63 protein-coding genes and 2 pseudogenes (2 of these 65 running past the window's edge) are annotated in these 56,076 nt (G+C 67.2%); 58 read left to right on the forward strand and 7 right to left on the reverse strand.

All coding sequences use genetic code 11. The features are described from left to right. The 7 genes from AB0P21_RS17050 to AB0P21_RS17080 all read left to right on the forward strand — a co-directional run. A protein-coding gene (locus tag AB0P21_RS17050; protein WP_363697596.1) for an MlaD family protein crosses the window boundary here: on the forward strand, positions 1-1,217 show its 3' portion. 73 nt of this gene lie to the left of the window's left edge; only the last 1,217 of its 1,290 coding nucleotides appear in the window; its start codon lies beyond the left edge, outside the window; its stop codon occupies positions 1,215-1,217. After that, the gene (locus AB0P21_RS17055; protein ID WP_363697598.1) at positions 1,214-1,789 is read left to right on the forward strand and encodes a hypothetical protein; all 576 of its coding nucleotides are present in this window, start codon (positions 1,214-1,216) and stop codon (positions 1,787-1,789) included. Before AB0P21_RS17050 ends, AB0P21_RS17055 begins: the two co-directional genes overlap by 4 nt. Then, positions 1,789-2,520 (forward strand): hypothetical protein, encoded by a 732-nt coding sequence (locus AB0P21_RS17060; RefSeq protein ID WP_363697600.1) that lies wholly within the window; start codon positions 1,789-1,791, stop codon positions 2,518-2,520. The genes AB0P21_RS17055 and AB0P21_RS17060 overlap by 1 nt, the downstream gene beginning before the upstream one ends. 274 nt (positions 2,521-2,794) lie before the next feature. Continuing rightward, on the forward strand, positions 2,795-6,280 hold the full coding sequence (gene rpoB, locus AB0P21_RS17065; protein ID WP_363698439.1) for a DNA-directed RNA polymerase subunit beta: 3,486 nt from the start codon (positions 2,795-2,797) through the stop codon (positions 6,278-6,280). 71 nt (positions 6,281-6,351) lie between these two features. Further along, the gene (locus AB0P21_RS17070) at positions 6,352-10,212 is read left to right on the forward strand and encodes a DNA-directed RNA polymerase subunit beta' (RefSeq protein WP_363697602.1); all 3,861 of its coding nucleotides are present in this window, start codon (positions 6,352-6,354) and stop codon (positions 10,210-10,212) included. Between the two features lie 77 nt (positions 10,213-10,289). Next, positions 10,290-10,697 carry a DUF1801 domain-containing protein gene (locus AB0P21_RS17075; RefSeq protein ID WP_363697604.1) on the forward strand — a complete coding sequence of 136 codons (408 nt, stop codon included), beginning with the start codon at positions 10,290-10,292 and terminating at the stop codon, positions 10,695-10,697. 181 nt (positions 10,698-10,878) lie between these two features. Then, a complete protein-coding gene (locus AB0P21_RS17080; RefSeq protein WP_363697606.1) occupies positions 10,879-12,297 on the forward strand; it encodes a nuclear transport factor 2 family protein in 1,419 nt (472 codons plus the stop codon). Positions 12,298-12,359: 62 nt separating this feature from the next. Here the strand turns inward: AB0P21_RS17080 and AB0P21_RS17085 are convergent, their stop codons facing one another. Further along, positions 12,360-13,721 (reverse strand): DUF1501 domain-containing protein, encoded by a 1,362-nt coding sequence (locus tag AB0P21_RS17085; RefSeq protein ID WP_363697608.1) that lies wholly within the window; start codon positions 13,719-13,721, stop codon positions 12,360-12,362. A 14-nt stretch (positions 13,722-13,735) separates the two neighbouring features. Continuing rightward, positions 13,736-15,466: a DUF1800 domain-containing protein gene (locus AB0P21_RS17090; RefSeq protein ID WP_363697610.1), complete on the reverse strand. Its 1,731-nt coding sequence runs from the start codon at positions 15,464-15,466 to the stop codon at positions 13,736-13,738. 547 nt (positions 15,467-16,013) lie between these two features. On the opposite strand from AB0P21_RS17090, the gene rpsL reads away from it, so the two are divergent. The 42 genes and pseudogenes from rpsL (at position 16,014) to AB0P21_RS17300 (ending at position 41,591) form a co-directional block, all read left to right on the forward strand. Beyond that, positions 16,014-16,388 carry a 30S ribosomal protein S12 gene (rpsL, locus tag AB0P21_RS17095; protein ID WP_012923692.1) on the forward strand — a complete coding sequence of 125 codons (375 nt, stop codon included), beginning with the start codon at positions 16,014-16,016 and terminating at the stop codon, positions 16,386-16,388. After that, on the forward strand, positions 16,388-16,858 hold the full coding sequence (gene rpsG, locus AB0P21_RS17100) for a 30S ribosomal protein S7 (RefSeq protein WP_363697612.1): 471 nt from the start codon (positions 16,388-16,390) through the stop codon (positions 16,856-16,858). Before rpsL ends, rpsG begins: the two co-directional genes overlap by 1 nt. Positions 16,859-16,929: 71 nt before the next feature. Continuing rightward, positions 16,930-19,041 (forward strand): elongation factor G, encoded by a 2,112-nt coding sequence (gene fusA / locus AB0P21_RS17105; RefSeq protein ID WP_363697614.1) that lies wholly within the window; start codon positions 16,930-16,932, stop codon positions 19,039-19,041. Positions 19,042-19,113: 72 nt separating this feature from the next. Next, complete coding sequence (tuf, locus tag AB0P21_RS17110) at positions 19,114-20,307, forward strand: elongation factor Tu (protein ID WP_363697616.1); 1,194 nt, start codon at positions 19,114-19,116, stop codon at positions 20,305-20,307. A 333-nt stretch (positions 20,308-20,640) separates the two neighbouring features. After that, positions 20,641-20,949, forward strand: coding sequence for a 30S ribosomal protein S10 (gene rpsJ / locus AB0P21_RS17115; protein ID WP_012923688.1), 309 nt, complete (start codon positions 20,641-20,643; stop codon positions 20,947-20,949). Positions 20,950-20,966: 17 nt separating this feature from the next. Beyond that, on the forward strand, positions 20,967-21,623 hold the full coding sequence (gene rplC / locus AB0P21_RS17120) for a 50S ribosomal protein L3 (protein WP_363697618.1): 657 nt from the start codon (positions 20,967-20,969) through the stop codon (positions 21,621-21,623). Further along, positions 21,620-22,315 (forward strand): 50S ribosomal protein L4, encoded by a 696-nt coding sequence (gene rplD, locus AB0P21_RS17125; protein ID WP_363697620.1) that lies wholly within the window; start codon positions 21,620-21,622, stop codon positions 22,313-22,315. The genes rplC and rplD overlap by 4 nt, the downstream gene beginning before the upstream one ends. Further along, a complete protein-coding gene (rplW, locus tag AB0P21_RS17130; protein WP_363697622.1) occupies positions 22,312-22,617 on the forward strand; it encodes a 50S ribosomal protein L23 in 306 nt (101 codons plus the stop codon). The genes rplD and rplW overlap by 4 nt, the downstream gene beginning before the upstream one ends. Further along, positions 22,617-23,450 carry a 50S ribosomal protein L2 gene (rplB, locus tag AB0P21_RS17135; RefSeq protein WP_328329412.1) on the forward strand — a complete coding sequence of 278 codons (834 nt, stop codon included), beginning with the start codon at positions 22,617-22,619 and terminating at the stop codon, positions 23,448-23,450. The genes rplW and rplB overlap by 1 nt, the downstream gene beginning before the upstream one ends. A gap of 15 nt (positions 23,451-23,465) precedes the next feature. Further along, the gene (gene rpsS / locus AB0P21_RS17140) at positions 23,466-23,747 is read left to right on the forward strand and encodes a 30S ribosomal protein S19 (RefSeq protein ID WP_020388105.1); all 282 of its coding nucleotides are present in this window, start codon (positions 23,466-23,468) and stop codon (positions 23,745-23,747) included. 50 nt (positions 23,748-23,797) lie between these two features. Continuing rightward, positions 23,798-24,343, forward strand: coding sequence for a 50S ribosomal protein L22 (gene rplV, locus AB0P21_RS17145; RefSeq protein WP_363697623.1), 546 nt, complete (start codon positions 23,798-23,800; stop codon positions 24,341-24,343). After that, the gene (gene rpsC / locus AB0P21_RS17150; protein WP_363697625.1) at positions 24,343-25,206 is read left to right on the forward strand and encodes a 30S ribosomal protein S3; all 864 of its coding nucleotides are present in this window, start codon (positions 24,343-24,345) and stop codon (positions 25,204-25,206) included. The genes rplV and rpsC overlap by 1 nt, the downstream gene beginning before the upstream one ends. Positions 25,207-25,209: 3 nt before the next feature. Further along, positions 25,210-25,629 carry a 50S ribosomal protein L16 gene (gene rplP / locus AB0P21_RS17155; protein ID WP_363697626.1) on the forward strand — a complete coding sequence of 140 codons (420 nt, stop codon included), beginning with the start codon at positions 25,210-25,212 and terminating at the stop codon, positions 25,627-25,629. Continuing rightward, positions 25,629-25,931, forward strand: a complete 303-nt coding sequence (rpmC, locus tag AB0P21_RS17160; RefSeq protein WP_363697627.1) for a 50S ribosomal protein L29 — start codon at positions 25,629-25,631, stop codon at positions 25,929-25,931. The genes rplP and rpmC overlap by 1 nt, the downstream gene beginning before the upstream one ends. Further along, positions 25,928-26,224, forward strand: coding sequence for a 30S ribosomal protein S17 (gene rpsQ, locus AB0P21_RS17165; protein ID WP_363697629.1), 297 nt, complete (start codon positions 25,928-25,930; stop codon positions 26,222-26,224). Before rpmC ends, rpsQ begins: the two co-directional genes overlap by 4 nt. 91 nt (positions 26,225-26,315) lie before the next feature. After that, positions 26,316-26,684 (forward strand): 50S ribosomal protein L14, encoded by a 369-nt coding sequence (gene rplN / locus AB0P21_RS17170; protein ID WP_020388099.1) that lies wholly within the window; start codon positions 26,316-26,318, stop codon positions 26,682-26,684. A gap of 1 nt (position 26,685) precedes the next feature. After that, on the forward strand, positions 26,686-27,093 hold the full coding sequence (rplX, locus tag AB0P21_RS17175; protein ID WP_363697631.1) for a 50S ribosomal protein L24: 408 nt from the start codon (positions 26,686-26,688) through the stop codon (positions 27,091-27,093). Continuing rightward, on the forward strand, positions 27,093-27,665 hold the full coding sequence (rplE, locus tag AB0P21_RS17180; protein WP_363697633.1) for a 50S ribosomal protein L5: 573 nt from the start codon (positions 27,093-27,095) through the stop codon (positions 27,663-27,665). Before rplX ends, rplE begins: the two co-directional genes overlap by 1 nt. A gap of 1 nt (position 27,666) precedes the next feature. Beyond that, positions 27,667-27,852 (forward strand): type Z 30S ribosomal protein S14, encoded by a 186-nt coding sequence (locus AB0P21_RS17185; protein WP_132167346.1) that lies wholly within the window; start codon positions 27,667-27,669, stop codon positions 27,850-27,852. 97 nt (positions 27,853-27,949) lie between these two features. Beyond that, positions 27,950-28,357: a 30S ribosomal protein S8 gene (gene rpsH, locus AB0P21_RS17190; protein WP_164598719.1), complete on the forward strand. Its 408-nt coding sequence runs from the start codon at positions 27,950-27,952 to the stop codon at positions 28,355-28,357. Between the two features lie 27 nt (positions 28,358-28,384). Next, complete coding sequence (gene rplF, locus AB0P21_RS17195; RefSeq protein WP_363697636.1) at positions 28,385-28,927, forward strand: 50S ribosomal protein L6; 543 nt, start codon at positions 28,385-28,387, stop codon at positions 28,925-28,927. After that, on the forward strand, positions 28,927-29,310 hold the full coding sequence (gene rplR, locus AB0P21_RS17200) for a 50S ribosomal protein L18 (protein WP_363697638.1): 384 nt from the start codon (positions 28,927-28,929) through the stop codon (positions 29,308-29,310). The genes rplF and rplR overlap by 1 nt, the downstream gene beginning before the upstream one ends. Positions 29,311-29,343: 33 nt before the next feature. Continuing rightward, a complete protein-coding gene (rpsE, locus tag AB0P21_RS17205; RefSeq protein WP_020388093.1) occupies positions 29,344-29,943 on the forward strand; it encodes a 30S ribosomal protein S5 in 600 nt (199 codons plus the stop codon). After that, complete coding sequence (gene rpmD / locus AB0P21_RS17210; protein ID WP_020388092.1) at positions 29,943-30,125, forward strand: 50S ribosomal protein L30; 183 nt, start codon at positions 29,943-29,945, stop codon at positions 30,123-30,125. Before rpsE ends, rpmD begins: the two co-directional genes overlap by 1 nt. 1 nt (position 30,126) lies before the next feature. Then, positions 30,127-30,567, forward strand: coding sequence for a 50S ribosomal protein L15 (gene rplO / locus AB0P21_RS17215; RefSeq protein WP_164598728.1), 441 nt, complete (start codon positions 30,127-30,129; stop codon positions 30,565-30,567). Between the two features lie 135 nt (positions 30,568-30,702). Beyond that, positions 30,703-32,004, forward strand: coding sequence for a preprotein translocase subunit SecY (gene secY / locus AB0P21_RS17220; RefSeq protein WP_363697640.1), 1,302 nt, complete (start codon positions 30,703-30,705; stop codon positions 32,002-32,004). Then, entirely contained in the window at positions 32,004-32,576 is a 573-nt protein-coding gene (locus tag AB0P21_RS17225) for an adenylate kinase (RefSeq protein ID WP_363697642.1), read from the forward strand. The genes secY and AB0P21_RS17225 overlap by 1 nt, the downstream gene beginning before the upstream one ends. 20 nt (positions 32,577-32,596) lie before the next feature. Continuing rightward, the gene (gene map, locus AB0P21_RS17230) at positions 32,597-33,421 is read left to right on the forward strand and encodes a type I methionyl aminopeptidase (RefSeq protein WP_363697643.1); all 825 of its coding nucleotides are present in this window, start codon (positions 32,597-32,599) and stop codon (positions 33,419-33,421) included. A 66-nt stretch (positions 33,422-33,487) separates the two neighbouring features. Next, the gene (locus tag AB0P21_RS17235) at positions 33,488-33,943 is read left to right on the forward strand and encodes a DUF1707 domain-containing protein (RefSeq protein ID WP_363697644.1); all 456 of its coding nucleotides are present in this window, start codon (positions 33,488-33,490) and stop codon (positions 33,941-33,943) included. Then, positions 33,940-34,746 (forward strand): hypothetical protein, encoded by an 807-nt coding sequence (locus tag AB0P21_RS17240; RefSeq protein WP_363697646.1) that lies wholly within the window; start codon positions 33,940-33,942, stop codon positions 34,744-34,746. Before AB0P21_RS17235 ends, AB0P21_RS17240 begins: the two co-directional genes overlap by 4 nt. A 157-nt stretch (positions 34,747-34,903) precedes the next feature. Further along, entirely contained in the window at positions 34,904-35,125 is a 222-nt protein-coding gene (gene infA / locus AB0P21_RS17245) for a translation initiation factor IF-1 (RefSeq protein ID WP_012923661.1), read from the forward strand. A gap of 29 nt (positions 35,126-35,154) precedes the next feature. Further along, a complete protein-coding gene (gene rpmJ, locus AB0P21_RS17250; protein ID WP_008361054.1) occupies positions 35,155-35,268 on the forward strand; it encodes a 50S ribosomal protein L36 in 114 nt (37 codons plus the stop codon). A gap of 186 nt (positions 35,269-35,454) precedes the next feature. Further along, on the forward strand, positions 35,455-35,826 hold the full coding sequence (gene rpsM, locus AB0P21_RS17255) for a 30S ribosomal protein S13 (protein WP_164598738.1): 372 nt from the start codon (positions 35,455-35,457) through the stop codon (positions 35,824-35,826). 44 nt (positions 35,827-35,870) lie between these two features. After that, complete coding sequence (gene rpsK / locus AB0P21_RS17260; RefSeq protein WP_363697648.1) at positions 35,871-36,278, forward strand: 30S ribosomal protein S11; 408 nt, start codon at positions 35,871-35,873, stop codon at positions 36,276-36,278. A gap of 25 nt (positions 36,279-36,303) precedes the next feature. After that, positions 36,304-36,912 (forward strand): 30S ribosomal protein S4, encoded by a 609-nt coding sequence (rpsD, locus tag AB0P21_RS17265; RefSeq protein WP_164598750.1) that lies wholly within the window; start codon positions 36,304-36,306, stop codon positions 36,910-36,912. Between the two features lie 109 nt (positions 36,913-37,021). Further along, positions 37,022-38,047: a DNA-directed RNA polymerase subunit alpha gene (locus AB0P21_RS17270; protein ID WP_020388081.1), complete on the forward strand. Its 1,026-nt coding sequence runs from the start codon at positions 37,022-37,024 to the stop codon at positions 38,045-38,047. Positions 38,048-38,106: 59 nt separating this feature from the next. Further along, a pseudogene (rplQ, locus tag AB0P21_RS17275) lies at positions 38,107-38,445 on the forward strand (50S ribosomal protein L17); the annotation flags it as partial. Between the two features lie 204 nt (positions 38,446-38,649). Beyond that, a pseudogene (locus tag AB0P21_RS17280) lies at positions 38,650-38,811 on the forward strand (50S ribosomal protein L17); the annotation flags it as partial. 68 nt (positions 38,812-38,879) lie between these two features. Beyond that, complete coding sequence (truA, locus tag AB0P21_RS17285) at positions 38,880-39,692, forward strand: tRNA pseudouridine(38-40) synthase TruA (RefSeq protein ID WP_363697650.1); 813 nt, start codon at positions 38,880-38,882, stop codon at positions 39,690-39,692. Further along, positions 39,685-40,305: a methyltransferase gene (locus AB0P21_RS17290; RefSeq protein WP_363697651.1), complete on the forward strand. Its 621-nt coding sequence runs from the start codon at positions 39,685-39,687 to the stop codon at positions 40,303-40,305. The genes truA and AB0P21_RS17290 overlap by 8 nt, the downstream gene beginning before the upstream one ends. Before the next feature lie 25 nt (positions 40,306-40,330). Then, positions 40,331-40,843 (forward strand): SigE family RNA polymerase sigma factor, encoded by a 513-nt coding sequence (locus AB0P21_RS17295; protein ID WP_363698441.1) that lies wholly within the window; start codon positions 40,331-40,333, stop codon positions 40,841-40,843. Continuing rightward, entirely contained in the window at positions 40,836-41,591 is a 756-nt protein-coding gene (locus AB0P21_RS17300; RefSeq protein ID WP_363697653.1) for a hypothetical protein, read from the forward strand. The genes AB0P21_RS17295 and AB0P21_RS17300 overlap by 8 nt, the downstream gene beginning before the upstream one ends. Here AB0P21_RS17300 and AB0P21_RS17305 read toward each other — a convergent pair whose 3' ends face one another. Together AB0P21_RS17305 and AB0P21_RS17310 are read right to left on the reverse strand one after the other, a co-directional pair. Next, positions 41,592-42,590, reverse strand: a complete 999-nt coding sequence (locus AB0P21_RS17305) for a hypothetical protein (RefSeq protein WP_363697654.1) — start codon at positions 42,588-42,590, stop codon at positions 41,592-41,594. Next, positions 42,587-43,009 carry a hypothetical protein gene (locus AB0P21_RS17310; RefSeq protein WP_363697656.1) on the reverse strand — a complete coding sequence of 141 codons (423 nt, stop codon included), beginning with the start codon at positions 43,007-43,009 and terminating at the stop codon, positions 42,587-42,589. Before AB0P21_RS17310 ends, AB0P21_RS17305 begins: the two co-directional genes overlap by 4 nt. A gap of 71 nt (positions 43,010-43,080) precedes the next feature. Here AB0P21_RS17310 and AB0P21_RS17315 point away from each other — a divergent pair, with 71 nt between their 5' ends. Next, positions 43,081-44,763: an ATP-binding cassette domain-containing protein gene (locus AB0P21_RS17315; RefSeq protein ID WP_363697658.1), complete on the forward strand. Its 1,683-nt coding sequence runs from the start codon at positions 43,081-43,083 to the stop codon at positions 44,761-44,763. Between the two features lie 9 nt (positions 44,764-44,772). Next, positions 44,773-46,344 carry a PH domain-containing protein gene (locus AB0P21_RS17320; RefSeq protein ID WP_363697660.1) on the forward strand — a complete coding sequence of 524 codons (1,572 nt, stop codon included), beginning with the start codon at positions 44,773-44,775 and terminating at the stop codon, positions 46,342-46,344. On the opposite strand, the gene AB0P21_RS17325 is transcribed toward AB0P21_RS17320, so the two are convergent. The 3 genes from AB0P21_RS17325 to AB0P21_RS17335 form a co-directional block, all read right to left on the reverse strand. Next, positions 46,337-47,365: a hypothetical protein gene (locus AB0P21_RS17325; RefSeq protein WP_363697662.1), complete on the reverse strand. Its 1,029-nt coding sequence runs from the start codon at positions 47,363-47,365 to the stop codon at positions 46,337-46,339. The two genes, AB0P21_RS17320 and AB0P21_RS17325, sit on opposite strands and share 8 nt — an antisense overlap. Further along, positions 47,362-47,925 (reverse strand): TetR/AcrR family transcriptional regulator, encoded by a 564-nt coding sequence (locus AB0P21_RS17330; protein ID WP_363697664.1) that lies wholly within the window; start codon positions 47,923-47,925, stop codon positions 47,362-47,364. The genes AB0P21_RS17325 and AB0P21_RS17330 overlap by 4 nt, the downstream gene beginning before the upstream one ends. Positions 47,926-48,213: 288 nt before the next feature. Continuing rightward, positions 48,214-49,500: a citrate synthase gene (locus AB0P21_RS17335; RefSeq protein WP_363697665.1), complete on the reverse strand. Its 1,287-nt coding sequence runs from the start codon at positions 49,498-49,500 to the stop codon at positions 48,214-48,216. A gap of 284 nt (positions 49,501-49,784) precedes the next feature. On the opposite strand from AB0P21_RS17335, the gene rplM reads away from it, so the two are divergent. The 7 genes from rplM to AB0P21_RS17370 form a co-directional block, all read left to right on the forward strand. Continuing rightward, positions 49,785-50,228, forward strand: coding sequence for a 50S ribosomal protein L13 (gene rplM, locus AB0P21_RS17340; RefSeq protein ID WP_328329334.1), 444 nt, complete (start codon positions 49,785-49,787; stop codon positions 50,226-50,228). Between the two features lie 37 nt (positions 50,229-50,265). Continuing rightward, complete coding sequence (gene rpsI, locus AB0P21_RS17345) at positions 50,266-50,787, forward strand: 30S ribosomal protein S9 (RefSeq protein ID WP_363697668.1); 522 nt, start codon at positions 50,266-50,268, stop codon at positions 50,785-50,787. A gap of 7 nt (positions 50,788-50,794) precedes the next feature. Further along, a complete protein-coding gene (gene glmM / locus AB0P21_RS17350; protein ID WP_363697670.1) occupies positions 50,795-52,141 on the forward strand; it encodes a phosphoglucosamine mutase in 1,347 nt (448 codons plus the stop codon). Positions 52,142-52,268: 127 nt separating this feature from the next. After that, the gene (locus AB0P21_RS17355; protein ID WP_363697672.1) at positions 52,269-53,075 is read left to right on the forward strand and encodes a glycoside hydrolase family protein; all 807 of its coding nucleotides are present in this window, start codon (positions 52,269-52,271) and stop codon (positions 53,073-53,075) included. An 81-nt stretch (positions 53,076-53,156) separates the two neighbouring features. Then, positions 53,157-53,666, forward strand: coding sequence for a SigE family RNA polymerase sigma factor (locus tag AB0P21_RS17360; RefSeq protein ID WP_363697674.1), 510 nt, complete (start codon positions 53,157-53,159; stop codon positions 53,664-53,666). 11 nt (positions 53,667-53,677) lie between these two features. Then, a complete protein-coding gene (locus AB0P21_RS17365; protein WP_363697676.1) occupies positions 53,678-54,691 on the forward strand; it encodes a hypothetical protein in 1,014 nt (337 codons plus the stop codon). A 124-nt stretch (positions 54,692-54,815) separates the two neighbouring features. Then, positions 54,816-56,076, forward strand: the 5' portion of a protein-coding gene (locus tag AB0P21_RS17370; protein ID WP_363697677.1) for a glycoside hydrolase family 3 protein. 548 nt of this gene lie beyond the right edge of the window; only the first 1,261 of its 1,809 coding nucleotides appear in the window; it begins with the start codon at positions 54,816-54,818; its stop codon lies beyond the right edge, outside the window.

Below are 56,076 nucleotides of genomic sequence, written 5' to 3' on the forward strand. Positions count from 1 at the left end.
GCGGCAAGTACGCCCAGGTCGACCAGTTGCTGTTCGACGACGACTACACGGTCAGCGCCAGCTTCGCCGAGTCCGGCGGCATCTTCTCCGGCGCCGAGGTGACGTACCGCGGTCAGCCGGTCGGCCGGGTCGGCGAGCTCAAGCTGCTGCCGGACGGCGTCGAGGTCGACCTGGACATCGAGAAGAAGACCAAGATCCCGAACGACCTGCTGGCCGTGGTCGCGAACCGGTCCGCGATCGGCGAGCAGTACGTCGACCTGCAGCCGCGCCGCGACGGCGGCCCGTTCCTGCAGGACAACTCGAAGATCTCCCGGCAGAACACCGCGCTGCCGATCGACACCACCGAGCTGCTGCTGAACCTGGACCAGTTGGTGAACTCGGTCGACAAGAACAGCCTGAAGACCACCGTCAAGGAGCTCGGCGACGCGCTCCGCGGCCGCGGCACCGATCTGCAGAAGATCATCGACAGCTCCGGCGCGCTGATCACCGACGCCGACGCGAACATTTTGCAGACGATCAAGCTGATCAACGACGGCAACACCGTGCTGGCCACCCAGGTGGCCAGCGGCAGCGCGATCAAGACCTGGGCGAAGAACCTGGCGCTGCTGTCCGACACGCTGGTCAGCTCGGACACCAACCTGCGGTCCGTGATCGACAACGGCTCCGGCGCCTCGGTCCAGCTGACCGCGCTGATCACCGAGAACCGGGCCGACATCGCGGTGCTGCTCGGCAACCTGCTGACGGTGAGCGAGCTGACCGCAGTACGGCTGGATGCGGTCGAGCAGCTGCTGGTGGTCTATCCGGCGGTGGCGATGGGCGGGTACGTCGTACCGGCGAAGGATCCGGGGACGGGGCACTACGACGCGCACTTCGGCCTGGTGCTCGGCTTCAGCCCGCCGGCCTGCCGGGCCGGTTACAACGGCACCGACAAGCGGGTCCCGCAGGACACCACCAGCAAGCCCGCGAACACCAAAGCCGGCTGTACGGCGTCGCCGGGCTCCGGTATCGACGTCCGCGGCTCCCAGAACAAGCCGGCCCCGTCGTCGCGGAACGCGAACCGGATCGGCTACGGCATCGGGTACGACGCAGCGACCGGTGCGGCCGGCGGCAAGGACGGAATGCCCGAAATGGTGCTCGGCTCGACCGGCGGCCAGGAGGAGTTGCTCGGCAAGGACTCCTGGAAGGCCCTCATCCTCGGCCCGGTGAGCGGCAAGTGAGCGGACCTTTGGGGCTCGCGATCGGCCTCGGCATCTTCCTGGTCACCGTCATCGTGCTGGGGATCCGGCAGCAGGTCCGGCGGCCGGCCGGCCGTGGGCCGGTGATCCTGGCCTGGGGGTTGAGCGTGCTGTTGGTGGTCGCGCTGGCCGGGGCGACGCTGTCGGTGGTCGCGCTGCGCGGGCAGGACGCCCGGGACAGTGAGCGCGACGGCGCGTTGAAGGCCGCGCGGCAGCTGGCGCTGGACTTCACGACGTACAACTACACGAGCTGGGACGCCGATGTGAAGCGGGTACAGGACGGCTCCACCGGGCAGTTCAAGGAGGAGTTCAAGGCTGCCTCGGAGACGATCAAGACCGAGGTGGTCACTAACAAGGCAACCTCCACCGGCGAGGTGAAAGAGGCCGGAGTGGTGTCCAACGACAAGGACTCGGCCCAGGTGCTGGTGATCGTCAACGCGGTCGTCACCAACACCGCCTCCAAGGACGGGGTGGCCCGCCGCTACCGGATCAAGCTGGACCTGGTCCGCGAGCAGGACCGCTGGCTGACCGCCGACCTGCAGGCGGTCGGCTGATGCCCCGCAAGATCGCCGGCCAGCGCCGGAAGGCCGAAGTTCCGGCCGAAGTCAACCCCGAAAACGCTGTTTCGGAGCCAGTGACTCAGGCCACATCCAAGCGTTTGCAGGAGGATTCACCGGCCTCCGGCGACACGCCGACGGTGACCGAGGGTGACGAAGGTGGCGCTGCGCTGGCCGCCGAGCCGGCTCCAGCGAAGGCCTCCGGCGCGACCGTGGTGCCCGTTGAGCGGGCCGCGGCCCCGGTCTCCCGGGTCAGCGTCGTGCTGTCGGCTGCGCTCGGGGTGTTGCTGGTGGTGATCCTGGCGCTGACCGGGATCCTCGGGGTGAAGGCCTGGAAGGGCAAGGAGGCCGAGGATGCCCGTGACCAGGCGTCCGCGGCTGGGCGGAAGGCCGCCGAAACCGCGCTCAGCTACGACTACCGCACGCTGGACAAGAGTTTCGCGGACGCCCGGGCGACGATGACGCCGGAGTTCGCCGGCCAGTTCGACGCCACCGCCAAGGTGGCCGGCGAGATCGCCACCAAGACCAAGGCGACGGTCCGGGCCGAGGTGCGCGACGTCGGGGTCCGCGACGGCGACGCCGACCGGGTGACGCTGATCATCTTCGTCAACCAGACCACCACCAGCACGATCACGGAGGGTAAACCCCGGATCGACCAGAACCGGACCAGATTCACGATGGTCCGAAACGGCACGCAATGGCTGGTCCAGGAGATCGCCGGACTGTAGTCTGCTGGTGACTCCGGAGAGGATGTTCCGGGCGGCTCGCGGGTTGGTTACCCGCTGGAGAACCCGGGTCTTTCTTGACGGAGTGGGTGGTCCGAAGGCATAGTGTCGGACCCCATTGGACAGGCTTGCCCTGATCGGGTAGCCTATTGCTTTGCGCTGCCTTTAACCGCACCCTTGTTCATCCTCAGAACTTGACGAGGGTCGTTTGGCATGCGCTCCCAGCACCGAAGTGCCGCTTTCGAAGTTACTTTGCGAGCCCGTGGAAGGACGCCCCTTGGTCGCCTCGCGCAACCCCCAGTCCGACAGCATTACGAACGTTTCCGGCGCACCCCGTCGCATCTCCTTCGCAAAGATCTCCGAGCCTCTCGAGGTTCCGGATCTTCTTGCGTTGCAGGTGGACAGTTTCGACTGGCTGGTCGGAAACGAAACCTGGCAGGCCAGGGTGGCCGCCGCCGAGGCGGAGGGACGGACAGATCTGTCCTCCCCGTCCGGCCTCGAGGAGATCTTCGAAGAGATCTCCCCGATCGAGGACTTCAGCGGAACCATGTCGCTGTCGTTCCGTGACCACCGGTTCGAGCCCCCGAAGAACACGGTCGACGAGTGCAAGGAGCGTGACGTCACCTACTCGGCGCCGCTGTTCGTCACCGCCGAGTTCATGAACAACGAGACCGGCGAGATCAAGAGCCAGACCGTCTTCATGGGTGACTTCCCGTTGATGACGCGCAAGGGCACGTTCGTGATCAACGGCACCGAGCGTGTCGTCGTGTCCCAGCTGGTTCGCTCGCCCGGTGTGTACTTCGAGCGCACGCCGGACAAGACGTCGGACAAGGACATCTTCACCGCGAAGATCATCCCGTCACGCGGTGCGTGGCTGGAGTTCGAGATCGACAAGCGCGATCTGGTGGGCGTGCGGCTGGACCGCAAGCGCAAGCAGAACGTCACCGTGCTGCTCAAGGCGCTCGGCTGGACCGACGCGCAGATCCTCGAGGAGTTCGGCGAGTACGAGTCGATCCGGCTCACCCTGGAGAAGGACCACACCTCCGGGCAGGACGACGCGCTGCTGGACATCTACCGCAAGCTGCGCCCCGGCGAACCGCCGACGCGCGAGGCTGCCCAGGCGCTGCTGGACAACTACTACTTCAACGGCAAGCGCTACGACCTGGCCAAGGTCGGCCGGTACAAGATCAACAAGAAGCTCGGCCGTGACGAGACCCACGACACCGCCGTTCTGACCATCAACGACATCGTGGCGACGATCAAGTACATCGTCGCGCTGCACGAGGGCAAGACCGAGCTGACCGCGCCGCAGGGCGAGATCGTCGTCGAAGAGGACGACATCGACCACTTCGGCAACCGCCGTCTGCGCACGGTCGGCGAGCTGATCCAGAACCAGCTCCGCACCGGCCTGGCCCGGATGGAGCGGGTGGTCCGCGAGCGGATGACGACCCAGGACGTCGAGGCGATCACGCCGCAGACCCTGATCAACATCCGCCCGGTGGTCGCGGCGCTGAAGGAGTTCTTCGGAACCTCCCAGCTGTCGCAGTTCATGGACCAGACGAACCCGATCGCGGGTCTGACCCACAAGCGCCGCCTGTCGGCACTCGGCCCGGGTGGTCTGTCGCGTGAGCGGGCCGGCTTCGAGGTCCGGGACGTGCACCCGTCGCACTACGGCCGGATGTGCCCGATCGAGACCCCGGAAGGCCCGAACATCGGCCTGATCGGCTCGCTCGCGACGTACGGCCGGGTGAACCCGTTCGGCTTCGTCGAGACGCCGTACCGCAAGGTCGTCGACGGCCGGGTCACCGACCAGGTCGACTACCTGACCGCGGACGAGGAGGACCGGTTCGTCATCGCTCAGGCCAACGCGGCGCTGACCGACGACGACGTGTTCGCCGAGGACCGGGTGCTGGTTCGCCGGCGTCACGGTGAGGTCGAGCTCGTGCTGGTCGACGACGTCGACTACATGGACGTCTCGCCGCGCCAGATGGTGTCGGTCGCGACCGCGATGATCCCGTTCCTCGAGCACGACGACGCCAACCGCGCCCTGATGGGCTCCAACATGCAGCGCCAGGCCGTTCCGCTGATCACCGCGGACGCCCCCCTGGTCGGTACCGGCATGGAGTTCCGCGGAGCGGTCGACGCCGGTGACGTGCTGGTGTCGGAGAAGGCCGGTGTGATCAAGGAGGTCTCGGCCGACCTGATCGAGGTCGCCGCCGACGACGGCACGTACCAGACCTACCGGCTGCAGAAGTTCCGTCGCTCGAACCAGGGCACCTGCATCAACCAGCGTCCGTTGGTCGACGCCGGGCAGCGGGTCGAGGTCGGCTCGCCGCTGGCCGACGGTCCGTGCACCGACGAGGGCGAGATGGCCCTCGGCCGGAACCTGCTCGTGGCGTTCATGCCGTGGGAGGGTCACAACTACGAGGACGCGATCATCCTCAGCCAGCGCGTCGTGCAGCAGGACCTGCTGACCTCGATCCACATCGAGGAGCACGAGGTCGACGCCCGCGACACCAAGCTGGGCCCGGAGGAGATCACCCGCGACATCCCCAACGTCTCCGACGAGATGCTGGCGGACCTGGACGAGCGGGGCATCATCCGGATCGGCGCCGAGGTCACCACCGGTGACATCCTGGTCGGCAAGGTCACGCCCAAGGGTGAGACCGAGCTGACCCCGGAGGAGCGGCTGCTCCGGGCGATCTTCGGTGAGAAGGCGCGCGAGGTGCGCGACACCTCGCTGAAGGTGCCGCACGGTGAGAACGGAACCGTCATCGGGGTCCGCGTCTTCGACCGCGACAACGGCGACGAGCTGCCGCCGGGCGTGAACCAGCTGGTCCGCGTGTACGTCGCGCAGAAGCGCAAGATCTCCGTCGGCGACAAGCTCGCCGGACGCCACGGCAACAAGGGCGTCATCTCGAAGATCCTGCCGGTCGAGGACATGCCGTTCATGGAGGACGGCACCCAGGTCGACATCATCCTGAACCCGCTGGGCGTGCCCGGCCGGATGAACGTCGGTCAGGTGCTCGAGACCCACCTCGGCTGGGTTGCCAGCCGCGGCTGGAAGGTCGACCCGGACAGCACCGAGGAGTGGGCCCAGCGGCTGATCAAGATCGGCGCCGGCGAAGCCGAGCCGTTCACGAACGTCGCCACCCCGGTCTTCGACGGTGCACGTGAGGAAGAGGTCACCGGCCTGCTCGGCTCGACCCTGCCGAACCGTGACGGCGACCGCCTGGTCAACAGCACCGGCAAGGCCAACCTGTTCGACGGCCGCTCGGGTGAGCCTTTCCCGCAGCCGGTCGGCGTCGGGTACATGTACCTGCTGAAGCTGCACCACCTGGTGGACGACAAGATCCACGCCCGCTCGACCGGTCCGTACTCGATGATCACGCAGCAGCCGCTGGGTGGTAAGGCGCAGTTCGGTGGTCAGCGGTTCGGCGAGATGGAGGTGTGGGCCCTCGAGGCCTACGGTGCCGCCTTCGCGCTGCAGGAGCTGCTCACCATCAAGTCCGATGACGTCGTCGGTCGCGTCAAGGTGTACGAAGCGATCGTCAAGGGCGAGAACATCCCGGAACCGGGTATCCCCGAGTCCTTCAAGGTTCTCGTCAAGGAAATGCAGTCCCTGTGCCTGAACGTTGAGGTGCTCTCGTCCGACGGAAGCCGGGTCGAGATGCGCGACAGCGAAGAGGACGTCTTCCGCGCGGCGGAGGAACTGGGAATCGATCTGTCCCGGCGCGAGCCGAACAGCGTCGAAGAGGTCTGAGCGGGTTGCCGCTTTCGATCAACAACCAACTCACTCAGACCCAACTTTTGACAATCGGGAGATAACACATCGTGCTCGACGTGAACTTCTTCGACGAGCTTCGGATCGGCCTGGCGACCGCGGATGAGATCCGCCAGTGGTCGCACGGCGAGGTCAAGAAGCCCGAGACGATCAACTACCGGACGCTCAAGCCCGAGCGTGACGGTCTGTTCTGCGAGAAGATCTTCGGTCCCACCCGGGACTGGGAGTGCTACTGCGGTAAGTACAAGCGTGTCCGCTTCAAGGGCATCATCTGTGAGCGGTGTGGCGTAGAGGTCACCCGGTCCAAGGTGCGTCGCGAGCGGATGGGCCACATCGAGCTGGCCGCGCCGGTCACCCACATCTGGTACTTCAAGGGTGTCCCGTCGCGACTCGGTTACCTGCTCGACCTCGCCCCGAAGGACCTCGAGAAGGTCATCTACTTCGCGGCGTACATGATCACCGACGTCGACGACGAGGCGCGGCACCGCGACCTCTCGTCGTTGGAGGGCCGGACCGATGTCGAGCGCAAGCAGCTCGAGGGCCGGCGCGACAACGACATCGAGACCCGGATGAAGAAGCTCGAGGAGGACCTCGCCCAGCTCGAGGCCGAGGGCGCGAAGGCCGACGTTCGCCGCAAGGTGAAGGAAGGCGCCGAGCGTGAGGTCAAGCAGCTGCGCGACCGTGCGCAGCGCGAGATCGACCGCCTGGACGAGGTGTGGAGCCGGTTCAAGTCGCTCAAGGTCCAGGACCTCGAGGGTGACGAGATCCTGTACCGCGCCATGAAGGAGCGGTTCGGCAAGTACTTCTCCGGCTCGATGGGCGCCGCCGCGATCCAGCGCCGGCTGCAGACCTTCGACCTGAAGGCCGAGGCCGCCAGCCTGCGCGAGACGATCAAGACCGGTAAGGGCCAGCGCAAGACGCGGGCCCTGAAGCGGCTCAAGGTCGTCACCGCGTTCCTGGCGACCAACAACAGCCCGATGGGCATGGTGCTCGACTGCGTTCCGGTGATCCCGCCGGACCTGCGGCCGATGGTCCAGCTCGACGGTGGCCGGTTCGCCACCTCCGACCTGAACGACCTGTACCGCCGGGTGATCAACCGGAACAACCGGCTCAAGCGGCTGCTCGACCTGGGCGCGCCGGAGATCATCGTCAACAACGAGAAGCGGATGCTCCAGGAGGCCGTCGACGCGCTGTTCGACAACGGCCGCCGTGGACGTCCCGTCACCGGCCCGGGCAACCGGCCGCTGAAGTCGCTGTCCGACATGCTCAAGGGCAAGCAGGGCCGGTTCCGTCAGAACCTGCTGGGCAAGCGCGTCGACTACTCCGGCCGTTCGGTCATCGTGGTCGGCCCGCAGCTGAAGCTGCACCAGTGCGGTCTGCCGAAGGCGATGGCGCTGGAGCTGTTCAAGCCGTTCGTGATGAAGCGGCTGGTCGATCTCAACCACGCGCAGAACATCAAGTCCGCCAAGCGGATGGTCGAGCGCCAGCGGTCCCAGGTCTGGGACGTGCTGGAAGAGGTCATCACCGAGCACCCGGTGCTGCTGAACCGCGCGCCCACCCTGCACCGACTGGGGATCCAGGCGTTCGAGCCGCAGCTGATCGAGGGCAAGGCGATCCAGATCCACCCGCTCGTCTGCTCCGCGTTCAACGCGGACTTCGACGGTGACCAGATGGCGGTGCACCTGCCGCTGTCGGCCGAGGCCCAGGCCGAGGCGCGGATCCTGATGCTGTCGACGAACAACATCCTGAAGCCTGCTGACGGCCGTCCGGTCACGATGCCGACCCAGGACATGATCATCGGCATCTACTTCCTGACGATGCTCAAGGAAGGCGAGCTCGGCGAGGGCCGGGCGTTCAGCTCGCTGGCGGAGGCCCTGATGGCCTTCGACCGCAAGGAGCTGTCGCTGCAGGCCAAGATCACGCTCCGGCTCGACCAGGCCGGTGCGCCGGCCGGTTCGACCGAGCGCCCGAACGGTGGGTTCTCGCTGGAGACCACGCTGGGTCGCGCCCTGTTCAACGAGGCGCTGCCGAGCGACTACACCTTCGTGGACGTCGAGGTCGGCAAGAAGCAGCTGGGCTCGATCGTCAACGATCTGGCCGAGCGCTACTCCAAGGTCCAGGTGGCCTACTGCCTGGACGCGCTGAAGGACCTCGGTTTCCGCTGGGCCACCCGGTCGGGTGTCACGGTGTCGATCGACGACTTCAGTACGCCGCCGAGCAAGCCCGAGATCATGGCGCGCTACGAGGCCCAGGCCGAGAAGGTCCAGAAGCAGTTCGAGCGGGGTCTGATCACCTCGTCCGAGCGGCGGCAGGAACTGATCGAGATCTGGACCGGCGCCAACGCCGAGGTCGGCAAGGCGATGGAGGAGAACTTCGCCAAGGCCAACCCGATCTGGATGATGGTGCACTCGGGCGCCCGTGGAAACATGATGCAGATCCGGCAGATCGCCGGTATGCGTGGTCTGGTGGCCAACCCGAAGGGCGAGATCATCGCCCGGCCGATCAAGTCCAACTTCCGCGAGGGCCTGTCGGTGGTCGAGTACTTCATCGCCACCCACGGTGCTCGTAAGGGTCTTGCCGACACCGCGCTGCGGACCGCCGACTCGGGGTACCTGACCCGTCGTCTGGTGGACGTCTCGCAGGACGTCATCATCCGCGAGGAGGACTGCGGCACCGAGCGCGGTCTGCCGAAGCTGATCGGCGAGCCCGGTCCGGACGGCAAGATCGTGCACGCCGAGAACGTGGAGACCAGCGCGTACGCACGCACCCTGGCCACCGACACGTTCGACGCGAAGGGCACGCTGGTGCTCGCCGCTGGCAGCGACCTGGGCGATGTCTCCATCGCCGCTCTGGTGGCAGCCGGGATCGAGCAGGTCAAGGTCCGCTCCGTGCTGACCTGTGACGCCAAGACGGGAACCTGCGCGAAGTGCTACGGCCGTTCGCTGGCGACCGGCAAGCCGGTCGACATCGGTGAGGCCGTCGGTATCATCGCGGCGCAGTCCATCGGTGAGCCCGGTACGCAGCTGACCATGCGGACCTTCCACACCGGTGGTGTCGCGGGTGATGACATCACCCACGGTCTGCCGCGGGTGGTCGAGCTCTTCGAGGCTCGCCAGCCCAAGGGCAAGGCGCCGATCGGTGAAGCTGCCGGCCGGATCGCGATCGAGGACACCGACAAGACCCGGAAGCTGGTGCTCACCCCGGACGACGGTTCCGAGGAGGTCGCCTACCCGGTGTCGAAGCGGGCCCGTCTGCTGATCGAGGACGGTCAGCAGGTCGAGGTCGGCCAGCAGTTGACGCAAGGTACGCCGGACCCGCAGGAAGTGCTGCGAATCCTGGGTATCCGCAAGGCGCAGGAGCACCTGGTCGACGAGGTACAGGCCGTGTACCGGTCGCAGGGTGTGGCGATCCACGACAAGCACATCGAGATCATCGTCCGGCAGATGCTGCGCCGGGTCACGGTGATCGAGTCCGGCGAGGCGAACCTGCTGCCGGGCGAGCTGGCGGACCGGCTGCTGTTCGAGGCCGAGAACCGTCGGGTCGTGTCCGAGGGCGGTACGCCGGCCTCGGGTCGTCCGGTGCTGATGGGTATCACCAAGGCGTCGCTCGCGACCGAGTCGTGGCTGTCGGCCGCCTCCTTCCAGGAGACGACCAGGGTCCTGACCGAGGCCGCGATCCACGGCAAGTCCGACTCGCTGGTCGGTCTGAAGGAGAACGTCATCATCGGAAAGCTGATCCCGGCGGGTACCGGCATGGACCGGTACCGCAACATCCGGGTGGAGCCCACCGAGGAGGCGAAGGCCGCGATGTACTCGATGGTCGGCTACGAGTCGTACGACTACGACTTCGGTCCGTCCGCCGGGCAGTCGGTCCCGCTCGACGACTTCGATCTGGGCTCGTACCAGAAGTAGGTCATCGCAGTACCCGTCGAGGGCGGCACTCCCACCAGGGGGTGCCGCCCTCGCGGCGTTTGCAGCACGATTGCCTCATGGCCGAGAACAAGACCGTCCGTACCGGCGCCTCCGTCGACGAGTTCCTCTCGTCGGTGCCCGAGCCGCGCCGCTCCGACGCGCGGGAACTCAACACGCTGCTGACCGAGCTGGCCGGTTGCGAGCCGGCCATGTGGGGCCCGTCGATCGTCGGCTTCGGCGACCGGCGGCTGGTCTACGCGAGCGGTAAGGAACTGGACTGGTTCGACGTCGGCTACTCGCCGCGGAAGACCTCACTGACCCTCTACCTGTCCGACGGTTTCGACGGGTACGCCGAACTGCTGGCGCGGCTCGGGCCGCACAAGCACACCGTCTCCTGCCTCCATCTCAAGCGGCTGGCGGACGCCGATCCCGAGGTACTGGCCGAGCTGCTCGTTGCGTCGATCGCGGCGGCCCGCAACGGCTGAGTCCGGGCCGGCCGAGACCCTGGTTGCCCTTGGCAACAAGGGAAGTACCGGCCGGATCGACGTACCGGCAGGGGTTACGGGTGTTGCTGGTGGGGCGACACGCCGAGGGTGGTCGGTCGGCTCCGGAGTGTTGCGAGGGGTGGGCGTGGAAGTGTCGGCGGGATGCGCGAAGATGACGCGTATGACGGACCTCCCGCCCTACCTGCAACCGTTCGTGCTGGACGTCGAGCAGGGGGCGGAGCGCAGTACCGATCGGGTCGGGCAGCTGGACTTCCACCGGCCCGCCGGGACCGCGCGGACCGGCGCCGTGCTGTTGGTCCACGGCGGTCCGATGCCGCCGGAGCTCGAGGTGCAGCCGCGGGACTGGCCGGTCTTCCAGGGGTATGCCGCGGCGATCGCTCAGCGCGGTCAGGTGGCTGTCACGGTCGACCACAGCCTGATCCGCGGACTCGACCAGCTGGCGACCGCGGCGGACGACGTGGAGGCCGCTGTCGGCGTACTGCGCGCCGATCCGCAGGTGGACCCGGAGCGGGTCGTGCTGTGGTTCTTCTCCGGCGGTGGACTGCTGGCGGGGGAGTGGCTGGACAGCCGCCCCGACTGGCTGCGCGCCGTCGTCCTGACCTATCCGATGCTCGCCACTCCGCCCGGTGTCGACGAACTGGTTTCCGCCGCCGAAGTGATCGGCAAACACAAGGACCTGCCGGTGCTGCTGACGAGAGTCGGCCGCGAGCGTGAAGAACTCGCCCGACCGGTGGCGGAGTTCGTCTCCGCCGGCGGTACCGCGCTGGACATCATCGACGTACCGAAAGGGCAACACGGCTTCGACATGCTCGACCACAGCGAAGAGTCCCGCGCCGCGGTGACCAAAGCCTTGGACTGGGCCATCGCCCACCTGGGCGAAGACCCCACTGCTCCCAGTCAGCTCCCCATCCCAGCCACCACCATCCCGGCCCCCACCCAGCAACCCAGCAAAACCCCCGCCACTGCACGGTCAGCTGCTGGCACGGCCGCCCCGTCCACGACGGGCCTGGTCGCGCCGCCGGCTCCGCGCCAGACCTCCGGTGGTGAGCGAGGCGAGGCGGCTGTGGCATCGGCTCGCTCGACTGCCGCCAGCGGCACCGCCGCACCGACGGCTGCCTCCGGCCTGGTCGCTCCGCCTGCCGCGGGGGACACCGCTCCGGCAGCGGCTCGGACCGAGGCTGTTGTCGAGCCGAGTCGGTCGGCTGGGTTCGTGCCGGCCGAGAAGCCTGCTGCGCCCGCCAGCCAGCAAGCTGCGGCCACCGCGACCGAGACCGCGGCCTCGCGGGTGGTCGGGCGGGTGCATGCGGCGTTCGAGGCGCATGACCTCGAGGCGTTCCTGGCGATGTACTCGCCGACGGCTCAGCTGCAGTTCGCCGACGGCCCGGTGATGCGCGGCCGCCGTTCGCTGCGTGAGCACTACCGCCCGCAGTTCGAGGCGGGGGAGTGCGAGCGGGTGCTGGTGCAGCGGATGCTGGTCGGTGACTGGGTGATCGAGCAGACCCTGACCAACGGCACCCCGACGGTGGCGCTCTACCAAGTACAGGACGGCCTGATCACCGAGGTCCGCTTCCTGGCCTGACCGCTGGTCCAGCTAGCAGTTCGAGCGCACCGCGACCACCATCGCGGTGCGCTCGAACTGGTTCAGGCCATGATGCCGAGCGGCGAAGGCTTCCAGCCCGGGAAGACCTTGCCCGCTTGCCCTTCGCTGAGCCCGAGCCGCCGCATCACGATCTCCGACAGCACGTCGCGGTAGTCGTTGGTCCCCGGCACATCACCCTGATCCAGTACGCCGGACGCCAACCCCTCCCACTTCCCGTGCACCCCGCCCTTGACCCCGCCACCCAGCACCAGCGCGACGCCGCCGTGCCCGTGGTCGGTCCCGCTGTTCGCGTTCTGCTCCACCCGCCGGCCGAACTCGCTCATCGTCACCACCGTGGTGTTGTCCAGGTCAGGCCCGAGCTCCGCCGCAAACGCAGCAAGGGCACCCGCGACCGTCTTCAGTGAGTTGGTCATGTCGCCACCGTCGACCGTGCCGAGGCCGGTGTGCATGTCCCAGCCACCAAGGTCCACAGTGGCCACCCGTACTCCGGCCTTCGACTTGATCAGCTGCGCCAACGTCGCCAGAGCCGCCCCGAACTCTCCATCCGGGTAGCCGCGATCCTTCGCCGGCGTCACCTGCTGCTTGGCATAGCTCTGCGCCTGCGCCGAAGCCTGCAAGGCATCCAGCCCCTGCACACCCAGCGGATGATCGATTCCCGTGTAGAGCGTCTTGAGCGCCGCCAGCGTCTGCGGCGCCACTCCGTCGATCCCCTTGACGGTGAAGTCCTTCAGCGAAGTCAGCATCACCGGGTTGGAGTCACCCAGCAGCGACCGGCTCATCCGGGCGCCGATCCCCAGCCCGCGGAACGTAGTACCGGGGCCCAGCTCCTGCAGGACTCTGTCGAGCCAGCCGGACTGCACCGACGACCGTGCAGCTCCACCGCGCTCCAGACAGTCCTGCGCCTGGAAGTGGCTGCGCGTCAGATCCGGCGTAGACACAGCCGGTACTGCGGCCACCTTGCCCGCCGTCATCAGCGGCAGCAGCGGACCAAGCGCCGGGTGCATCCCGAACCCACGCTGCACATTGATCAACGAAGCAGCCCGTACTGCGATCGACGGCCGAGCCTTCAGCAGTTCGGGATCGTCAGCAGGCACTACCACCGACAACCCGTCCATGCCGCCCCGCAGGAAGATGACGATCAACGTGCCACCCGGGTCAGCGCCAGGTGCCGCCCAGGAGATCCGAGTGGTCACCAGTTGCGAAGCCATGGCGGCAACGCCCACTCCCATGCCACCTGCCAACAGGCGACGCCGGGTGAAGCCCCTACTCCATTGCGACTCCCTGTCCTCTCCATCAGCCGCTACTGCAGCAGCCTGCGCCCGCAGTACTGCGTCAGCCGGTGTCGGGCCGAGGCGTCGCCAGTCCGGGCAGTCGGGGTGCAGGGAGGCGAGTGTGTCTCTCATGGGCTGGTACTCCTTCACCGGGCCAGGAACTGCGGGGAGTCGAGAACCAGGGCAACGACGTGCCCTGCTTGCCACTCCATCCGCCCCTGGTCGACGCGGGCGGTGGGCTTGGCCTGGACGAAGGTCGACAGGGCCGTGCGTTGCCGGGTGTCGGGCCGTTGCCCGATCAGTCGCTCACCCAGCCGGTCGAACCACTCTTTGTAGGTATCGCCCTTGCGAGGACGCAGCGCCGACGGCAGCTTGGCCTGCTTCATCCCGTCCCACCAGCCGTAGGTGAGGGCCCGGTGCATCGACCAGCGCTCCAGCATCTGGCCGGCGGACGCCCAGGCCGGAGCGACATCGGGGTAGCCGTTGGGGGAGGGCCAGGCCAGCGGTGCATGGCCGAGGTTGTTGAGCTCCCAGTAGACGGCTTCCAGTCCCTTGGCGGTGGCAGGTCCGAACGGCAGGTCGAGGGCACGTGCGCTACTGACCACGTCTTCGAGCGGCCGTTTCGTCTTCTGCCCAAGGGAGTTCCAGAACTCGCTGCTGCGGAACAGCGCGGTCAGCATCGGCAGGATCGCGGTGTTGTTGGTCAGATAGATCTGTGCGAGCCGGTTGACCAGTTCGGCCGGGGGAGAGTCGGAGACGAACCGTACGACGAGTTTGCGCGCGATGGTCTTGGCAGTCGCCGGGTGCTTGGCCAAGTAGTCGAGGTAGCGGTCGCCGGTGGCCAGGCCGCCTTTGCCCGAGGTATTGGCCGCAGACCAGCCGAGCACCTTCACCCGGCCGGTGCGGTGCTTGTCGGCGACGTACTCGAAGGTGCCTTCCTTGGTGGCGCTGCGGCCACTCAGTACATAGGCACTGGCCCGTACGTCCTTCTCTGTATAACCGGAAGACACTCCGACCGTGTGCAATTCCAGCAACTCGCGGCCGAGGTTCTCGTTGACGCTGTCGCGGGTCGACTGGTCGTTGTCGAGGAACCGCAGCATCGCGGGGTGCCGCATCGCGGCCTTCAACATGTCGCTGTACCGACCGAAGGCGTGCCGCCGGATCACCGACACCGCGTACTGCGGCGCGACGTCCCAGCCACGGTCCGACGGCGTCGCGACGTGCAGATGGTTGGCGAAGACGTCGACGACGACCTCGAAGAGTTGCCTGCTGCCGAACACCTGCCGGCCCAGCGTCGCCGTCCCCGTGTGGAACATGGCCTCCCACGAGTACTCCGGGATCGACCGCCGGACAGTCGCCGGATCCGCACCGGCCAGTGACACTGCCTTCCACACCTGGTCGCCGGCCGGGTCCTTCGCTGTCGGCGACAACTGAGCCGCCAGCCACTTGTCGATCCCGAGCTTCTCCAGACTCTGTACGTCGGAAGGACGCGGGCCGAAGGTGGCCCGGTTGAGCAGATGGCGACGGGCCTGTGCGTCCGTCAGCGGTCCGCCCTTGCTGACCAGCAAGCCGGGGGAGGCGTGGCCGGCCTTGGCGGCGGCCGCGTAACCGGCGTACTCCTGGGGCTTGCCGGTCTGCGCTGCGGGCTTGGAGCCCTTGGCGGCGACGAAGCTGGAGTCGCGATCCTCGCCGGCGGTGGCGAGACTCGGCTGCTGGGCGATCTTGGCGCGGGCTGCCGTGGTACGGGCTGAGCCGTCGGGGGGAGACGCGGCCAGCACCCGGTTCTGGAGCGAATCGGGGCGGCTGATGATCTCCGCTGCAAGCCCGCCGGCGGCCAAGGTGCCGGCGACGGCTCCAATGGCCGCCCGGCGGGCCACCGGCGACAGGGTCCTGGGGGCGGAAGGACCTGGCGGCGGTTGCTCGTCCGCGGTGAGGCGGGGACGGTTCGAGGGGGCGGGACCGTGATCCACGGGCGTTTCTCCAGGCAAGTGCGGCGGTTACGACAGGGCCCCGTTATCGGGTCGTTACACCCGACGAGCGTGACTATGCCGCAAACTCCGCGGTCTGGAACCGCCGGTCCGGGACTTTTACGTCGATCAGACATTCGGAATCGCAATGGCCCGGCCCGGCCGCGTCAAGAGTGCCGTCCGGGATCCGGTAGACTGACAGCGCGGCTGCGCCTTTGCAGCGAACGGTGAGCTGTTTTGACCGTGCTAGAGGCAGCCGCTAGTCTTAACGATCGTGCCCGGGTCATCCTGGGCCGTCATGCGTGCCCCTCGATATTTTTGGGTCAGCGCGTGGCACGGGACTTCTGCCGACAGTCAGAAAGTTTATGACTCCGGCTTGTCCGTGCCCATGCGACACACCCGACCGCGGGGGTCAGGTGCGCAGCAACCGACCGGACGACAGAAAGAGACCTACGCGGTGCCCACCATCCAGCAGTTGGTCCGCAAGGGCCGCCAGGACAAGGTGTCCAAGAACAAGACGCCGGCCCTGAAGGGTTCCCCTCAGCGTCGTGGTGTGTGCACGCGCGTCTACACGACCACCCCGAAGAAGCCGAACTCGGCCCTTCGTAAGGTCGCTCGCGTCCGCCTCACCAGCGGCATCGAGGTCACCGCCTACATTCCCGGCGTCGGCCACAACCTGCAGGAGCACTCCATCGTGCTCGTGCGTGGTGGTCGTGTTAAGGACCTTCCGGGTGTCCGGTACAAGATCATTCGCGGTTCCCTCGACACCCAGGGTGTCAAGAACCGCAAGCAGGCTCGCAGCCGTTACGGCGCGAAGAAGGAGAAGAGCTAATGCCGCGTAAGGGTCCGGCCCCGAAGCGGCCGGTCATCATCGACCCGGTCTACGGCTCGCCGCTCGTCACCCAGTTGATCTCCAAGATCCTGGTCGACGGCAAGAAGCAGATCGCCCAGAGCATCGTCTACTCGGCGCTCGAAGGCACCCGGACGAAGACCGGCACCGATCCCGTCATCACGCTGAAGCGCGCGCTCGACAACGTGAAGCCCAGCATCGAGGTGAAGAGCCGCCGCGTCGGTGGCGCCACCTACCAGGTGCCGATCGAGGTCAAGCCCAACCGCTCGACCACGCTCGCCCTGCGCTGGCTCACGTCGTACTCCCGCGCCCGTCGCGAGAAGACGATGTCCGAGCGCCTGATGAACGAGCTGCTGGACGCGTCGAACGGTCTCGGTGCCGCAGTCAAGCGCCGCGAGGACACGCACAAGATGGCCGAAGCCAACAAGGCTTTCGCCCACTACCGCTGGTGAGCCGGGGCCCGGTCCCGGGCCCCCGCGTTCACTCTTTGAAGCTAGACAGAAGCGAGAGGTAGACCACCGAGGTGGCCGTACAAATCACCACCGACCTGAGCATGGTGCGCAACATCGGCATCATGGCCCACATCGACGCCGGCAAGACGACGACGACCGAGCGGATCCTGTTCTACACCGGTATTACGTACAAGATCGGTGAGGTCCACGACGGCGCCGCCACGATGGACTGGATGGAGCAGGAGCAGGAGCGCGGCATCACCATCACGTCCGCCGCGACGACCTGCACCTGGAAAGACCACACCATCAACATCATCGACACCCCTGGGCACGTCGACTTCACCGTCGAGGTGGAGCGCTCGCTGCGCGTCCTCGACGGGGCCGTCGCGGTGTTCGACGGTGTCGCGGGTGTCGAGCCGCAGTCCGAGACCGTGTGGCGCCAGGCGGACCGGTACGGCGTACCGCGGATCTGCTTCGTCAACAAGCTCGACCGCACCGGCGCCGAGTTCATGCGCTGCGTCGACATGATCGTCGACCGGCTGGCCGCGGTGCCGCTGGTGCTGCAGCTGCCGATCGGCTCCGAGGCCGACTTCATCGGCGTCATCGACCTGGTCGGCATGCGTGCCCTGACCTGGCGTGGCGAGACCACGATGGGTGAGGACTACACCGTCGAGGAGATCCCGGCCAGTCACGCCGAGCTCGCCGCCGAGTGGCGCGACAAGCTGATCGAGACGCTCGCCGAGGGCGACGACGAGATCATGGAGCAGTACCTGGAAGGCGAGCAGCCGACCCAGGAGCAGATCGTGGCCGGCATCCGCCGCGCGACGATCGCCTCCAAGCTGACCCCCGTGCTGACCGGTACCGCGTTCAAGAACAAGGGCGTCCAGCCCCTGCTCGACGCGATCAACGCCTACCTGCCGAGCCCGCTCGACGTCCCCGACATCGAGGGTCACGACATCAAGGACGGCAGCACCGTCGTGCTGCGCAAGCCGGACGACTCCGAGCCCTTCTCGGCGCTGGCCTTCAAGATCGCGGCCGACCCGCACCTGGGCAAGCTGACCTTCATCCGGGTCTACTCGGGCAAGCTCGAGACCGGCACCCAGGTGCTGAACCCGACCAAGGGCCGCAAGGAGCGGATCGGCAAGATCTACCGCATGCACGCGAACAAGCGTGAGGAGATCGCGTCGGTCGGCGCCGGCCACATCGTCGCCGTGATGGGTCTGAAGGACACCACCACCGGTGAGACGCTGTGCGACCCGGCCAAGCCGGTCCTGCTCGAGTCGATGACGTTCCCGGCGCCGGTCATCTCGGTGGCCATCGAGCCGAAGTCGAAGGCCGACCAGGAGAAGCTCGGCGTCGCGATCCAGCGGCTGGCCGACGAGGACCCGACCTTCCAGGTCCGGACCGACGAGGACACCGGCCAGACGATCATCGCAGGCATGGGTGAGCTGCACCTCGAGGTGCTGGTCGACCGGATGAAGCGCGAGTTCCGCGTCGAGGCCAACGTCGGCAAGCCCCAGGTCGCCTACCGCGAGACGATCAAGAAGAAGGTCGAGAAGGTCGACTACACGCACAAGAAGCAGACCGGCGGTTCGGGTCAGTTCGCGCGTGTGATCATCAACATCGAGCCGACTTCCGTCGAGGCCGGTGGCGAGGGCGGTTACGAGTTCGTCAACGCCGTCACCGGTGGCCGCATCCCCCGGGAGTACATCCCGTCGGTGGACGAGGGTGCTCAGGAAGCCATGGAGTTCGGCGTCCTGGCCGGCTACCCGATGGTGGACGTCAAGGTCACCCTGACCGACGGCGCCTACCACGACGTCGACTCGTCCGAGCTGGCCTTCAAGATCGCCGGTTCGATGGCGTTCAAGGACGCCGCCCGCCGGGCGACCCCGATCATCCTCGAGCCGATGTTCGCGGTCGAGGTGCTCACCCCCGAGGACTACATGGGTGAAGTGATCGGTGACCTCAACTCACGTCGAGGCTCGATCCAGTCGATGGCTGACGGACCTGGTGGCTCACGGGCCATCAAGGCCACCGTGCCGTTGTCCGAGATGTTCGGGTACGTCGGTGACCTTCGGTCGAAGACCCAGGGCCGCGCGTCGTACTCGATGCAGTTCGATTCCTACGCCGAGGTTCCGAAGAACGTGGCGGAAGAGATCATCAAGAAGGCTCGCGGCGAGTAATCTCGCTCCGGCCCAACCAACCCACAGCGCGTCGGCGTACGGCGTAAGTCAACATTTTCCAGGAGGGCCCCAGTGGCTAAGGCGAAGTTCGAGCGGACTAAGCCGCACGTCAACATCGGCACCATCGGTCACATCGACCACGGTAAGACCACTCTTACCGCGGCGATCACCAAGGTGCTGCACGACAAGTACCCGACCCTCAACGAGGCGTCGGCCTTCGATCAGATCGACAAGGCGCCGGAAGAGCGTCAGCGCGGTATCACCATCTCCATCGCGCACGTCGAGTACCAGACCGAGGCCCGGCACTACGCCCACGTTGACTGCCCCGGGCACGCGGACTACATCAAGAACATGATCACCGGTGCGGCTCAGATGGACGGTGCGATCCTGGTTGTCGCCGCCACCGACGGCCCGATGCCCCAGACGCGTGAGCACGTGCTGCTCGCCCGCCAGGTCGGCGTGCCGGCGATGGTCGTCGCCCTGAACAAGTGCGACATGGTCGACGACGAGGAGATCCTGGAGCTCGTCGAGCTCGAGGTTCGCGAGCTGCTCTCCGAGCAGGAGTTCGACGGCGACAACGCGCCGGTCGTCCAGGTCGCGGCGCACCCGGCCCTGCAGGGTGACGAGAAGTGGGGTGAGTCGATCCTGAAGCTGATGGATGCGGTCGACGCCTACATCCCGCAGCCGGTTCGCGAGATCGACAAGCCGTTCCTGATGCCGGTGGAGGACGTCTTCACCATCACGGGTCGCGGCACCGTCATCACCGGCCGGATCGAGCGTGGCGTGGTCAAGGTCAACGAGACCGTCGACCTGATCGGTATCCGTACCGAGAAGCAGACCACCACGGTCACCGGTATCGAGATGTTCCGCAAGCTGCTCGACACCGGTGAGGCCGGCGAGAACGTCGGTCTGCTGCTTCGTGGCACCAAGCGCGAAGACGTCGAGCGCGGCATGGTCGTCATCAAGCCGGGCACCACGACGCCGCACACCAACTTCGACGCGTCGGTCTACATCCTGTCGAAGGAGGAGGGCGGCCGTCACACGCCGTTCTTCCAGAACTACCGGCCCCAGTTCTACTTCCGCACCACGGACGTCACCGGCGTCGTCACGCTGCCCGAGGGCACCGAGATGGTCATGCCGGGCGACAACACCGACATGTCGGTCGAGCTGATCCAGCCGATCGCCATGGAAGAGGGCCTGAAGTTCGCGATCCGTGAAGGTGGCCGCACCGTCGGCGCCGGCCGGGTCACCAAGATCCTCAAGTGATTTCATGAGGTCCGCGAGGGCTCGCACGTTGAGCCCTCGCGGATCTCTGCTTTAGGCGGATATCGCCTGAAGCCACCTCGATTGGCATTCCGATGCCGATCTCTGGCACAATATTCAGGTTGCTCAGGCGAGGTTGCCGGGGCGCGCCCCAGAGAGGTTTTCTGGCTGGTGCGCCGGACCGGAGACCATGCCGAGGTCCGGTCCGAGACCGAGCCCCGATCTCCATCCCAGGGTCGAATGTGTGTGGTGACGCGCGTGCCGCGTCCGCGACACACCCGACCGCGGGGGTCGGAGCGACAAAGACGAAGACGAAGAGAAGGACGTAGCGAAGCGATGGCGGGACAAAAGATCCGCATCCGGCTGAAGGCCTACGACCACGAGGTCATCGACAGTTCGGCGCGCAAGATCGTCGACACGGTGACGCGTACTGGTGCGAAGGTTGCTGGCCCGGTGCCGTTGCCGACGGAAAAGAACGTGTTCTGCGTCATCCGCTCGCCGCACAAGTACAAGGACAGCCGCGAGCACTTCGAGATGCGCACCCACAAGCGGCTCATCGACATCATCGACCCCACGCCGAAGACCGTCGACTCGCTGATGCGTCTCGACCTGCCGGCCGGTGTCGACATCGAGATCAAGCTCTGAGGGAAAACGCGAAACCAATGAGCATTCAAAAGAACACGCGAGGTCTGCTGGGCACCAAGCTCGGCATGACCCAGACCTGGGACGAGAACAACCGAGTCGTCCCCGTCACCGTGATCCAGGCCGGTCCGTGCGTGGTGACCGAGGTTCGCACCTCGTCCAGCCACGGCTACGACGGCGTGCAGATCGCGTTCGGCGACATCGACCCCCGCAAGGTGACCTCGCCGATGCGCGGCCACTTCGAGAAGGCCGGCGTGACTCCTCGCCGCCACCTGCTCGAACTGCGCACCGCTGACGCCAGCGAGTACACCCTCGGCCAGGAGATCAAGGCCGAGGCGTTCGCCGCGGGCGAGATCGTCGATGTGTCCGCCACCAGCAAGGGCAAGGGCTTTGCCGGTGTCATGAAGCGACACGGCTTCCACGGCCTCCGCGCCACCCACGGTGTGCACAAGAAGCACCGTTCGCCGGGATCCATCGGCGGTTGCGCGACCCCTGGTCGTGTCTTCAAGGGAATGAAGATGGCCGGCCGGATGGGCAACGAGAAGGTCACCACGCAGAACGTGACGGTCCACGCGATCGACACCGAGCGTGGCCTGATCCTGCTCAAGGGTGCCGTTCCCGGCCCCCGTGGCGGCCTCGTGCTGATCCGCAACGCCGCGAAGGGAGCTACCAAATGAGCACCGTTGACATCGTCGTCGTGAAGGGCGACAAGGTCAGCAAGAAGGGCTCCGCGGAGCTCCCCGCCGAGCTGTTCGACGTCCAGGTCAACATCCCGTTGATCCACCAGGTCGTCGTGGCGCAGCTGGCCGCCGCCCGTCAGGGCACGCACAAGGTCAAGCGCCGGGGCGAGGTGTCCGGTGGTGGCGCCAAGCCGTACCGCCAGAAGGGCACCGGCCGCGCCCGTCAGGGCTCGACCCGCGCGCCGCAGTTCACCGGTGGTGGCGTGGTGCACGGCCCGACCCCGCGTGACTACAGCCAGCGGACCCCGAAGAAGATGATCGCCGCCGCCCTGCGCGGAGCGCTCTCGGACCGGGCCCGTGAAGGCCGCGTCCTCGTGGTCGACCAGTTCGTGGACGGCGACGTGCCCTCCACCAAGGTCGCCAAGAAGGTGCTGGCCGAGATCACCGAGTTCCTCAAGGTGCTCGTGGTGGTCGAGCGCGACGACGACGTGGCGCTGCTCAGCCTGCGCAACGTGCCGACCGTGCACCTGATCGCGGCCGACCAGCTGAACGCGTACGACGTGCTGTGCAACGACGCGGTGATCTTCACCAAGGCGTCGCTGGACACCTTCGTCGCCGGTTCGCCGAAGGGCAAGTCCGTCAAGGCTGTCGCGACGTCGACCGAAGCCGAGCAGGAGGTAGAAGCATGAGCCACGGAGTCAACAAAGACGCGCGTGACGTGCTGCTGCGGCCGGTCGTGAGCGAGAAGAGCTACGGCCTGCTGGACGAGCAGAAGTACACGTTCGAGGTCGCCCCGGACGCCAACAAGACCGAGATCAAGCTCGCGGTCGAGAAGGTGTTCAAGGTCCGCGTGACCAGCGTCAACACGCTCAACCGCAAGGGCAAGCGCCGCCGTACCCGTACGGGCTGGGGCAAGCGTCCCGACACCAAGCGGGCGATCGTCAGCCTGGACGGCGACGACCGCATCGACATCTTCGGAGGCCAGTCGTAATGGGTATCCGCAAATACAAGCCGACGACCCCGGGCCGTCGTGGCTCGAGCGTGGCCGACTTCGTCGAGCTCACCCGTTCGACCCCCGAGAAGTCGCTGCTGCGCCCGCTGCCCAAGAAGGGCGGCCGGAACAGCTCCGGCAAGATCACCACCCGGCACCACGGTGGCGGTCACAAGCGGGCGTACCGCCTGATCGACTTCAAGCGGTACGACAAGGACGGCGTGCCGGCCAAGGTCGCCGAGATCGAGTACGACCCGAACCGCACCGCGCGGATCGCGCTGCTGCACTACGTCGACGGCGAGAAGCGCTACATCCTCGCCCCGGCCAAGCTGGAGCAGGGCACGATCATCGAGAACGGTCCGGCCGCGGACATCAAGGTCGGCAACAACCTGCCGCTGCGCAACATCCCGGTCGGTTCGACGATCCACGCGGTCGAGCTTCGTCCCGGTGGCGGCGCCAAGATGGCCCGCTCCGCCGGCGCCAGCGTTCAGCTGGTCGCCAAGGAGGGCCGGATGGCCACCCTGCGGATGCCGTCCGGCGAGGTCCGGATGGTCGACGTGCGCTGCCGCGCCACCCTCGGTGAGGTCGGCAACGGCGAGCAGTCGAACATCAACTGGGGCAAGGCCGGCCGGATGCGCTGGAAGGGCAAGCGCCCGACCGTCCGTGGTGTCGCGATGAACCCGGTTGACCACCCGCACGGTGGTGGTGAGGGTAAGACCTCCGGTGGACGTCACCCGGTGTCCCCATGGGGCCAGCCTGAAGGCCGCACCCGCGGCCGCAAGGAAAGCGACCGCATGATCGTCCGGCGCCGCAAGGCCGGCAAGAAGCGCTGATAGGAGCCGGACAGAATGCCACGCAGCCTGAAGAAGGGCCCGTTCGTCGACCACCACCTGCTCAAGAAGGTGGAGGTGCAGAACGAAAAGGGCACCAAGAACGTCATCAAGACCTGGTCGCGCCGATCGATGATCATTCCCGACATGATCGGCCACACGCTTGCGGTGCACGACGGGCGCAAGCACGTCCCGGTGTTCGTGACGGACGCGATGGTCGGGCACAAGCTCGGCGAGTTCGCCCCGACCCGGACGTTCAAGGGTCACGAGAAGGACGACCGCAAGGCACGGCGTCGCTGACCTCGGTCAGTTGACGACGCGCAAGCAACCTACGGAGAGATTCGAACATCATGAGCGTTCAAGAGCGTAGGGCCGTCAGTGCCCGTCGCGAGAGCCTGTTGGGCGACGAGCCCGGGGCCTTCGCGGTCGCGCGCTTCGTCCGCGTGACGCCTATGAAGGCGCGCCGCGTGGTCGACCTGGTGCGCGGCATGGGCATCGACGATGCACTCGCCACTCTGAAGTTCGCCCCGCAGGCCGCTGCCGCGACCGTGTACAAGGTCGTCGACAGCGCCGCGGCGAACGCCGAGGGCACCGAGCACCTGAGCCGGACCGACCTGGTCGTGACGAAGGCCTTCGTGGACGAGGGACCGACGCTGAAGCGTCACCGCCCGCGTGCACAGGGCCGGGCGACCAGGATCGACAAGCGGACCAGCCACATCACCATCGTGGTCGGCCCGAAGGTCGAAGCCGAGAAGCCGGCCAAGAAGGCCGACGCCAAGCAGGCAGAAGCCAAGCAGGACGACGTCAAGAAGACGGTGGCCAAGAAGGCCCCCGCCAAGAAGGCGCCGGCCAAGAAGGCGACCGCCAAAAAGGCTGAGAAGAAGGAGACCCGATAGTGGGCCAGAAGGTTAACCCGCACGGGTTCCGACTCGGCATCAGCACGGACCACAAGAGCCGTTGGTACGCCGACAAGCTCTACAAGGACTACGTGGGCGAGGACGTCAAGATCCGTCGCCTGCTGGGCAAGGGCATGGAGCGCGCCGGCATCTCCCGCGTGGAGATCGAGCGCACCCGTGACCGGGTCCGGGTGGACATCCACACCGCCCGTCCGGGCATCGTGATCGGTCGCCGCGGCGCCGAGGCGGACCGGATCCGGGGCAGCCTCGAGGAGCTCACCGGCAAGCAGGTGCAGCTGAACATCCTCGAGGTCAAGAACGCCGAGGTCGACGCGCAGCTGGTCGCCCAGGGCGTGGCCGAGCAGCTGTCCGGCCGGGTGGCGTTCCGCCGCGCGATGCGGAAGGCGATGCAGACCACCATGCGTGGCGGCGCCCTCGGCATCCGGATCCAGTGCTCCGGTCGTCTGGGTGGCGCGGAGATGTCGCGGTCGGAGTTCTACCGCGAAGGCCGGGTTCCGCTGCACACCCTGCGCGCGGACATCGACTACGGCTTCTACGAGGCCCGTACGACCTTCGGCCGGATCGGCGTGAAGGTCTGGATCTACAAGGGCGACGTCGCCGGCACCCGCGCTGAGCGCGAGGCGCAGGCAGCCGCTCGTGCCGCCACCCAGCAGCGTGGCCGTCCGGCCCGCCGCGACGGTGGTGGCGGTGGCGACCGTGACCGTGGTGGTCGCGGTGGTGACCGTGGCGGTCGCGGTGGCGACCGTCGTGACGGTGGCGCCCCGGCCGCGAAGGCCGAGGCCCCCAAGGCTGACGCCCCGGCGACCGACAAGCCGGCCGAGACGACCGGAACGGAGAGCTGAACCGTGCTCATCCCCCGCAAGGTCAAGCACCGCAAGCAGCACCACCCGAAGCGCTCCGGCGCTGCCAAGGGCGGTACCACGCTGGCGTTCGGTGAGTTCGGTATCCAGGCGCTGGAGAACCACTACGTCACCAACCGGCAGATCGAGTCCGCTCGTATCGCGATGACCCGGCACATCAAGCGCGGCGGAAAGGTCTGGATCAACATCTACCCGGACCGCCCGCTGACCAAGAAGCCGGCCGAGACCCGGATGGGTTCCGGTAAGGGTTCGCCCGAGTGGTGGATCGCGAACGTCAAGACCGGCCGGGTTCTGTTCGAGCTCTCCGGTGTCGACGAGGACGTCGCTCGCGAGGCCATGCGCCGCGCGATTCACAAGTTGCCGATGAAGTGCCGCTTCATCAGCCGAGAGTCAGGTGAGAACTGATGGCTATCCTGACTGCCGCCGAACTGCGGAACCTGGGCAAGGACGAGCTTCTGGCGAAGCTGGCCGAGGCCAAGGAGGAGCTGTTCAACCTCCGTTTCCAGGCTGCCACGGGTCAGCTGGAGTCCCACGGCCGGCTGCGCGCCGTCCGCAAGGACATTGCTCGCATCTACACGGTGCTGACCGAGCGGGCGCTCGGCATCACCGAAGAGGTTGACGCACCCGTGGCCGCGGCAGACGCCGAGGTCGAGGTTGACGAGACCGCGGATGCGGACGACAGCGAGAAGGCCGGGAGCAAGGCATGACCGAGAACGTAGCCAAGGACGAGACCGTGACGACCGAGCAGCCGCGCAGCAGCCGCAAGACCCGTGAGGGCCTGGTGCTGAGCGACAAGATGGACAAGACCGTCACGGTCGAGGTCGAGGACCGGGTCAAGCACAAGCTGTACGGCAAGGTCATCCGCCGCACTCGCAAGCTCAAGGCCCACGACGAGCAGAACGCCGCCGGCATCGGCGACCGGGTTCTCCTGATGGAGACCCGGCCGCTGTCGGCGACCAAGCGTTGGCGCATCGTGGAGATCCTCGAAAAGGCGAAGTGACCAGCCTCGCCTCGCAGTACCCAATCGAAATCATTCGTTCCGCAAGGCTCACCCCGCGTGAGAACCAGCGAGACAACCAGGAGATCAACAGATGATCCAGCAGGAGTCGCGACTGAAGGTCGCCGACAACACGGGTGCCAAGGAGATCTTGTGCATCCGCGTTCTCGGTGGCTCCGGTCGGCGCTACGCCGGTGTCGGTGACACGATCGTCGCCACCGTCAAGGATGCGATCCCGGGTGGCGGCGTCAAGAAGGGCGACGTCGTCAAGGCTGTCATCGTGCGCACCGTGAAGGAGCGCCGGCGTCCGGACGGCTCCTACATCCGGTTCGACGAGAACGCCGCGGTGATCCTCAAGGCCGACGGCGAGCCGCGCGGTACCCGCATCTTCGGGCCGGTCGGCCGCGAATTGCGTGAGAAGAAGTTCATGAAGATCATCTCGCTGGCTCCGGAGGTGCTCTGAGATGGCTAACAAGCCGCAGCAGAAGGTGCAGCGTTCGCTGCACGTCAAGAAGGGTGATCTCGTTCGCGTGATCGCCGGCAAGTCCAAGGGCCTCGAGGGCAAGATCATCTCGGTGCTTCCTGAGGCCGAGAAGGTCATCGTCGAAGGCGTCAACCGGGTCAAGAAGCACACCAAGGTGCAGCAGGCCCAGCGCGGCGGCACCACGGGTGGCATCGTCACCCAGGAAGCCCCGATCCACGTCTCCAACGTGATGCTTCTGGTCGAGATCGAGAAGGACGGCAAGAAGCAGAAGGTGACCACCCGCGTCGGTTACAACCGCGTCGAGGTGCAGAAGCGGCGCCCCGACGGCTCGACGTACACCGGTTTCCGGAGCGTTCGAATCTCGCGGCGTACCGGCGAGGAGATCTGATGACCACCGCAGCTCCCGAGGCGAAGACGTTGCCCCGGCTGAAGACCAAGTACCGCGAAGAGATCGTCGCGAAGCTGAACGAGGAGTTCAGCTTCGACAACGTCATGCAGGTGCCCGGGCTCACCAAGATCGTGGTGAACATGGGTGTCGGCGAGGCGGCGCGTGACTCCAAGCTGATCGACGGCGCGATCAAGGACCTGGCCGCGATCACCGGCCAGAAGCCGTCGGTGACCAAAGCCCGCAAGTCGATCGCGCAGTTCAAGCTGCGTGAGGGCATGCCGATCGGCGCGCACGTCACGCTGCGCGGCGACCGGATGTGGGAGTTCCTGGACCGGTTGCTCTCGCTCGCACTGCCCCGGATCCGCGACTTCCGCGGTCTGTCCCCGAAGCAGTTCGACGGCAACGGCAACTACACCTTCGGTCTGACCGAGCAGGTGATGTTCCACGAGATCAACCAGGACAAGATCGACCGGGTTCGCGGAATGGACATCACCGTGGTGACCACCGCCAAGAACGACGACGAGGGGCGCGCGCTGCTGCGGCAGCTCGGCTTCCCGTTCAAGGAGAACTGACGTGGCGAAGACAGCACTCAAGGTCAAGCAGGCCCGTACGCCGAAGTTCGCGGTGCGTGGTTACACGCGCTGCCAGCGCTGCGGCCGGCCCAAGGCCGTCTTCCGCAAGTTCGGCCTGTGCCGGATCTGCCTGCGCGAGATGGCACACCGGGGCGAGCTGCCCGGTGTCACCAAGTCCAGCTGGTGACCATCCGCACTGCCAGCACCGTTCTTTTCTTTACTCAAAATCTAGTCACCGTAGGTCGCCTTGAGGCGAAACCACGGCGGGAAAGAGGCCCCAGGCCATGACGATGACCGACCCGATCGCAGACATGTTGACACGTCTGCGCAACGCCAACCAGGCGTATCACGAGTCGACCCAGATGCCTTACAGCAAGATCAAGCAAGGCATCGCCGACATCCTCCAGCAGGAGGGTTACATCTCCTCCTACCAGGTCGAGGAGCCCAAAGAGGGCACCGTCGGTAAGACCCTGGTCGTTGACCTGAAGTTCGGCCCGAGCCGTGAGCGCTCGATCGCCGGAGTTCGGCGGATCAGCAAGCCCGGCCTGCGGGTGTACGCGAAGTCGACCAATCTGCCCAAGGTGCTCGGTGGCCTCGGCGTCGCGATCATCTCGACGTCACAGGGACTCCTGACCGACCGGCAGGCCAAGAACAAGGGCGTTGGCGGGGAAGTCCTCGCCTACGTCTGGTGACGAAGAACCGGAAGGAGGACCACTCTCATGTCTCGCATCGGTAAGCTCCCGATCACGGTCCCGGCCGGCGTCGACGTCACGATCGACGGCCAGACGGTCACCGTGAAGGGCCCCAAGGGTCAACTCACGCACAGCGTTGCTGAGCCCATCGTGGTCAACCGGGACGAGGACGGCACGATCGCCGTCTCGCGTCCGGATGACCAGCGCAAGAGCAAGGAACTGCACGGCCTGTCCCGCACCCTGATCGCCAACCTGGTGACCGGCGTGACGGACGGCTACGAGAAGAAGCTCGAGATCGTCGGCGTCGGGTACCGCGTGGTGGCCAAGGGCCCGACGCAGCTCGAGTTCGCGCTCGGCTACAGCCACTCGATCACGGTGGACGCCCCTGAGGGCATCACCTTCGTGGTCGAGGCGCCGACCAAGTTCTCGGTGCAGGGAATCGACAAGCAGTCGGTCGGCGAGGTCGCCGCCAACATCCGCAAGCTGCGTAAGCCGGAGCCCTACAAGGGCAAGGGTGTGCGGTACGCGGGCGAGCAGGTGCGCCGCAAGGTCGGAAAGGCTGGTAAGTAATGGCGATCGGACTGCGTCACAACAAGCACTCCGCCAAGAAGACCTCTTCCCGGCTGCGTCGCCAGATTCGCGTCCGCAAGAAGGTCAACGGCACGGCTGTCCGGCCGCGCCTGGTGGTCAGCAAGTCCTCGAAGCACCTGTTCGCTCAGGTCATCGACGACGTCGCCGGCGTCACGCTGGTGTCGGCTTCCACCATGGAGGCCGACCTGCGCGGTGCGGAGGCGAACAAGACGGACAAGGCCAAGACCGTCGGCGGCCTGATCGCCGACCGGGCCAAGGCCGCGGGCATCGACTCGGTCGTTTTCGACCGGGCCGGGAACAAGTACCACGGCCGCATCGCGGCCCTGGCTGACGCCGCCCGCGAGGGCGGCCTTGGCTTCTGACATGGCGACACAAAAGGAAGAAGGTAGTTCGAAATGAGCGGAGGCCAGCAGCGTCGCGGAGGCGGCGCCGGTGGTGAGCGCCGTAACCGCGACGGTGGTCGTGGTGCGGCAGCTGACAAGACCGCCTACATCGAGCGCGTGGTAGCCATCAACCGTGTTGCCAAGGTCGTGAAGGGTGGTCGTCGCTTCAGCTTCACCGCCCTCGTGGTCGTCGGCGACGGTGAAGGCACCGTCGGTGTTGGATACGGAAAGGCCAAGGAGGTGCCCGCGGCGATCGCCAAGGGTGTCGAGGAGGCCAAGAAGTCGTTCTTCAAGGTGCCGAGGATCCAGGGCACCATCCCGCACCCGGTGCAGGGCGAGAAGGCCGCAGGCGTTGTGATGCTGCGTCCGGCCGCTCCTGGTACCGGTGTGATCGCGGGTGGTTCGGCGCGCGCAGTACTGGAGTGCGCCGGGATCCACGACATCCTGAGCAAGTCGCTGGGTTCCTCCAACGCGATCAACGTGGTGCACGCCACGGTGGCCGCGCTGCAGGCCCTGGAGACCCCGGAAGCCGTGGCCGCGCGCCGTGGCATGCCGGTCGAGCACGTCGCCCCGGCGGCGCTGCTGAAGGCGCGGGCGGAGGGTATCTCCTGATGGCACGCTTGAAGGTGACCCAGACCCGTTCCGGCATCGGTGGCAAGCAGAACCAGCGCGACACGCTGCGCACCCTGGGCGTCAAGCGGATCGGCGACACCGCCGTCCACGAAGACAAGCCCGAGGTTCGCGGAATGGTCCGTGCGGTTCGCCACCTCATCACCGTTGAAGAGGTTGACTGACATGGTGCTCAAGGTTCATCACCTGCGCCCGGCGCCCGGAGCCAAGACCGCCAAGACCCGTGTGGGTCGTGGTGAGGGCTCCAAGGGCAAGACGGCCGGCCGCGGTACCAAGGGCAGCAAGGCCCGTAACAACATCCCCGAGAACTTCGAGGGTGGCCAGATGCCGTTGCACATGCGGCTCCCGAAGCTGAAGGGCTTCAAGAGCAGGAACCGAGTGGAGTTCCAGGTCGTTAACCTGGACAAGCTCGGACAGCTGTTCCCCGAAGGGGGCGAGATCGGCGTAGCCGACCTGGTCGCCAAGGGTGCGGTCCGTGACAGTCTCCCGGTGAAGGTGCTGGGCGACGGCGAGCTCACGGTTGCTCTGCAAGTTTCGGTACACAAGTTCTCGAAGTCCGCCAAGGAGAAGATCACGGCGGCCGGAGGAACCACTACCGAGGTGTGAGTATCCAGGGCTCGTGCGAGCCAGCGCTTGTATATTGTGCGCTGGAGTTCGGACGGGCCCTGGTTCGTCTCTTGCCCAGCTGCTTTGCTAGTGCCCTGCCCTGCCCGGGGCAAGGAAAACATGTGGGAGGACAGGGTGTTAGGCGCCTTTGCCAACGCGTTCAAGACTCCGGACCTGCGCCGGAAGATCTTGTTCGTGCTCTTCATTGTCGTGATCTTCCGGATCGGCTCGGTCGTGCCGGCGCCTGGCGTCAACGTCAAGTCGCTGGACACCTGCATCAAGCTGAGTCAGTCAGGTACGAACGCGAACCTGTACAACCTGATCAATCTCTTCTCGGGTGGGGCACTGCTGCAGCTCGCGATCTTCGCGCTGGGCATCATGCCGTACATCACCGCCAGCATCATTCTGCAGCTGCTCACCGTGGTCATCCCGCGGTTGGAGTCGCTGAAGAAGGAGGGCCAGGCGGGCCAGACCAAGATCACCCAGTACACCCGGTTCCTGACCGTCGGACTGGCGATCCTGCAGGCGACCGCGTTCGTCGCGCTCGCCCGGACGCCCGGCCGGCTGTTCCAGGGCTGTAACGAGCCGCTGCTCTACAAGGACGGCTGGTTCCCGGTCGTCGTGATGGTGCTCACCATGACCGCCGGCACCGGCGTCGTGATGTGGCTCGGCGAGCTGATCACCGATCGCGGTGTCGGCAACGGCATGTCGATCCTGATCTTCACCCAGATCGTCGCGACCTTCCCGTCGCAGCTGTGGGGTATCCGCAAGGCCAAGGGCATCCCGACCTTCGTCGTGGTGATCGCCATCGGTCTGGTGATCATGGCCGCGGTCATCTTCATCGAGCAGGCGCAGCGCCGGATCCCGGTGCAGTACGCCAAGCGGATGGTCGGCCGGAAGATGTTCGGCGGCACCTCGACCTACATCCCGCTGAAGGTGAACCAGGCCGGCGTCATCCCGGTCATCTTCGCCTCCAGCCTGCTGTATCTCCCGGTCCTGGTCAGTCAGTTCCGACAAGACAAACCGTGGGCGCAGTGGATCCAGGGCAACCTGGTCAAGGGCGATCACCCGATCTACATGGTGACGTATGTCGCCCTGATCATCTTCTTCACGTACTTCTACGTCTCGATTACCTTCAATCCGAAGGAAGTTGCAGACAACATGAAGAAGTACGGCGGCTTCATCCCCGGGATCCGGGCGGGCCGGCCGACCGAGGAGTACCTCTCCTACGTTCTGTCCCGCATCACGTTGCCCGGCGCGATCTACCTGGCGATCATCTCGATGATTCCGCTGGTCGCCCTCGTCCTGCTGAACGCCAGCCAGAACTTCCCGTTCGGCGGTACGTCGATCCTGATCATGGTCGGCGTCGGACTGGACACGGTGAAGCAGATCGAGTCGCAGCTGCAGCAACGTAATTACGAAGGGTTCCTGCGCTGATGAGACTGTTGCTGATGGGTCCGCCCGGAGCGGGTAAAGGTACGCAGGCAAAGGTGCTTGCGGACCGGCTCGGAATCCCGGCCGTATCCACCGGCGACATCTTCCGCGCGAACGTGAAGGACGAGACCGAGCTCGGTCTCGAGGCGAAGCGCTACATGGACGCGGGCAACTACGTCCCCGACGAGGTCACCAACGCAATGGTGCGCGACCGGTTGTCGGAGGCGGACGCGGGTGAGGGGTTCCTGCTCGACGGGTACCCCCGCACGTTGCCCCAGGTCGGCACGCTGGACGACATCCTGGCCGAGCACGGCCACGAGCTGGACGCGGTGGTCGCGCTGGTCGCGGACATCGACGTGCTGGTCGACCGGATGCTGCGCCGGGCCAAGGTGGACGGCCGCAGCGACGACTCCGAGGATGTCATCCGGCATCGCCAGGAGGTCTACGCCGCCGAGACCAAGCCGCTGCTGCAGGTGTACGCGCAGCGCGATCTGCTGGTCGAGGTCGACGGCGTGGGCGAGATCGAAGAGGTCAGCGAGCGCGTGCTCACTGCCCTGAAAACCCTGGAAGGGTAGTTCGAACGAAGTGATCTGCTGTGATCTTTAAAGACCGCGGGATCGAGATCAAGACCCGCGACCAGATCATCTCCATGCGTGCGGCCGGCCTGGTCGTCGGCCGCACGCTGGAACTGCTCCGCGGCGAGGTCAAGCCCGGTGTCAGCACCGGTGACCTCGACGCGATCGCGGAGGACGCCATCCGCTCAGCGGGTGCGCAGCCCTCGTTCAAGGGCTACCACGGCTTCACCGGCTCGATCTGCGCGTCGGTGAACGAGGAGATCGTGCACGGCATCCCCGGCGGCCGGGTACTGGCCGAGGGCGATCTGATCTCGATCGACTGCGGCGCGATCGTGGACGGCTGGCACGGCGACGCGGCCATCACGGTGCCGGTCGGCGAGGCCGCTCCGGAGCTGCTCGAACTGGCCCGGATCTGCGAAGAGTCGATGTGGCGTGGGTTCGCCGCCGCGAAGCTCGGGGGCCGGCTGACCGACATCTCGGCGGCGGTCGAGAGCTACGTGCGCGCCAATTCGGCGTACGGGATCGTCGAGGACTTCGTCGGGCACGGGATCGGGACGGCGATGCACCAGCCGCCGAACGTGCCGAACTTCGGCAAGGCCGGCAAGGGCCCGAAGCTGGTCGAGGGCCTCGCGCTGGCGGTCGAGCCGATGATCACCCTCGGCAAGCAGGACAACCACACGCTCGAGGACGACTGGACCGTGATCACCGACGACGGTCTGGCCGCGGCCCACACCGAGCACACCTTCACGCTGACCCCGCAGGGTCCGTGGGTGCTGACCGCCCTGGACGGCGGCGAGGCCAAGCTCAAGGAGCTCGGCGTCACCTTCGGCCCGCTCGCCGACTGACTCAAGTACCCCGAGGTCCGTCCATCGGGGGACGCACACGGTCCCCGGCTGAGGCACACTTGGGGCATGCCGAGTCAGTACCAGCCGCACCAGCGTTTCACCGAGGCCGACCGCGAGAAGATCGCCGGGCGGTTGCGGGACGCCTTCGCCGACGGCCGGCTGGACCAGCCCGAGTTCAGCTCGCGGCTCGACCAGCTGTACGCCGTCCAGACGTACGGCGAGCTGGAGCCGCTGGTGCGGGACCTGCCCCCGGTGCGGACCTATCAGACCCCGGCGGTCGTGCAGAACACCACTGCGGCTCCGGCCCCCGGTGATTTCCCGGAGCGGCAGAAGAGCAAGCAGGCCGAGCAGCACGGGCTGCGCAACCTCGGCGGTGGCTTCACCGGCGTGGTGGCGATCAACGTGATCATCTGGGGTGTCATCGGCCTGGCCAACGGCGGCCACTGGCCGCACTTCTGGCCGGTCTGGCTGCTGATCCCGTGGGCGATCATCATCATGGGTCAGCTCGGAAAGCGACGTTGACTCCGGCCCCGGTCCGTCGCCACACCCCGCGGCTGCGGCCGGACTGGGTGTGGCAACTGCGGCAGGGGTCGGCACTGGTCTACGTCCTGTGGTTCGTGATCGCGGTCCCGCTGGTGGTCGTCGGCCTGCTGCTGGAGCCGCGCTGGGTCGGCTGGATGGTGCTGGGCTGGTTCCTGGTCCTGGTGGTGTTCACGGTGGCGACCCGGCTGGCCGACCGCAAGCAGCGGCGAGCCTGGGAAGGCGTCGCGGAGCAGCTCGGCTGGGAGGTCGACCTGGCCGGGCAGGAGGTGCTGGAGCGCTGGCCGTTCCCGCCGTTCAGCACCGATCCCGCGGCTGAGGTCTTCGACCTCACCACCGGCCGGCATCGCGGCCGCCAGCTGGTGACCGGTTGCTTCCGGCATCAGGTCCGCAGACGCCAACTGGGCTTCGACTTTCTCGACCTCGCCGTCGATCGGCCGCTGCCGCCGCTGCAGATCCTGCCGGGCTCGCTGGCGCCGGTCGCCGCGGCCAGTCTGCTGCCGATCAAGCTCAGCATCGACGGCCTGCCGGGCTCGTACCAGCTCTTCAACGGCCGGGAGGACCTGGCCGTCCAGGTGCTGCACCCACGCGCGGCCGAGGCGCTGGCGAAGGTCCCGCCCTTCGGTTTCAGCTGCGAGGGCCGCCGTTTCGTCGTCATCCTGCCCGCCTACCGTGACTCCGATACCGCGCTCGCCCAGCTCGACGCCGCCTGCGACCTGCTCGACCTGATGCCGGAACACGTCTGGCAAGCAGGCGAGCAATGGCTGGCCACCAGACCCCTCTAGCACACCTCGAGGGGTGCCGCTGGGACCCGATTGGGTTTTTCCTGGGGGAGTGGCGTAAACTCTTTCCTTGGCCCTTCGTGGCCTCTTCTCGTGCTGCCCAGTGCGGTGCCGGAAGGTAGTACCACCATTCAGTTGTCGTCTACAGAAGTGCGAGGACATGCCCAAAAAAGAGGGAGTAATCGAACTCGAGGGCACCATCGTCGAGGCCCTGCCGAACGCGATGTTCCGTGTTGAGCTGTCCAACGGGCACAAGGTGCTCGCGCACATCAGCGGCAAGATGAGGCAGCACTACATCCGGATCCTCCCCGAGGACCGGGTCGTCGTGGAGCTGTCGCCGTACGACCTCACCCGGGGTCGCATCGTCTACCGGTACAAGTAACCAAGCCACCTGTCGAAGAAAGAAGCTCGATGAAGGTCAATCCGAGCGTCAAGAAGATCTGCGACAAGTGCAAGGTGATCCGCCGTCACGGCCGGGTCATGGTGATCTGCGAGAACCCGCGGCACAAGCAGCGGCAAGGCTGATCCAGCCCCACTCGCGTTTCCTGCACTTTCGCACCACACAGCGCGCACGCTCGTCCAGCACCGCACCACGCTGGATGCTGCCCCCGGAACAGAGGCCGGGGCCTTGCCGGTGAGCACCGACTTCACCGAGGCGGGCAAGGACGCGGCGCGCCACCACACCTCTGCCGACGAAAGGAACACCGCCACATGGCACGCCTCGTAGGAGTTGACCTTCCGCGCGACAAGCGCATCGAGGTCGCTCTCACCTACATCTTCGGTGTAGGTCGTACTCGCGCCCTGAAGACGCTCGAAGCCACCGGCATCTCCGGTGACAAGCGCGTCCAGGAACTGGGCGACGAAGAACTGGTCAAGCTCCGGGACTTCATCGAAGGCAACTACAAGATCGAAGGTGACCTCCGTCGTGAGGTCACCGCGGACATCCGCCGCAAGATCGAGATCGGGTCGTACCAGGGTCGCCGGCACCGCAGCGGTCTGCCGGTGCGCGGTCAGCGCACCCGCACCAACGCCCGTACCCGGAAGGGTCGTCGTAAGGCGATCGCCGGCAAGAAGAAGAAGTGACCCGGATGATCCACGCCCTCGAGCTTTCCAGGAGCAACTGACTTATGCCTCCCAAGAGCCGCACAGCGGCCGGCGCGAAGAAGGTGCGCCGCAAGGAGAAGAAGAACGTGGCCGTCGGCCACGCGCACATCAAGAGCACGTTCAACAACACGATCGTGACGATCACCGACCCGACCGGCGCGGTCATCGCGTGGGCCTCGGCCGGCACCGTCGGCTTCAAGGGTTCGCGCAAGTCGACCCCGTTCGCCGCGCAGATGGCTGCCGAGGCGGCCGGCCGGCGCGCGATGGAGCACGGCATGAAGAAGATCGACGTCTTCGTCAAGGGCCCCGGCTCCGGCCGTGAGACCGCGATCCGTTCGCTGGGCGCGGTCGGCCTCGAGGTCGGCACCATCCAGGACGTCACCCCGACCGCCCACAACGGCTGCCGCCCTCCCAAGCGGCGCCGGGTCTGATCCAGAGAGAGGCAGGTAGCTAACAATGGCCCGTTACACCGGACCCATGACCAAGAAGTCGCGCCGTCTCGGGGTCGACCTCGTCGGTGGCGACAAGGCGTTCGAGCGTCGTCCGTACCCCCCGGGTATGCACGGCCGCGGCCGTCCCAAGGAGAGCGAGTACCTGCTCCAGCTGCGTGAGAAGCAGAAGGCTCGTTACGCCTACGGCGTGCTCGAGAAGCAGTTCAGCCTGTACTACAAGGAGGCCTCGCGCCGTCCTGGTAAGACCGGTGACAACCTGCTGATCATCCTCGAGTCGCGTCTCGACAACGTCGTCTACCGCTCCGGCCTGGCCCGGACCCGTCGGCAGGCGCGTCAGCTCGTCGTGCACGGTCACTTCACCGTGAACGGCATCAAGGTGAACATCCCGTCGTACCGCGTCTCCGCGCACGACGTGATCGACGTCCGGCCGAAGTCGGTCGAGATGACGCCGTTCATCATCGCCAGGGAGGCCCACTCGGAGCGAGTGGTGCCGGCCTGGCTCGAGGCCCTGCCCGAGCGGCTGCGGATCCTCGTGCACCAGCTGCCCACCCGGGCGCAGATCGACACCCAGGTCGCCGAGCACCTGATCGTCGAGCTCTACTCGAAGAACTGACTCCGTCGCCGCCGGTGGCCCAGGCCACCGGCGGCGCGGGTCTTTCGGTTCTTCGGTTCGCGACCTCAAATAGTGGTCGTCGCGGAAAATCCAGAAGGAAGAACACACAGTGCTTATTGCGCAGCGTCCCACCCTGGCCGAAGAGGTCGTCGACGAGCACCGCTCGCGGTTCGTGATCGAGCCGCTGGAGCCGGGCTTCGGTTACACCCTCGGCAACTCCATCCGCCGTACCCTGCTGTCGTCCATCCCGGGCGCGGCGGTGACCAGCATCAAGGTCGACGGGGTACTGCACGAGTTCTCCACCGTCGCCGGGGTGAAGGAGGACGCCACCCAGCTGATCCTGAACCTCAAGGACCTGGTCGTCTCCTCCGAGCACGACGAGCCCGTCACCATGTACCTGCGCAAGCAGGGCCCCGGTGACGTGACCGCCGCCGACATCGCGCCGCCGGCCGGTGTCGAGGTGCACAACCCGGACCTGAAGATCGCCACCCTGAACGAGAAGGGCCGGCTCGAGATGGAGCTGGTCGTCGAGCGGGGCCGCGGTTACGTCTCCGCGGTGCAGAACAAGTCCGCGGACGCCGAGATCGGCCGGATGCCGGTCGACTCGATCTACTCCCCGGTCCTGAAGGTCACCTACAAGGTCGAGGCGACCCGGGTCGAGCAGCGCACCGACTTCGACCGGCTGGTCGTCGACGTCGAGACCAAGCCGTCGATGCTGCCGCGGGACGCCGTCGCGTCGGCAGGCAAGACGCTGGTCGAGCTGTTCGGTCTGGCCCGTGAGCTGAACGTCGAGGCCGAGGGCATCGACATCGGCCCGTCGCCGGTCGACGAGCAGATGGCGGCCGACCTGGCCCTGCCGGTCGAGGACCTGCAGCTGACGGTCCGGTCCTACAACTGCCTCAAGCGTGAGGGCATCCACACCGTGGGTGAACTGATCTCGCGCAGCGAGCAGGACCTGCTGGACATCCGCAACTTCGGCTCCAAGTCGATCGACGAGGTCAAGCTGAAGCTGGCCGAGATGGGCCTGTCGCTGAAGGACTCGCCCCCCGGCTTCGACCTGCGCGCCGCCGCTGAGGCGTACGGCGACGACGCTGAGGACGAGGACGAGAGCTTCGCCGAGACCGAGCAGTACTGAGCTAGCAAGGCCCATCCAAGGCCCTCACCCGGGCCTGAGATTTCCTGGAGTAAAGAGAGATGCCTACCCCGACCAAGGGATCCCGCCTCGGCGGCAGCGCGGCGCACCAGAAGCTGATCCTCAGCAACCTGGCCACCTCGCTGTTCGAGCACGGTGCCATCACCACCACCGCGACCAAGGCCAAGCGCCTGCAGCCGCTGGCGGAGTCGCTGATCACCAAGGCCAAGCGCGGTGACCTGAACTCCCGTCGCCAGGTGATGAAGCGCATTCGCGACAAGTCCGTCGTGCACGTGCTGTTCACCGAGATCGGCGAGCGGTACTCCGACCGTCCGGGCGGCTACACCCGGATCATCAAGCTCGGCCCCCGCAAGGGCGACAACGCCCCCATGGTGAAGATCGAGCTGGTCGAGGCCCTGGCCGACTCGCCGAAGGCCAAGGCCGCGGCGAAGAAGGCCGCTCCGGCCAAGAAGGCGACCGCGAAGAAGGCGGCCGCCAAGGACGAGACCAAGGCTGACGCGGCTCCGGTCGCGGACACCAAGGTCGAGGACGTCGTGGCCGGCAAGTACGAGGGCTCGGCCGCCCCGCTCGACGGCGGCGCCGCTCCCGAGGGCTACGACATCAAGGGCAACGAGGACTCGATGAAGTACCACGGCACCGACTCGCCGTGGTACGACCAGACCGTCGCCGAGGTCTGGTTCAAGACCGAGGACGCCGCGAAGGCCGCCGGCTTCACCAAGGCCGGCGAGACCGCCGAGGACAAGTAGTCACCCAGTTCCACCAGCAGCGCCCCTCCGCCTTCGGGTGGAGGGGCGCTGCTGCGTTAGATTGCCCTGTGCGTTGGCGGATTGATCTCAGGTATGACGGCACCGAATTCCACGGCTGGGCCCGTCAGGCGGGCCTCAGGACCGTTCAGGGGGTGCTTGAGCAGTCGCTCGCCACCGTCCTGCGGCAGCAGGAGCTCCCGACGGTGACCTGCGCCGGCCGGACCGACACCGGCGTCCATGCCAGGGGACAGGTGGTGCACGTCTGGCTGCCCGACGGCCAGGTGGCCAGGGACCTGGTGCACCGGCTCAACGGCGTACTGCCGGACGATGTGTGGGTCAGTGGCGCCAGCGAGGCCGCAGAGGGTTTCGACGCCCGCTTCTCGGCTCTGTGGCGCCGCTACGTCTACCGGATCTGCGACGACAACATCGCCAAGGACCCGCTGACCAGGAACCACGTACTGCGAGTGCTGGCGCCCCTCGACGTGGACCGGATGAACGAGGCGTCGACGCGGCTGCTCGGCGAACACGACTTCGCTGCGTTCTGCCGGCGTCGGGTGGGAGCGACCACAGTGCGTACGCTGCGGGAGTTCAGCTGGACCCGTACTGCGCCCGGCCTGGTCGAGGCGACGGTGATCGCCGATGCGTTCTGCCACTCGATGGTCCGGGCGCTGGTGGGTTCGATCGTCCCGGTGGGCGACGGGCGCCGTGGGATCGACTGGCCGGCCACCGTGCTGGCCGGGAAGGTCCGGGACTCGGCAGTGACCGTATTGCCCGCACATGGACTCACCCTGGAAGAAGTGCGGTATCCAGCAGACGACCAACTGGCGGCGCGGGCCACAGAGGCCCGCAACACCAGAGGAGAGGTACACACGCGTGGCTGACCACTACTTCTCGGCAGAGCCGACCTCGGACGACGTACGGCGTACTGTCGGCTGCCAGATCTGGGGGAAGCCCTACGCCTTCACGACGTCGACCGGTGTCTTCTCCCGGGACCGGCTGGACCGCGGTACGTCGATCCTGCTGCGGGAGGTGCCGGCGCCGACCACTGGCGGCACCTACCTCGACCTGGGCACCGGCTACGGGCCGATCGCGTGTGCGCTGGCAGTGGAGGACCCCAAGGCTCAGGTCTGGGCGGTCGACGTGAACAACCGGGCTCTGGAGCTCACGGCGGAGAACGCCAAGACGGCCGGGGTCGGCGATCGCGTGCACCCCCGGCTGGTGGACGACGTACCGGCGGAGGTGCGGTTCGACCAGATCTGGTCGAACCCGGCGATCCACATCGGCAAGCCCGAGCTGCACAAGATGCTGCTGCACTGGCTGGCCAGGCTTGCCCCCGGCGGCGTGGGATGGTTCGTCGTCGGCAAGAACCTCGGTGCGGACTCGCTGCAGCGCTGGCTGACCGACCAGGGGTATCCCTGTCAGCGGACCGCCAGCGCCAAGGGCTTCAGAGTTCTGCGGGTCACTGCAACGGACGAGGCTCCAGCGCCGTCCTGAGGGTATGGAGGCAGCCTTGGCGGGCGTGGAAGCGCAGTCCAGCGCGATCGACTTCGAGCTCTGGGTGAGCGAGAAGGCCGACGCGCTGCTGCGGTTCGCCTATGTGCTGACCGGCGATCACACGCTGGCGGAGGATGCGGTCCAGGACGCCCTGACGACAGCCTGTGCGCGCTGGGGCCGGGTCAGCCAGGCGGACGACCCCGAGGCCTACGTGAAGCGCATGGTGGTCAACGCCCACATCTCCTGGTGGCGCCGCTTCCGCAAGCGGGAGGCGCCGGTCGCGGAGCCGACCAGGGCAGCTGCCGCAGCTCCTGACGGCACAGCGGGCAGGGCGAACGCGGAGGCCGTCTGGGCGCTGTGCGCGACGCTGCCGGACAAGCAGCGCGCTGCCGTCGTACTGCGCTTCTACGAGGACCTCTCGTACGCCGAGATCGCAGGGCTACTGCACTGCGCGGAGGCGACCGCCAGATCGCACGTGCACCGAGCCCTCGCAGTACTGAAGGACACGCTGAGCAAGGAAGGAGCCGAAGATGCCTGAGCCGGATGAGCAGGAGTTCGGCCCTCAGCTCGCGGATGCCTTCCAGAGTAAGGCCCACACCGTGCAGGGGCTCCGGGCGACTGGCCTGGCCCGCGAGGCACGCAAGAGGGTTCACAAGCGACGTCAGCGGCTCGCCACGGCTGCGGCGGCGGTAGTGGTCGTCGTGGCGATCGGTGGGGTGTGGGGCGTCATCGGAGGGCCTTCGCCGGTCAGTACCAGCTCGAGCGACAGCGCCAGCTCGGCTGGTGGCGTGGCAGAGAAGGCGGCGCCTAGCCATCCCACAGCCACTAGCTCCTGCCCGGCCGACCACCCGATCCTCACAGCCGGCAGTCACGAGGCTGTACCGCCCGGCACTGGGCTGGACCTGGACACCCAGGTCTACGGGCTGGAGGTCTGCCGCTACCAGCTGGTGGCGGGGGACCAGTTGCTGCTCGGCTCAGCGACCTTCACCGCGACCACCGCCCAGCAGGTGGTCGACGCGATCAAGGTGCTGCCGGAACGCAACCCGAGCCTGCCGGTCTTCAAGTGCACCCCGGAGACAGCTGTCCCGAAGGAAGCGATCGTGCTGCGCTTCAACACCGCGACCGGTATCCGCGAGATCTGGGTTGGGTACGACGGCTGCTCGTCGGCCGGTTTCTTCACGGGCACCCGCACCTACGGCCTGTACGCCGCGCCGCTGAAGTTGTTCCTGAAGGGCTCCGTTCGTCCCACCACCGGTGTGTATCTCAACCGGCTGAAGGGCTGGTAGCTACTCCCGGCTCTGGCCCTGCCCGCGCTGTGGCAGGTGCCGGACGTTGTCAGGCTTGGCGCCGTCGGTCGCGCGGTAGGTGCCGGTTTGTGGGGTGGCGTTGCCCAGGAACTTCCGGAGGTGGTCGACCTCGGCCGACTGCGGGGATTTGGTGCTCGCTGCGTCGCGGTACTGGTCTTCGAGGTCGGCTGTGGTGGTGCTCAACGCGGTGATCGCCCGGCCGGCTGCCTGGTGTCCGCCGATGGTCTTGGCCACGTCCGTGAGTTGGTTGCTCTGCTGGGTGGTCTCGACGTCGGCGAGATGTGGGCGCATGGTCTGGATGAGCTGGGTTCGGACGGCTTCGCGGTCCTCGGGTGGGAGGACGTCTGCGAGGCGTTCGTCGATCACGAGGTCGGCTGCTGTTGCCAGGCGCTGGGTGCGGTCCGATTGGTCCAGCTGGCTGCGCACCTGGTCTTGCGGCAACCCGGTGATCTCCGCCGTACCGCGAACCAGTTCGTCGGTGGCGGCGGTGTACGCCGGGTAGGAGTCGGGTGAGGCGACGGTGAGCAGGTCCGGCTGGACCCGATCCATGCCGATGTCCCGGATGACCGCGTTGACATGGCGATGCGCCCAGGTCTCGGTCAGCCCCTCCTCCACCGCTACGGCATCGGCGGAGTAGACCGGGATCGCACCTGGGGCGGCTTCGTCTCCGAGGGTGTTGAGCAGGTGCTTGCTCTCGTGCACCACTGTGAGCACGGCGTCTCGGGCGTCGATCAGCTCCGTCGTCGACAGTGGCCGGCCTGCTGTGTAGGCCTCAGCGACCGGCTGGAGGACTGCCGCGCGACTGACGGTCATGCCGCCGTCGTCGAGTGCGCTACCGAGCACGTTCGCCTCGGTCTCCTCGTTCAGCTCGCCGTTCCACCGGGTCGGCCGACCGGACAGTTTCTCCACCGACTGGATGACGCTGCGGACCCATTGGTACTCGTTGCTGTTCTTGGGGACGGCCTGGCCGAGGTTCATTCGGCCGTCTTCGCCAAGTGGGTGATGAGCCGGGACAGCGGGCTGTTGAGTCTGCGGATCGCGCCGGCCTCCCGATGCGGTGCCTGGGCTGCCAGTGCACCGATCTCCTGGATGGTCCGCTCGATCTGCGGGATCCGGACCTGGGCGGGGTCTTCGCTGTTGATCGCCCGTGCGAACAGGATCTGGGCTTGGTGGAACTGCTCGCTGGTCGCCTTGGGCGGGCCGGCCAAGAGTCGCTGGAGCTCGGCGGCCCGCCCCTGGGCGTTCTCCCGGCCCCGCTCGTCCTCGACCTGGTCCGCCATCGCCCGCAGCCGCGCGCTCTCGGCCTCGATCACCTCGGGCGAGGCGCCCTTCAAGTTGTCCAGCAGGCGCTGCAGTTCGGCCTCGACGGCTTCGTAGTCGACTGGCTTCTCGGTCATCGGGCTCCCTGTTCGGCTCGGGACGACGATAACTGTTCGCGGCGGCCAGCGGGGCCCGTCAGACTGGGGGTATGGGTCACGTCGAGGTTGCGGGTGTCGGGTTCGAGTTGCCGGACGGGCGGGTGTTGCTGGACGACATCACGTTCCGGGTCGGGGACGGGGCCAAGGTCGCGTTGGTGGGGGCCAACGGGTCGGGGAAGACGACGTTGACCAAGATCATCGCGGGGGATCTCAAGGCGCACGCCGGCAGCGTCGCGCGGTCCGGTGGGCTGGGCGTGATGCGGCAGTTCGTCGGGTCGGTGCGGGACGACACGAACGTGCGCGACCTGCTGCTCGGGGTCGCGCCGGAGCCGCTGCGGGAGGCCGCGGCGAAGCTCGACCAGGCCGAGTTGGCGATGATGGAGGCCGACGACGAGAAGACCCAGCTGCGCTACGCGCAGGCGGTCTCCGACTGGGGCGAGGTCGGCGGGTACGACGCCGAGGTGCTCTGGGACGTCTGCACGATGGCCGCGCTCGGGATGCCGTTCGACAACTGCCGGTGGCGTGAGGTCAAGACGCTGTCCGGCGGCGAGCAGAAGCGGCTCGTGCTGGAGGCGCTGCTGCGCGGTCCGGACGAGGTACTGATGCTGGACGAGCCGGACAACTACCTCGACGTGCCGGCCAAGCGCTGGCTCGAGGAGCAGCTCAAGACCACCCAGAAGACGGTGCTCTACATCAGCCACGACCGGGAGTTGCTGGCCAACACCGCGACCCGGATCGTCACCGTCGAACTAGGTGCTGCAGGCAACAGTATCTGGACGCACGGCGGTGGATTCAAGACCTACCACGAGGCGCGCAAGCACCGGTTCGAGCGGCTGGAGGAGCTGCGCCGGCGCTGGGACGAGGAGCACGCCAAGCTCAAGGCGCTGGTGCTGATGTACAAGCAGAAGGCGGCCTACAACGACGGGCTCGCGTCGCGCTACAAGGCGGCGCAGACCCGGCTGGCGAAGTTCGAGGAGGCCGGCCCGCCGCAGGCGATCCCGCGCGAGCAGAAGGTCAGCATGCGGCTGACCGGCGGCCGGACCGGCAAGCGCGCCGTGGTCTGCGAGGGCCTGGAGCTGACCGGTCTGATGAAGCCCTTCGACCTCGAGGTCTGGTACGGCGAACGCGTGGCCGTGCTCGGCTCGAACGGCTCGGGCAAGTCGCACTTCCTGCGGCTGCTCGCGAACGGCGGCTCCGATCCCGACATCGAGCACCGGCCGGTGGGGGAGATGGTGATCCCGTCGGTCGCGCACACCGGCAGCGCCAAGCTCGGCGCCCGGGTCCGTCCCGGCTGGTTCGCGCAGACGCACGAGCACCCCGAGCTGGCCGGCAAGACGCTGCTGGAGATCCTGCACCGCGGCGACGAGCACCGCGACGGGATGGGCCGCGAACTGGCCTCGCGCAAACTCGACCGGTACGAGCTGGCACACGCCGCCGAGCAGTCCTTCGACTCGCTCTCTGGTGGTCAGCAGGCGCGGTTCCAGATCCTGCTGCTGGAGCTGTCCGGCGCGACCATGCTGCTGCTCGACGAGCCGACCGACAACCTGGACGTCGAGTCCGCCGAGGCGCTGGAGGAGGGCCTGGACTCCTTCGACGGCACGGTGCTGGCGGTCACCCACGACCGCTGGTTCTCCCGTGGCTTCGACCGCTACCTGGTCTTCGGCAGCGACGGCAACGTCTACGAGGCGCCCGAGCCGGTCTGGGACGAGGCGCGGGTGCAGCGCGCCCGCTAGCCTGCTCCGGTGGGGGACGAGCTGGCCGAGAAGTGGCTGAACACCGGAGTACCGAGCTGGCTCTACCGCTGGCTGATGCCGATCGCCTGGGTGGCGGCGATCGTCACGTCGGTGATCGGCTCCGATCGGCCCTGCTCGGTGGAGGATCCGGCGTTCTGCGGACCCGACCTGACGTACTCGCTGGCCATGATTGCTTGTCTGGCCTCACTCGCGTGCTGGTGGCGGCTCCCCAGACTGGCCGCCGTCGCCGGGCTGGTGTTCATGGTCCTCGACCTCTGGTACGACGACGCGCAGTCCGTGAAGACGGCCTGGACGATCTACGGCGCCGGCTGCCTGGCGATCCTCGTCGCGCTGACCTGGAGCCGGTTGCGTCGCTGGGAGCTGCTGTCGCGGGTTCAGCGGGTGCCGGTGGTGATCGGCCCCGCGAGTCCGGTCAGTCCCGTGATCGCCCTGGTCGCAGTAGTGGGCCTGGTGGCCGCCGGGTTCGCAGCACTCGGGGTCATGCGCTGGCAGCTCGACCAGGAGCAGGTGCACCTCGACCGGGCCGTCAAGGCGACTGCCGTGGTGGTGGGCTTCAAGGACGATGAGCTCATCCTGGAGCTCCCCGACGGCAGTAGCCGCAGGATCTCGTCGCTGGACTCGCATGACAAGGGTGATGAGCTGCCGGTCCTGGTGGATCCCAGGGACGCCGACTGGGTTCGCCTCCAAGCCGAGCTCGCCGACTACACGCCCTGGTCGACAGTGGCCGGTGGTGCGTGGCTGATCGCCCTGCTGGTACTACGCCGACACCTGCTACTCCGACGCGCGCGACCTCGGCGTACCTGGTCGGCGTCCGGCCTGCCGGTGTGGATCGAGCCGGACGGGTCGATGGGCTTCAGCGTCCTGCCGGCGGAGGGCAGTGAGCGAGTGCTCGGCTTCATCGCGCTGGAACTCGACGACGAGGAGGCCGCCGATCGGTTGAGTGCCGCGTACGGCGTACTGGAGGGCTTCGGCGAGGAGGAGGATGACCCACCGCCGCCCGCCGCCGCGCGGCTGGAGTGGAGCATGGTGCTGGCCGGCTACCGCGGGGAGGCCTTGCTGGTGGGCGATCTGACCGAGGGGGCCTGGCCCACCTTTGTGCTCGGTGAGCAGATCCTCCGCCCGGCGACGCCCTTCCGGACACCCCGGCGGTCGCCGTGGGGAACGGAGGAGCCAGGCCTGCGGCTACTGGATCTGCCGCCCGACGACGAGCCGGAGCCGGACGCGGAGCCGGACCCGGACGCGGAGCCGGAGCCCGTGCGGCCGGAGCCGGTCGCAGTACGGCAGGACCTGCCGTGGCAGCTCCCGTTGTCGCCACCTGATCGGTGGAATCTCGTGGAGAGGTTCCAGCGGGTGGTGGTGACGTCGACCGGTCTGCGGATCCGGACCGGCCTCTTCACCCGGACCATCGACTGGCGCGACGTCGAGGTGGTGGAGATCGAGGAGGGCCTGGTGACGCTGACCACTGGTAAGGCTTGGCACGTCATCGCGCGCATCCCCGAGGACCGGCTGCTGGAGGTCGCCGGTGTGTTCGAGACACTTCGGCGCCAGGCGATCAGCTGAGGTCGGAGCACCAGGTGTCGCGGTAGGTCGCCCAGTGCTCGGGGGTGGCGGCGAAGTCGACGTACAGGGCGAGGCCGAAGTTCTCGCGCTTCGAGGTGCCGAGGCCCAGCTGGGCGCCGCGGATGGCGGCCTGGACGGTTTCGGCGGAGCCGCGGTGGGAGAAGTTGTCCTCCCAGTAGAAGGGCAGGCCCATCAGCAGGTCGACGTGCGCGGGGGTGACCTCCAGCGCCATCTCGGTCTGCTGCGCGACGTAGCCGCCGTACAGGGATTCCAGTGGGGTCCAGGTGTCGTAGGACATCACGGCGATCTGCTCGACCCGGCTCGCGACGGCGCCGAAGTACTCCTTCGTCCACCACTTGCTCATCCCGGTGACGCCGACCAGCAGGCCGTTCATGCCGGGAGCCGGGTTGAGCTGGGCGGCGGCGACCGACAGCGGTACGCCGCGGGCGGCGGTCATCACGTGCACCTGGTCGAGCAGAGCCAGGAAGCCCTTGGAGCCGGAGCGGACCGGCTCCACATCGAAGTGGATGCCGTCGAAACCCTGGTCGAGAACCTGCTCGGAGGAGGTGTTCACCCGGCTCCGGACGGCGGCGTCGTCCAGGTCCATCCCGGGGTTCTTCTCCGGCTGCAGGACGTCGCCGAGCCAGGCCTGCACGCGAACCTTCGGCAGCGCTCGGTGGACGGCATCGGTGAACCACTTCGCCTTCGGGGCAACTGTTGCCAATGGCAACGAGCCGTCGTGCTCGAGTGGGCCGGTGTGGACGTAGAGGTCGCGGATCCCGGTGCCCTGCAACTGCTTGGCCAGCGCTGTGACGTCGGCGTCGGTCTTCCGTCCGTCGACCCAGGCGTGGCCGAGCCAGATGGCGTCCTTGCCGCGGCTCAGCGCGGTCGCGTCGCCGGTGTAGGCGAGCCGGAGCGAGACCGCCAATGCGCCCAATGGCAAGGGGATCAGCAGGACGAAGGCCAGTGCCAGGCTGATCAGCACCCGCCGTCGACGCGACCAGGACTTCCAGCGCTTCACGAGGTGCTTCCTGTCCGTAGACCGTCGTAGACCAGCCCGAGCATCCGGCCACGAGCCTCCGGAGTGAGACCTGTCGCGGTCGCGCCCCGGGAGCAGCCGACCAGCAGCGCGTAGACCTCGGGGAAGCCGGCATCACGTCGTACTGCGCCCGCTTGCTGCGCTCGATCGAGCAGTACTCCGAAGGCCTCGCGCATCCCCGCGCCGGCCTGCTTGGCTGCTTCCCCGGCGACGGTCCCGGCGGCGCTGAGTGCCTCGGCGATGGCCAGCTTGGAGGCCGACTCGGACACCACCTGGGTGAAGAACCCGAAGAACGCGGCGCCGGCGTCATCGTCGCGCGACAGGTCGGCGGCGCGGTCACGCAGCCGCTCCAGCCGATCGGTCAGCACCGCCTCGAGCAGCTCGACCTTGGTCGGGAAGTGCCGGAAGACCGTCGCGATCCCCACCTCGGCGAGCTTCGCGACCTCATCGGTCGAGGCGTTCGGCGACTGGCCGAACACGTCCTCGGCGGCAGCCAGGATCCTGGCCCGGTTGTCCCGGGCATCCGCACGCAACGGCCTCATCGCACTCCTAGCTGTGGTCGGCACCCGACAGCCTAGGAGACGCCGGAAATCCTCCAGAGGTTGTAAACGGAGTAATCACTCCATGTCTTTGACGGCCTGATGACTCCTGAAGAGCTCTACATCGACCACATGGCGATGGCGCGGGCGCGTGGCCGGCTGGACGAACTCATCGCGGTGCTGCGGGAACCGGCTCCCGCGCGGGATGCGTCGTAGTCCCAGAAGCGCAGAAACGGCCCCGATCCCTGGCAGTGAAGCCGGATCGGGGCCGTTCCCAAGGAGCGCTGGCGGTCAGCGATCGCCCATCGGGACGTACTGGACGCCGCGGGCGCCGGTGTAGATCTGCTTCGGGCGCGCGATCTTCTGGTCGGTGTCGGTGAGCGACTCCGACCACTGCGCCAGCCAGCCCGAGGTGCGCGGGATGGCGAACAGCACGGTGAACATCTCCGGCGGGAACTGCAGGGCCTCGTAGATCAGGCCGGAGTAGAAGTCCACGTTCGGGTAGAGCTTGCGGGAGACGAAGTACTCGTCCTCCAGCGCGATCTTCTCCAGCTCGACGGCGATCTTCAGCAGCGGGTTGATACCCGTCACCTCGAACACGTCGTCGGCGGCCTTCTTGATGATCTTGGCGCGCGGGTCGTAGTTCTTGTAGACCCGGTGGCCGAAGCCCATCAGCCGCTCTTCGCCGTTCTTCACGCCCTCGATGAACGACGGCACGTTGTCGACGGTGCCGATCCGGCGCAGCATCTTCAGCACCGCCTCGTTGGCGCCGCCGTGCAGCGGGCCGTAGAGGGCCGCGATGCCGCCGGTGACCGCGGAGTACGGGTCGACCTGGGTGGAGCCGATCGCCCGGACCGCGTTGGTGGAGGCGTTCTGCTCGTGGTCGGCGTGCAGGATGAACAGGATCTCCAGCGCGCGCACCAGCCGGTCGTCGGCGGCGTACTTGGGCTCGCTCATCTTGAACAGCATCGACAAGAAGTTGGCCGCGTAGCTCAGCTCGTTGTCGGGGTAGACGTACGGCTTGCCCTGCGCGTGCCGGTAGGCGAACGCGCCGAGCGTCGGCATCTTGGCGATCAGTCGGCGGATCTGCAGGTTGCGCGACTCCTCGTCGAAGATGTCGCGCGACTCCGGGTAGAAGGTGGACAGTGCGCCGACCGAGGCCAGCAGCATGCCCATCGGGTGCGCGTCGTACCGGAAGCCCTGCATGAAGGTCTTCAGGTTCTCGTGCACGAACGTGTGATACGTCACGTCGTGCACCCACGCCTCGTACTGCGTCTTGTCCGGCAGCGCGCCGTTCACCAGCAGGTACGCGACCTCCAGGTAGTTCGACTGCTCCGCGAGCTGCTCGATCGGATAGCCGCGGTACTCCAGGATGCCCTTGTCGCCGTCGATGAAGGTCACCGAGGAGCGGGTCGAGGCGGTGTTGACGAAGCCGGGGTCGTAGGTGGCCAGGCCACCGTCTCCGTCGGATGCGCTGATCTGCTTGAGATCGGCGGCACGGATGGTGCCATCGGTGATGGCAAGGTCGTAGTCCTTGCCGGTCCGGTTGTCCCGGACGGTGAGCGACTGTTCGGTCACAATGCCCTCTTCGGAAGCTGGCGCATCGCCGGAGTGAGTGAGGGTCATCGTCGCCGGCGGGACGCGGATCGGACTGCAATCTTCACCGCTAAACTAGTGCGGACCGTGGCTGCTTCCAAGCCGGGGTCTCCTACCGGCTCAGGCTCGCTTTGACCCCGAGGCGTCCGCGCCGGTATTCTGGGCTGCTGTTGTGCGTTCCTGGTCCTCGCCGGTGTGATTGCGGGCCGCTCGCCGACGTACCAGTTCTAGTTTTGTCACCCTCTGAGAAACGAAGGTCAACGACCGTGCGCACGTACAGCCCGAAACCTGCTGACGTCACCCGTGAGTGGCATGTGATCGACGCCACCGACGTCGTGCTCGGTCGGCTCGCCGTCCAGATTGCCACCCTGCTGCGTGGCAAGCACAAGCCGACGTTCGCGCCGCATGTCGACGGCGGTGACTTCGTCGTCGTCGTGAACGCGTCGAAGATCGCCCTGTCCGGCAACAAGCGGACCGACAAGCTCGCGTACCGCCACTCGGGTCACCCGGGTGGTCTGACGGCCACGCCGGTCGGCGAGATCCTCGAGAAGGATCCTCGCAAGGCCGTCGAGAAGGCTGTCTGGGGCATGCTCCCGAAGAACCGTCTGAGCCGTCAGCTGCTGGGCAAGCTGAAGGTCTACGCCGGTCCGGAGCACCCGCACACGGCCCAGCAGCCGAAGCCGTTCGAGATCACCCAGATCGCTCAGTAGTAGCGATCGACGAGCCAGGTAAACGAGGATTCACAGCGTGAGCGACATCACCACCGAGACCGAAGCACTCGACACCGAGGTCCCCATCGACACCGAGGGCCCGGTTGCCTACACCTCCGAGACGAACCCGAGCCCGGAGCAGCGCGCCGAGTCCGGTCGCGTCGCGGTGATCAACCCGGCCGGTGCGACCGGTCGCCGCAAGGAAGCCGTGGCGCGCGTCCGGCTCGTTCCGGGGACGGGCACCATCACCGTCAACGGCAAGCCGATCGACGTGTACTTCCCGAACAAGGTTCACCAGCAGCACGTGAACGAGCCGTTCGTCGTGGCCGGCCTGGAGGGCTCCTACGACGTCATCGCCCGGATCAACGGCGGTGGCATCACCGGCCAGGCCGGTGCGCTGCAGCTCGGGATCGCCCGCTGCCTGAACGCCGCGGACGAGGAGGCGAACCGGCCCGGACTGAAGAAGGCCGGTCTGCTCACCCGCGACGCCCGCATCAAGGAGCGCAAGAAGGCCGGTCTCAAGAAGGCCCGTAAGGCTCCGCAGTACAGCAAGCGCTGATCACCTGATGTCGCGTTTGTTCGGTACGGACGGAGTCCGTGGCCTGGCGAACGTGGATCTCACCGCGGAGCTGGCGCTCGACCTCTCGGTCGCGGCAGCTCACGTACTCGGCGAGGCCGGTGCCTTCGAAGGGCACCGGCCACGCGCCGTTGTGGGGCGGGATCCGCGAGCCAGTGGTGAGTTCCTCGAAGCAGCCGTGGTGGCCGGTCTGGCCTCCGCCGGCGTCGATGTCGTCCGGCTCGGCGTGCTGCCGACCCCGGCCGTCGCCTACCTGACCGGCTCGACCGGTTCCGATCTCGGCGTGATGCTGTCGGCCAGCCACAACCCGATGCCCGACAACGGCATCAAGTTCCTGGCCCGTGGCGGGATCAAGCTCGACGACGTGATCGAGGACGCGATCGAGGTCCGGACCGGCGAGGAGTGGCAGCGTCCGACCGGCGCCAAGGTCGGCCGGGTGCTCGACGACGGGCAGGGGTTCGAGACCTATGTCTCGCACTTGGTCCGGTCGGCCCCGAACCGGTTCGACGGCGTGAAGGTGGTCATCGACTGCGCCAACGGCGCGGCCTCGCTGACCGCTCCCGAAGCGCTGCGCCGGCTCGGCGCCGAGGTGATCACGTACGCCGCCGCGCCCGACGGCCTGAACATCAACCTCAACTGCGGTTCGACCCACATGGAGGGTCTGCGCCGTGAGGTGATCGGGCACGGCGCCGACCTCGGCATCGCGCTCGACGGTGACGCCGATCGCTGCCTGGCGGTGGACGCGGCCGGCGAGTTCGTCGACGGCGACCAGATCCTGGCCGTGCTCGCCCTGGCGATGCGCGACTCGGGCAGGCTGTCCAACGACACCGTGGTGGCGACCGTGATGAGCAACCTGGGCTTCGTCCAGGCGATGGTGCGGGAGCGGATCGCGGTCGAGCAGACCAAGGTCGGCGACCGGTACGTGCTGGAGGCGATGAAGGCCGGCGGGCACAAGCTCGGCGGCGAGCAGTCCGGTCACGTGATCCTCTCGGACCACGCGACCACCGGTGACGGCACGCTGACCGCGGTCATGCTGCTGGCCCGGATCGCCGACACCGGCAAGGGTCTGGCCGACCTGGCCGCGGTGATGACCCGCCTGCCGCAGGTTCTGGTCAACGTTCCCAACGTCGACAAGAGCCGGGCCGGCACCGATTCCGACGTACAGGCCGCAGTGGCCGCTGCCACCGCTCGCCTGGGTGACACCGGTCGAGTCCTGCTGCGTCCGTCGGGCACCGAGCCGCTGGTCCGGGTGATGGTCGAGGCCGAGTCCTCCGCCACCGCCCACGAGGTCGCGCACGACCTGGCCGGCATCGTGGAGACGTCGCTCAAGCTCTGAAGCAAGTCCTGAACCCCCGCTGACGCGCGTCGTCAGCGGGGGTTTTCGCGTTCGGCGATACTCGACGTGAGAACGCTCTCATCATCTCTGCAGCACGCCCCATGCCCGTCAGAGAAGGAGTACCACCGTGAGAATCAGTCGAGCCCTACTGGCGATCGTGACGACGATCGCCCTGCTGTCTCCGATCACCGCCGCCGAGGCTGCCACCGTCCCGAAGAAGGGCGTCAGCACCTGGAACATGAACGGCGTCACCCAGGCCCTGCAGGATTCCCAGGTCAGTTGGTACTACAACTGGGACTCCGGTCGCGCGGGCATCACCTCGCCGGCCGGAGTGGAGTTCGTGCCGATGATCTGGGGGCCGAACCACGTCACCGACCAGCGCCTCAACGAGGCCAAGAGCTCCGGTACGACGTTGCTCGGCTTCAACGAGCCGGACATGGCCGGCCAGTCCAACATGACCGTCGAGCAGGCCCTGAATCTCTGGCCCCGGTTGCAGTCGACCGGACTGCGACTCGGCAGCCCGTCGGTCGCGTATGGCGGTGACCGGGCCGGCGGCTGGCTCGACCGGTTCCTGGCGGGCGCCCGGTCCCGCGGCTATCGCGTCGACTTCATCACCCTGCACTGGTACGGCTCCGACTTCAGCGACGCGGCGGTCGGGCACCTGAAGAGCTACATCGACGCGGTCTGGAACAAGTACCACGTGAAGATCTGGCTGACCGAGTTCAGCCTGATCGACTGGAGCACCGGGACCGCGCGCTATCCCAGCCAGGCGCAGCTGGCCCGCTTCGCCACCAACTCCGGCGCGATGCTGAAGGCACACGCCGCGGTCGAGCGCTACGCCTGGTTCGCGCTGCCGACCGACCGCTCCGGCACTGGCCTCTACAACGGCGCCACTCCCAACGAGGTGGGCCGCGCCTACCGGGCCCTCAGCTGACCCGGTCACCGGGGTCGATGCGATGCAACTCCGCCTCCTCTGCTTTCCGTACTAAGGGGGACAGAGGAGAGTGGAGGCACGATGCAGGATCGGGATCGGGACTACGTCGAGTTCGTCGAGACGTCGAGTACGACGCTGCGCCGGACCGCCTACCTGGTCTGCGGCGACTGGCATCGTGCCGACGACGTGGTCCAGGACGCGCTGTACAAGCTGTACCTGTCCTGGTCCAAGGTGGATCGCAGTGGCAATCCACTCGGCTACGCCCGCCGCGTCGTGATCAACGCGGCCCTGGACAACGGTCGGCGCCCCTGGCGCCGGGAAGTGCCGACCGACCGTCCACCCGAGCTGCCCCGGACCGATGATCCGGCCGGCACCCAGGCCGACCGCGACGAGGTCCTGACGGCCCTGGCCGAGCTGGCCCCGAGGCAGCGAGCCTGCGTAGTACTGCGGTACTACGAGGACCTCTCGGTCGACCAGACCGCCGAGATCCTGGACTGCTCGCCGGGCACGGTGAAGAGCCAGGCCGCCCGCGGACTCGAAACTCTCCGTCACGCCATCAACCGGACCCGCTCGACCGGGCGGCTCTCGTGAAGGAGAACGACATGCAGGACGACCAGGAGCTCGGCGCCGAACTCCACCGCTTGGCGGCCACCGACCCGCTGGCCCCGATCGACGCGACCATCCTGCTCGAGCGTGGCCGCCGGGGTCGTCGCCGGCGCAGGGTGTTCTCGGTCGCCGGTGTGACGGCCGGAGTCGCCGCCATCGCGCTGGGCGCCACGCTGTTGCCGGGCGCGGGCGTCGGTGCTGTCGATCGCAAACCGGAGGTCGCGGCGACGTCGCCCCAGACCGCCCAGGCGCTGTTCACCCCATTGCCCGGGGTGCCGCAGGGGGAGTCGGCTCTGGACAAGATGCCTGAGCAGGAAGCCCTTCGCCGCTGTGCCCTCCGCTACGGCCAGCAGAAGCTGAAGAAGGTCCAGCCCAATCTCTATCGGGCGGCGATGACGATCCCGGGCAGCTACGAGAAGCTGGGAACGCCGAGGGACACCTGCAAAATCCCCGGTGACTCGCGACCGACGGCCACGGCGATCGCCAGGATGAAGGTCGATCCGGTCCGCTCAGCTGAGGGGCAGCTGCTCGCTTGCTCGGTGGCCTTGTGGCACGACCTGACGAAGTGGCGCGTGGTCGCTACCGCGCCGATCGACGACACCAGGATCAAGGTGCTGGCCGTCTCCCCGACCGGCCGCAGCGCTGCCGACTGCGAGCTGACCCTCCCCGTCACCACCGGTCGTTCCATCGGCGCCTCCTCCGCGACGATCTTCACCGAGGGCTTCTCGCGCCAGTACACCTTGCGGGGCCTCGCCGCGCGCGGCGGCGGCAGCAAGTGCCGGACCGAACGCTGCACCGGCTGGGTCTATGTCAACGCCGGACGGATCGACCCGGTCATCACCCGGGTAGTGATCAAGGCCGCGAACGGCCGGACGCACGAGCTCACGATCACCAACGGCTGGTTCAGTCTCTACTGGGGGAACGGCGATCGGCTGGCCCGGATGGATGCCACGGTGACCGGCTACGACGCGGCCGGGAACATCGTCAGCTCTGTCGACGTCGGCCGCTGAAACATCGTTCCAGCGACGAGAACGGTGTATCAAGCGGTAGTTTCCCCTTGACCAGGCTCCCATGCGTGGGTAACTTTCGCGTGCGGGAGCCTGGTTGTAATTCAATTACCTTGAGGGGTCGGTCATGTCCGCCTTGCGCCGTTTTGCCGTTGCCAGCCTTGGTCTGGCGACCATCGCTTCCCTGACGCCGGGTGTTGCCGTCAGTGCGCCACCGCCCGAGCCGAAGACGCCCGCCGCGTTCACGAACCTGCAGCAGGCCACCAAGGCGCTGCAGGGGATGACGCTGGAGGACAAGATCGGGCAGCTGTTCGTGCTGTTCGCCTACGGGCCGGACGCCGCGACACCGGATGCCCGCAACACCACCCTGTACGGCGTGAGCACGCCCGCCGAGGTGGTCGCGAAGTACAAGCCGGGTGGCTGGATCTACTTCAACGCGCGTGACAACGTGCAGAACCCGACCCAGCTCGCGACGTACTCCAACCAGCTCCAGCAGGCCGCGCTCAAGACCGGCCTGCACCTCCCGCTGACGATCGCCACCGACCAGGAGCAGGGCGTGGTGGTCCGGATCGGCCCGCCCGCCACCCAGTTCGGCGGCAACATGGCCCACGGCGCGACCCGCAACACCGCCGACGCCCGTACTGCGGCCGGCATCACCGGCCGTGAGCTGAAGGCGATGGGCATCCGGCAGGACTACGCCCCGGACGCCGACGTCAACGTGAACGCGCTCAACCCGGTGATCGGTGTCCGCTCGTACTCCAGCGACCCGAAGCTGGTCTCGGACATGACGGTCGCGCAGGTCAAGGGCTACCAGAACGACGCCGGTATCACCGCGACCGCGAAGCACTTTCCGGGCCACGGTGACACCGCGACCGACAGCCACACCGGCCTCCCGGTGATCAACCACTCGCTGCAGGAGTGGAACACGATCGACGCGCCGCCGTTCAAGGCCGCGATCAAGGCCGGCATCGACTCGATCATGACCGCGCACATCGTGGTTCCGTCGCTCGACCCGTCCGGTGACCCGGCAACGCTGAGCAAGCCGATCCTGACAGGCGTACTGCGCCAGCAGCTCGGCTTCAAGGGCCTGATCATCACCGACGCGCTGGAGATGGCCGCGGTCCGGGCGAAGTACGGTGACGCCGAGGTGGCGGTCCGGGCGATCGAGGCCGGCGCCGACCAGTTGCTGCTGCCGCCGGCGCCCGACGTGCAGTTCAAGGCCGTCGTCGACGCGGTGAAGTCGGGCCGGATCAGCGAGCGCCAGATCAACGAGAGCGTGCTCCGGGTGCTGCTGCTGAAGCTCAAGAACGGCGTCCTGTTCCAGCCGTACGTCGACCCGGCCAAGGTCGTCAAGACGGTCGGCACCCCGGCCAGCCTGGCCACCGCGC

The organism is Kribbella sp. NPDC056861 (assembly GCF_040687575.1).
In the GTDB taxonomy this organism is placed as follows: Bacteria; Actinomycetota; Actinomycetes; order Propionibacteriales; family Kribbellaceae; genus Kribbella.

Coding starts and splice junctions, on each gene's coding strand:
- AB0P21_RS17060 (WP_363697600.1), top strand. CDS start 1,789: ATGCCCCGCAAGATCGCCGGCCAGCGCCGGAAGGCCGAAGTTCCGGCC.
- AB0P21_RS17075 (WP_363697604.1), top strand. CDS start 10,290: ATGGCCGAGAACAAGACCGTCCGTACCGGCGCCTCCGTCGACGAGTTC.
- AB0P21_RS17080 (WP_363697606.1), top strand. CDS start 10,879: ATGACGGACCTCCCGCCCTACCTGCAACCGTTCGTGCTGGACGTCGAG.
- AB0P21_RS17085 (WP_363697608.1), bottom strand. CDS start 13,721: ATGAGAGACACACTCGCCTCCCTGCACCCCGACTGCCCGGACTGGCGA.
- rpsG (WP_363697612.1), top strand. CDS start 16,388: ATGCCGCGTAAGGGTCCGGCCCCGAAGCGGCCGGTCATCATCGACCCG.
- rpsJ (WP_012923688.1), top strand. CDS start 20,641: ATGGCGGGACAAAAGATCCGCATCCGGCTGAAGGCCTACGACCACGAG.
- rplC (WP_363697618.1), top strand. CDS start 20,967: ATGAGCATTCAAAAGAACACGCGAGGTCTGCTGGGCACCAAGCTCGGC.
- rplD (WP_363697620.1), top strand. CDS start 21,620: ATGAGCACCGTTGACATCGTCGTCGTGAAGGGCGACAAGGTCAGCAAG.
- rplW (WP_363697622.1), top strand. CDS start 22,312: ATGAGCCACGGAGTCAACAAAGACGCGCGTGACGTGCTGCTGCGGCCG.
- rplB (WP_328329412.1), top strand. CDS start 22,617: ATGGGTATCCGCAAATACAAGCCGACGACCCCGGGCCGTCGTGGCTCG.
- rpsS (WP_020388105.1), top strand. CDS start 23,466: ATGCCACGCAGCCTGAAGAAGGGCCCGTTCGTCGACCACCACCTGCTC.
- rplV (WP_363697623.1), top strand. CDS start 23,798: ATGAGCGTTCAAGAGCGTAGGGCCGTCAGTGCCCGTCGCGAGAGCCTG.
- rpmC (WP_363697627.1), top strand. CDS start 25,629: ATGGCTATCCTGACTGCCGCCGAACTGCGGAACCTGGGCAAGGACGAG.
- rpsQ (WP_363697629.1), top strand. CDS start 25,928: ATGACCGAGAACGTAGCCAAGGACGAGACCGTGACGACCGAGCAGCCG.
- rplN (WP_020388099.1), top strand. CDS start 26,316: ATGATCCAGCAGGAGTCGCGACTGAAGGTCGCCGACAACACGGGTGCC.
- rplX (WP_363697631.1), top strand. CDS start 26,686: ATGGCTAACAAGCCGCAGCAGAAGGTGCAGCGTTCGCTGCACGTCAAG.
- rplE (WP_363697633.1), top strand. CDS start 27,093: ATGACCACCGCAGCTCCCGAGGCGAAGACGTTGCCCCGGCTGAAGACC.
- rpsH (WP_164598719.1), top strand. CDS start 27,950: ATGACGATGACCGACCCGATCGCAGACATGTTGACACGTCTGCGCAAC.
- rplF (WP_363697636.1), top strand. CDS start 28,385: ATGTCTCGCATCGGTAAGCTCCCGATCACGGTCCCGGCCGGCGTCGAC.
- rplR (WP_363697638.1), top strand. CDS start 28,927: ATGGCGATCGGACTGCGTCACAACAAGCACTCCGCCAAGAAGACCTCT.
- rpsE (WP_020388093.1), top strand. CDS start 29,344: ATGAGCGGAGGCCAGCAGCGTCGCGGAGGCGGCGCCGGTGGTGAGCGC.
- rpmD (WP_020388092.1), top strand. CDS start 29,943: ATGGCACGCTTGAAGGTGACCCAGACCCGTTCCGGCATCGGTGGCAAG.
- rplO (WP_164598728.1), top strand. CDS start 30,127: ATGGTGCTCAAGGTTCATCACCTGCGCCCGGCGCCCGGAGCCAAGACC.
- AB0P21_RS17225 (WP_363697642.1), top strand. CDS start 32,004: ATGAGACTGTTGCTGATGGGTCCGCCCGGAGCGGGTAAAGGTACGCAG.
- AB0P21_RS17235 (WP_363697644.1), top strand. CDS start 33,488: ATGCCGAGTCAGTACCAGCCGCACCAGCGTTTCACCGAGGCCGACCGC.
- infA (WP_012923661.1), top strand. CDS start 34,904: ATGCCCAAAAAAGAGGGAGTAATCGAACTCGAGGGCACCATCGTCGAG.
- rpmJ (WP_008361054.1), top strand. CDS start 35,155: ATGAAGGTCAATCCGAGCGTCAAGAAGATCTGCGACAAGTGCAAGGTG.
- rpsM (WP_164598738.1), top strand. CDS start 35,455: ATGGCACGCCTCGTAGGAGTTGACCTTCCGCGCGACAAGCGCATCGAG.
- rpsK (WP_363697648.1), top strand. CDS start 35,871: ATGCCTCCCAAGAGCCGCACAGCGGCCGGCGCGAAGAAGGTGCGCCGC.
- rpsD (WP_164598750.1), top strand. CDS start 36,304: ATGGCCCGTTACACCGGACCCATGACCAAGAAGTCGCGCCGTCTCGGG.
- AB0P21_RS17300 (WP_363697653.1), top strand. CDS start 40,836: ATGCCTGAGCCGGATGAGCAGGAGTTCGGCCCTCAGCTCGCGGATGCC.
- AB0P21_RS17305 (WP_363697654.1), bottom strand. CDS start 42,590: ATGAACCTCGGCCAGGCCGTCCCCAAGAACAGCAACGAGTACCAATGG.
- AB0P21_RS17310 (WP_363697656.1), bottom strand. CDS start 43,009: ATGACCGAGAAGCCAGTCGACTACGAAGCCGTCGAGGCCGAACTGCAG.
- AB0P21_RS17315 (WP_363697658.1), top strand. CDS start 43,081: ATGGGTCACGTCGAGGTTGCGGGTGTCGGGTTCGAGTTGCCGGACGGG.
- AB0P21_RS17330 (WP_363697664.1), bottom strand. CDS start 47,925: ATGAGGCCGTTGCGTGCGGATGCCCGGGACAACCGGGCCAGGATCCTG.
- glmM (WP_363697670.1), top strand. CDS start 50,795: ATGTCGCGTTTGTTCGGTACGGACGGAGTCCGTGGCCTGGCGAACGTG.
- AB0P21_RS17360 (WP_363697674.1), top strand. CDS start 53,157: ATGCAGGATCGGGATCGGGACTACGTCGAGTTCGTCGAGACGTCGAGT.
- AB0P21_RS17365 (WP_363697676.1), top strand. CDS start 53,678: ATGCAGGACGACCAGGAGCTCGGCGCCGAACTCCACCGCTTGGCGGCC.